At 74.5% G+C, this 57,671-nt stretch carries 43 protein-coding genes and 1 other RNA gene (2 of these 44 running past the window's edge); 20 read left to right on the forward strand and 24 right to left on the reverse strand.

Features of this window, described 5'->3' with window-relative positions; genetic code table 11:
• Positions 1–362, reverse strand: partial view of a response regulator transcription factor gene (locus ACGFI1_RS35965; RefSeq protein ID WP_138633677.1) — the 5' portion only. The gene continues 292 nt to the left of window position 1, outside the view; 362 of the gene's 654 nt are visible here — the first part of the coding sequence; the start codon lies at positions 360–362; the stop codon falls past the left edge of the window.
• 208 nt (positions 363–570) lie between these two features.
• Between ACGFI1_RS35965 and ACGFI1_RS35970 the strand changes: the two genes are divergently transcribed.
• Positions 571–747, forward strand: coding sequence for a hypothetical protein (locus tag ACGFI1_RS35970; RefSeq protein ID WP_171068827.1), 177 nt, complete (start codon positions 571–573; stop codon positions 745–747).
• Positions 748–884: 137 nt separating this feature from the next.
• On the opposite strand, the gene ACGFI1_RS35975 is transcribed toward ACGFI1_RS35970, so the two are convergent.
• Genes ACGFI1_RS35975 through ACGFI1_RS35985 form a run of 3 tightly spaced genes read right to left on the reverse strand, consistent with a single transcriptional unit; the run spans position 885 to position 3,946 of the window.
• The gene (locus ACGFI1_RS35975; RefSeq protein ID WP_138633674.1) at positions 885–1,694 is read right to left on the reverse strand and encodes an inositol monophosphatase family protein; all 810 of its coding nucleotides are present in this window, start codon (positions 1,692–1,694) and stop codon (positions 885–887) included.
• Entirely contained in the window at positions 1,691–2,599 is a 909-nt protein-coding gene (locus tag ACGFI1_RS35980; RefSeq protein WP_392791826.1) for a ferrochelatase, read from the reverse strand. Before ACGFI1_RS35980 ends, ACGFI1_RS35975 begins: the two co-directional genes overlap by 4 nt.
• 42 nt (positions 2,600–2,641) lie before the next feature.
• On the reverse strand, positions 2,642–3,946 hold the full coding sequence (locus tag ACGFI1_RS35985; protein WP_392737770.1) for a lytic transglycosylase domain-containing protein: 1,305 nt from the start codon (positions 3,944–3,946) through the stop codon (positions 2,642–2,644).
• Positions 3,947–4,083: 137 nt separating this feature from the next.
• On the opposite strand from ACGFI1_RS35985, the gene ACGFI1_RS35990 reads away from it, so the two are divergent.
• The gene (locus ACGFI1_RS35990) at positions 4,084–5,394 is read left to right on the forward strand and encodes a D-arabinono-1,4-lactone oxidase (RefSeq protein WP_392791829.1); all 1,311 of its coding nucleotides are present in this window, start codon (positions 4,084–4,086) and stop codon (positions 5,392–5,394) included.
• A gap of 19 nt (positions 5,395–5,413) precedes the next feature.
• On the opposite strand, the gene ACGFI1_RS35995 is transcribed toward ACGFI1_RS35990, so the two are convergent.
• A complete protein-coding gene (locus tag ACGFI1_RS35995) occupies positions 5,414–6,373 on the reverse strand; it encodes a hypothetical protein (protein WP_392737766.1) in 960 nt (319 codons plus the stop codon).
• A 421-nt stretch (positions 6,374–6,794) separates the two neighbouring features.
• Between ACGFI1_RS35995 and sepH the strand changes: the two genes are divergently transcribed.
• The gene (gene sepH / locus ACGFI1_RS36000; RefSeq protein ID WP_392791831.1) at positions 6,795–8,432 is read left to right on the forward strand and encodes a septation protein SepH; all 1,638 of its coding nucleotides are present in this window, start codon (positions 6,795–6,797) and stop codon (positions 8,430–8,432) included.
• On the opposite strand, the gene ACGFI1_RS36005 is transcribed toward sepH, so the two are convergent.
• Both ACGFI1_RS36005 and ACGFI1_RS36010 read right to left on the reverse strand, forming a co-directional pair.
• Positions 8,404–9,843 (reverse strand): PH domain-containing protein, encoded by a 1,440-nt coding sequence (locus ACGFI1_RS36005; RefSeq protein WP_386871278.1) that lies wholly within the window; start codon positions 9,841–9,843, stop codon positions 8,404–8,406. The two genes, sepH and ACGFI1_RS36005, sit on opposite strands and share 29 nt — an antisense overlap.
• A complete protein-coding gene (locus tag ACGFI1_RS36010; protein WP_138640222.1) occupies positions 9,840–10,400 on the reverse strand; it encodes a PH domain-containing protein in 561 nt (186 codons plus the stop codon). The genes ACGFI1_RS36005 and ACGFI1_RS36010 overlap by 4 nt, the downstream gene beginning before the upstream one ends.
• A gap of 258 nt (positions 10,401–10,658) precedes the next feature.
• On the opposite strand from ACGFI1_RS36010, the gene ACGFI1_RS36015 reads away from it, so the two are divergent.
• Positions 10,659–11,651 (forward strand): ATP-binding cassette domain-containing protein, encoded by a 993-nt coding sequence (locus ACGFI1_RS36015; protein WP_386871276.1) that lies wholly within the window; start codon positions 10,659–10,661, stop codon positions 11,649–11,651.
• Complete coding sequence (locus ACGFI1_RS36020; protein WP_392791834.1) at positions 11,648–12,457, forward strand: ABC transporter permease; 810 nt, start codon at positions 11,648–11,650, stop codon at positions 12,455–12,457. The genes ACGFI1_RS36015 and ACGFI1_RS36020 overlap by 4 nt, the downstream gene beginning before the upstream one ends.
• Here the strand turns inward: ACGFI1_RS36020 and ACGFI1_RS36025 are convergent.
• Both ACGFI1_RS36025 and ACGFI1_RS36030 read right to left on the reverse strand, forming a co-directional pair.
• Positions 12,441–15,698 (reverse strand): BTAD domain-containing putative transcriptional regulator, encoded by a 3,258-nt coding sequence (locus ACGFI1_RS36025; RefSeq protein ID WP_392791837.1) that lies wholly within the window; start codon positions 15,696–15,698, stop codon positions 12,441–12,443. The genes ACGFI1_RS36020 and ACGFI1_RS36025 overlap by 17 nt on opposite strands.
• 73 nt (positions 15,699–15,771) lie before the next feature.
• On the reverse strand, positions 15,772–17,184 hold the full coding sequence (locus ACGFI1_RS36030) for an NAD(P)/FAD-dependent oxidoreductase (protein ID WP_138640218.1): 1,413 nt from the start codon (positions 17,182–17,184) through the stop codon (positions 15,772–15,774).
• 392 nt (positions 17,185–17,576) lie between these two features.
• Here ACGFI1_RS36030 and ACGFI1_RS36035 point away from each other — a divergent pair, with 392 nt between their 5' ends.
• From ACGFI1_RS36035 to ACGFI1_RS36045, 3 genes are all read left to right on the forward strand, one after another.
• Positions 17,577–18,161, forward strand: coding sequence for a YbhB/YbcL family Raf kinase inhibitor-like protein (locus ACGFI1_RS36035; RefSeq protein ID WP_392791839.1), 585 nt, complete (start codon positions 17,577–17,579; stop codon positions 18,159–18,161).
• Positions 18,162–18,429: 268 nt separating this feature from the next.
• Complete coding sequence (locus ACGFI1_RS36040) at positions 18,430–20,241, forward strand: hypothetical protein (protein ID WP_392791842.1); 1,812 nt, start codon at positions 18,430–18,432, stop codon at positions 20,239–20,241.
• A 235-nt stretch (positions 20,242–20,476) separates the two neighbouring features.
• The gene (locus ACGFI1_RS36045) at positions 20,477–22,717 is read left to right on the forward strand and encodes a SulP family inorganic anion transporter (protein ID WP_392791844.1); all 2,241 of its coding nucleotides are present in this window, start codon (positions 20,477–20,479) and stop codon (positions 22,715–22,717) included.
• Between the two features lie 302 nt (positions 22,718–23,019).
• Here ACGFI1_RS36045 and ACGFI1_RS36050 read toward each other — a convergent pair whose 3' ends face one another.
• Positions 23,020–23,220, reverse strand: a complete 201-nt coding sequence (locus ACGFI1_RS36050; RefSeq protein ID WP_301178041.1) for a hypothetical protein — start codon at positions 23,218–23,220, stop codon at positions 23,020–23,022.
• A gap of 108 nt (positions 23,221–23,328) precedes the next feature.
• On the opposite strand from ACGFI1_RS36050, the gene ACGFI1_RS36055 reads away from it, so the two are divergent.
• Genes ACGFI1_RS36055 through ACGFI1_RS36065 form a run of 3 tightly spaced genes read left to right on the forward strand, consistent with a single transcriptional unit; the run spans position 23,329 to position 25,094 of the window.
• Entirely contained in the window at positions 23,329–23,751 is a 423-nt protein-coding gene (locus tag ACGFI1_RS36055) for a hypothetical protein (protein WP_392791847.1), read from the forward strand.
• A 30-nt stretch (positions 23,752–23,781) separates the two neighbouring features.
• Complete coding sequence (locus ACGFI1_RS36060; protein ID WP_392791849.1) at positions 23,782–24,273, forward strand: YfbM family protein; 492 nt, start codon at positions 23,782–23,784, stop codon at positions 24,271–24,273.
• Positions 24,270–25,094 carry a hypothetical protein gene (locus ACGFI1_RS36065; RefSeq protein WP_392791851.1) on the forward strand — a complete coding sequence of 275 codons (825 nt, stop codon included), beginning with the start codon at positions 24,270–24,272 and terminating at the stop codon, positions 25,092–25,094. The genes ACGFI1_RS36060 and ACGFI1_RS36065 overlap by 4 nt, the downstream gene beginning before the upstream one ends.
• A gap of 31 nt (positions 25,095–25,125) precedes the next feature.
• Here the strand turns inward: ACGFI1_RS36065 and rnpB are convergent.
• The 4 genes from rnpB to ACGFI1_RS36085 form a co-directional block, all read right to left on the reverse strand.
• Positions 25,126–25,522: RNase P RNA component class A (rnpB, locus tag ACGFI1_RS36070), an RNA gene on the reverse strand.
• 91 nt (positions 25,523–25,613) lie between these two features.
• Complete coding sequence (locus tag ACGFI1_RS36075; protein WP_392791853.1) at positions 25,614–26,762, reverse strand: bifunctional RNase H/acid phosphatase; 1,149 nt, start codon at positions 26,760–26,762, stop codon at positions 25,614–25,616.
• Positions 26,759–27,502 (reverse strand): zinc ribbon domain-containing protein, encoded by a 744-nt coding sequence (locus tag ACGFI1_RS36080; RefSeq protein WP_387071844.1) that lies wholly within the window; start codon positions 27,500–27,502, stop codon positions 26,759–26,761. Before ACGFI1_RS36080 ends, ACGFI1_RS36075 begins: the two co-directional genes overlap by 4 nt.
• Positions 27,499–28,320 carry a Nif3-like dinuclear metal center hexameric protein gene (locus ACGFI1_RS36085; RefSeq protein WP_364554318.1) on the reverse strand — a complete coding sequence of 274 codons (822 nt, stop codon included), beginning with the start codon at positions 28,318–28,320 and terminating at the stop codon, positions 27,499–27,501. Before ACGFI1_RS36085 ends, ACGFI1_RS36080 begins: the two co-directional genes overlap by 4 nt.
• A 113-nt stretch (positions 28,321–28,433) precedes the next feature.
• Between ACGFI1_RS36085 and ACGFI1_RS36090 the strand changes: the two genes are divergently transcribed.
• A complete protein-coding gene (locus tag ACGFI1_RS36090; RefSeq protein ID WP_364554317.1) occupies positions 28,434–28,955 on the forward strand; it encodes a pyridoxamine 5'-phosphate oxidase family protein in 522 nt (173 codons plus the stop codon).
• A gap of 79 nt (positions 28,956–29,034) precedes the next feature.
• On the opposite strand, the gene ACGFI1_RS36095 is transcribed toward ACGFI1_RS36090, so the two are convergent.
• A complete protein-coding gene (locus ACGFI1_RS36095; protein WP_392791856.1) occupies positions 29,035–29,874 on the reverse strand; it encodes an RNA-guided endonuclease InsQ/TnpB family protein in 840 nt (279 codons plus the stop codon).
• Positions 29,875–29,993: 119 nt separating this feature from the next.
• Here ACGFI1_RS36095 and ACGFI1_RS36100 point away from each other — a divergent pair, with 119 nt between their 5' ends.
• The 3 genes from ACGFI1_RS36100 to ACGFI1_RS36110 all read left to right on the forward strand — a co-directional run bounded on the left by ACGFI1_RS36100 (position 29,994) and on the right by ACGFI1_RS36110 (position 32,411).
• Positions 29,994–30,338 (forward strand): DUF6191 domain-containing protein, encoded by a 345-nt coding sequence (locus ACGFI1_RS36100; protein WP_138641107.1) that lies wholly within the window; start codon positions 29,994–29,996, stop codon positions 30,336–30,338.
• Positions 30,339–30,387: 49 nt separating this feature from the next.
• Positions 30,388–30,786 (forward strand): hypothetical protein, encoded by a 399-nt coding sequence (locus tag ACGFI1_RS36105; protein ID WP_301177598.1) that lies wholly within the window; start codon positions 30,388–30,390, stop codon positions 30,784–30,786.
• Positions 30,787–31,634: 848 nt separating this feature from the next.
• A complete protein-coding gene (locus tag ACGFI1_RS36110; RefSeq protein ID WP_392791859.1) occupies positions 31,635–32,411 on the forward strand; it encodes a M48 family metalloprotease in 777 nt (258 codons plus the stop codon).
• Here ACGFI1_RS36110 and ACGFI1_RS36115 read toward each other — a convergent pair whose 3' ends face one another.
• Positions 32,412–34,556: a hypothetical protein gene (locus tag ACGFI1_RS36115; RefSeq protein WP_392791862.1), complete on the reverse strand. Its 2,145-nt coding sequence runs from the start codon at positions 34,554–34,556 to the stop codon at positions 32,412–32,414.
• A 212-nt stretch (positions 34,557–34,768) separates the two neighbouring features.
• Between ACGFI1_RS36115 and ACGFI1_RS36120 the strand changes: the two genes are divergently transcribed.
• Both ACGFI1_RS36120 and ACGFI1_RS36125 read left to right on the forward strand, forming a co-directional pair.
• The gene (locus ACGFI1_RS36120; protein ID WP_392791865.1) at positions 34,769–37,561 is read left to right on the forward strand and encodes an ATP-binding protein; all 2,793 of its coding nucleotides are present in this window, start codon (positions 34,769–34,771) and stop codon (positions 37,559–37,561) included.
• 25 nt (positions 37,562–37,586) lie between these two features.
• The gene (locus ACGFI1_RS36125; RefSeq protein WP_392791868.1) at positions 37,587–38,240 is read left to right on the forward strand and encodes a DUF1361 domain-containing protein; all 654 of its coding nucleotides are present in this window, start codon (positions 37,587–37,589) and stop codon (positions 38,238–38,240) included.
• 16 nt (positions 38,241–38,256) lie between these two features.
• On the opposite strand, the gene ACGFI1_RS36130 is transcribed toward ACGFI1_RS36125, so the two are convergent.
• The 5 genes from ACGFI1_RS36130 to ACGFI1_RS36150 all read right to left on the reverse strand — a co-directional run bounded on the left by ACGFI1_RS36130 (position 38,257) and on the right by ACGFI1_RS36150 (position 51,566).
• A complete protein-coding gene (locus ACGFI1_RS36130; RefSeq protein WP_392791871.1) occupies positions 38,257–38,994 on the reverse strand; it encodes a maleylpyruvate isomerase family mycothiol-dependent enzyme in 738 nt (245 codons plus the stop codon).
• A gap of 48 nt (positions 38,995–39,042) precedes the next feature.
• A complete protein-coding gene (locus ACGFI1_RS36135; protein ID WP_392791874.1) occupies positions 39,043–40,272 on the reverse strand; it encodes a glycosyltransferase in 1,230 nt (409 codons plus the stop codon).
• Positions 40,269–44,501, reverse strand: coding sequence for a beta-ketoacyl synthase N-terminal-like domain-containing protein (locus ACGFI1_RS36140; protein WP_392791876.1), 4,233 nt, complete (start codon positions 44,499–44,501; stop codon positions 40,269–40,271). The genes ACGFI1_RS36135 and ACGFI1_RS36140 overlap by 4 nt, the downstream gene beginning before the upstream one ends.
• Positions 44,498–50,296 (reverse strand): beta-ketoacyl synthase N-terminal-like domain-containing protein, encoded by a 5,799-nt coding sequence (locus ACGFI1_RS36145; protein WP_392791879.1) that lies wholly within the window; start codon positions 50,294–50,296, stop codon positions 44,498–44,500. Before ACGFI1_RS36145 ends, ACGFI1_RS36140 begins: the two co-directional genes overlap by 4 nt.
• A 217-nt stretch (positions 50,297–50,513) precedes the next feature.
• Positions 50,514–51,566, reverse strand: a complete 1,053-nt coding sequence (locus ACGFI1_RS36150) for an alpha/beta fold hydrolase (RefSeq protein ID WP_392791881.1) — start codon at positions 51,564–51,566, stop codon at positions 50,514–50,516.
• A gap of 342 nt (positions 51,567–51,908) precedes the next feature.
• On the opposite strand from ACGFI1_RS36150, the gene ACGFI1_RS36155 reads away from it, so the two are divergent.
• The gene (locus ACGFI1_RS36155; RefSeq protein ID WP_386871238.1) at positions 51,909–52,724 is read left to right on the forward strand and encodes a hypothetical protein; all 816 of its coding nucleotides are present in this window, start codon (positions 51,909–51,911) and stop codon (positions 52,722–52,724) included.
• A 26-nt stretch (positions 52,725–52,750) separates the two neighbouring features.
• Here the strand turns inward: ACGFI1_RS36155 and ACGFI1_RS36160 are convergent, their stop codons facing one another.
• Positions 52,751–53,374, reverse strand: a complete 624-nt coding sequence (locus ACGFI1_RS36160) for a hypothetical protein (protein ID WP_301177699.1) — start codon at positions 53,372–53,374, stop codon at positions 52,751–52,753.
• Between the two features lie 217 nt (positions 53,375–53,591).
• Entirely contained in the window at positions 53,592–54,605 is a 1,014-nt protein-coding gene (gene glnII, locus ACGFI1_RS36165) for a glutamine synthetase (RefSeq protein ID WP_138636514.1), read from the reverse strand.
• Between the two features lie 337 nt (positions 54,606–54,942).
• Between glnII and ACGFI1_RS36170 the strand changes: the two genes are divergently transcribed.
• Entirely contained in the window at positions 54,943–56,007 is a 1,065-nt protein-coding gene (locus tag ACGFI1_RS36170) for a right-handed parallel beta-helix repeat-containing protein (protein ID WP_386871235.1), read from the forward strand.
• A 60-nt stretch (positions 56,008–56,067) separates the two neighbouring features.
• Here ACGFI1_RS36170 and ACGFI1_RS36175 read toward each other — a convergent pair whose 3' ends face one another.
• Positions 56,068–57,009, reverse strand: coding sequence for an ArsR/SmtB family transcription factor (locus ACGFI1_RS36175; protein ID WP_392791883.1), 942 nt, complete (start codon positions 57,007–57,009; stop codon positions 56,068–56,070).
• Positions 57,010–57,072: 63 nt separating this feature from the next.
• On the opposite strand from ACGFI1_RS36175, the gene ACGFI1_RS36180 reads away from it, so the two are divergent.
• Positions 57,073–57,671, forward strand: partial view of an alpha/beta hydrolase family protein gene (locus ACGFI1_RS36180; protein WP_392791886.1) — the beginning only. 775 nt of this gene lie beyond the right edge of the window; only the first 599 of its 1,374 coding nucleotides appear in the window; it begins with the start codon at positions 57,073–57,075; its stop codon lies beyond the right edge, outside the window.

Consider the following 57,671-nt stretch of genomic DNA (forward strand, 5'->3'; position numbering starts at 1 on the left):
GCCGCGGCGCGCCGCCCGAGCGCCCGCACCCGGGCGATCAGCTCGGCGAACGCGAACGGCTTGGCGAGGTAGTCGTCGGCGCCGATGGACAGGCCCTCGACCCGGTCGTCCAGCTCGCCCGCCGCGGTCAGCATGATGATCCGCGCCGGGTAGCGCTGCGCGACGAGCTGCTTGCAGACGTCGTCGCCGTGGACCTTGGGCAGGTCGCGGTCGAGCACGATCACGTCGTACTCGTTGACGCCGGCCCGCTCCAGCGCGCCCGCGCCGTCGTAGGCCACGTCCACGGCCAGCGTCTGCCTGCGCAGGCCGGTGGCGATCGCGTCGGCGAGCACCCGCTCGTCCTCGACGACTAGAACACGCACAGGTCCCCCTCCTGGCCGGGCGCGGGCCCGGCCTCCGGCTCCCAGGTATGCCACGGGCGCCGTAAGACGCTCGTAAACAGGCGTTCAACTCGGCGTACGCCGGGCGGTGGCCGCGCGGACGCAAGACTCCGCGAAAATTGCATCCGCGAACAGGTTTGCTTTCAGCTTAGGTCTGGGTAGGGCATGGAAACGATCCGGGAGGAGGCCCATGGGCGAGTTGTCACGCATGATCCAGCAGCGGCTCGACGACGCGTACGCGTCGCTGCGCACCGCCCACGCAGAGGGCGACACCTACCTGGCGGACATCCGTCAGGAGGAGATCAGCGAACTGCGCCGGATCGCAGCGAACAACGACATCGGCGTCGAGGCACCCCGCTGCGATTGACCCGCCGCACCACTCCGCGCGGCGCGACCCCGTAGTCGAGAAGCCCGGGATCCGGCCGTCCCGGGCTTCTCGCCGTTCGCGCGCCCTCTCCCCGGCCCCTCTCCGCGCCCCGTCTCCGCGACCCGTCTCCCCGGCGCTCAGTCGCGCGTGGGGCCGAGCGGCTTCAGGAGGGCGTGCAGGGCCTCGAACGTGCCCGGCCCGGCCGCCATGGTCAGCTCCGGGCCCGCGGGCGCCCCGTCCAGCCCCTCGACGCGCCCGCCCGCCTCCTGGACGATCAGCGCCCCGGCGGCGATGTCCCACGCCTGGACGCCGCGCTCGTAGTAGGCGTCGACCCGGCCCGCCGCGAGCGAGCACAGGTCGACGCAGCAGGAGCCGCCGCGCCGGATGTCGCGGACGTTCGGCAGCACCCCGGTGAGGACCTGCGCCTGCCGGGCGCGGCGCCCGGCGTCGTAGCCGAAGCCCGTGGCGACCAGCGCCTGCCCCAGCGGCACCTGTGCGTTGACGCGCAGCTCGCGCGCGCCGGCCGCGGTGTGCAGCAGGGCTCCGCCGCCGCGCACGGCCGTGTAGGACTCGCCGCGGCGCGGCATCTCCACCGCCCCGGCGACGGCCTCGCCGTCCACCTCGGCGGCGATGCTGACCGCCCAGTCGGGCAGGTCGTAGAGGTAGTTCACGGTGCCGTCGATCGGGTCGACCACCCACCGGACGCCGCTGCCCCCGGCGCGGGTGCCGCCCTCCTCGCCGAGGAACGCGTCGTCGGGGCGGGCCGCCCGGATCCGCTCGATGATCAGCTGCTCGGCGGCGCGGTCCATCTGGGTGACGACGTCGGTCGGGGACGACTTGGTCTGCACGACGTCCGGGCCGTCCGCGGGCCGCTTGTCGACCAGCATCCGGCCGACCTCGCGCGCGGTCTCGGCGGCCAGCTCCAGCAGGTCTTCGGCAAGGCTCACGGGGTCTCTCCCAGGAGGTCGCGGGGCAGGGCGGCGAAGCGCGGGTCGGTGCCGGGCGTGGCGGCGCGCGCGAACGCGACCCCGAGCTCGGCGGCCAGGTCGGCGGCCTCCACGTCGAGGTCGTACTTGACCTCCATGTGGTCGGAGACGAACCCGACCGGCACGACCGCGACGGCGCGGACGCCCTCGCCGTGCAGCTTCCCCAGGTGGTCGGTGATCTGCGGCTCCAGCCACGGCTGGCCCGGCGGGCCGCTGCGGCTCTGGTAGACGAGGTCCCAGGGCGCCCCGGGCGCCGCCCTGTCGGCGACCGTCCGCGAGACCCGCTCCAGCTCGGCGACGTACAGCTCGCGGTTGGGCTGGGACAGGGGCACGCTGTGCGCGGTGAAGACGAGGCGGGCGCCGGCGGGGAGGCCGCTCAGGGCGTCCTTGGCCGCGTCCACGAAGGGGTCGATGAAGCCCGGCCTGTCGCAGTAGACGGGGAGCTTGTCGATCTCAGGGGCGCCCGGGACCTCTTCACGCGCGCGCGCGATGTCGTTGAGGTACTGGTCGTTCGTCGAGTAGCCGCTGTAGGCGGAGGTGACGAACGCGGCGGCGCGCCGGATCCCGTCCGCCTTCATCTGCCGGACGGTGTCGGCGAGGTACGGGGTCCAGTTCCGGTTGCCCCAGTAGACGGGCAGGTCCACGCCGTGGGCCGCGAAGTCGGCCTCGATGGCGGCCTTGAGGTCGCGGCACAGCCGGTTGATCGGGCTGACCCCGCCGAAGAGGTAGTAGTGCTCCCCCACCTCTTCCAGGCGCTCCCTGGGGATGTTGCGGCCGCGGGTCACGTTCTCCAGGAACGGGATCACGTCCTCGGGACCCTCGGGGCCGCCGAAGGACAGCAGAAGCAGCGCGTCGTACGAGGTCATGCCTCCCATCCAACCAGCCCCGCGGGGATGCGGGACGTGGGGTCAGTCATACCTGGCCGCGTACGCCCTGGCCAGGTTCAGGACCTTCTGCACGTACCAGTCGGCGTGGTTGTAGTGCCACACCGCGCGGTAGAGCTGCTTGCCGCCGCGCCCCGCGCCGTTGGCGCACAGGTACTTGGCCGCGCCCGGGATGGCGTCGTACGGGTTCATGATGTCGGCCTTGCCGTCGCCGTCGCCGTCCACCCCGTACGCCTTCCACGTCGCCGGCATGAACTGCATCGGGCCGAGCGCGCCCGCGCTGGACCGGCCCGCGTTGCGGCCGTGGTCGCTCTCCACCTGGCCGATGGCCGCGAGGACCGTCCACGACAGTCCCGGGCAGGTGGTGGCCGCCTGCTTGTAGAGGTCCAGGTAGCTGGACGAGCGGCCGCCGCCGGTCGACGACTGGTACTTGCTCTCGTGCAGGTTGAGCACGTTGGTGCCGGGGCCGAGCACCCTGGTGACGGCCCGGACGACCTTGGCCGGGTCCACGCCGGGCGCGTTGACGAGGATCGCCACGTTCGGGACGAGCCCCATCTCGCCGCCGGACTTCTTGCCGACCAGCAGGTCGATGCCGGGCAGGCCGAGGGGCCCGGAGCCGCCCATGGTGAGGTTCGGCATCGTCCGTCCGACCACCGGGTACTGGTAGCCCCTGGTCAGCTGGAGCTGCTCGGCGGCGGCGGTGGACACCACGAACTTGCCTCCGGCGAGGGCCTCCCACAGCTCGGTCTTCTTGGCGGTGGCGGGCGGCGTCCAGGACCGGAACGAGGACGGGTCCACGGCGAACGCGTTCACCTGGCGGCCCTGGAGCTGGACGGCTCCGCCCGCGACCGCCGTCACGTCCTTGACCCGGCTCAGCCCGGCGATCCGCTTGATCTTGGCGGCGGGGATCGAGCCGGCGCCGACCGCGAGGACGTCCGGCGGCACGACCCGGCGCAGCGGGGCGACCTGGCCGCCGGTGGCCACGTTGACCGGGTCGCCGGAGGCGCTCGGCGGAACGCTCGGCGGCGGCTCCTGCGGGGTGCCGGCGGCGGCGGGCTCCGCCTTGTCCGCGGTCAGCGCCGCGTAGACGCCGCCGGAGGTGCTGGCGATGGCGAGCACGGCGATCCCGCCGATGAGGAAGGGCAGCGACCGGCGGGCCTTCCGCGACCGGGCGCCGCCGCGCGGATCGCGGCGCTTCTTCTCCGGCCGGGGACGTCCCGCGTCCGGCCGGGGGCTCGGCGGGCGGGCGGCGGGCGCCTCACCATCGCCACCGCCGTCGCCGGACGATCCCGGGACGGCGCCGGTACGTGATGCTGGTGGAGAAGCCACAACATGTCCCAACGAGTCTGGCTACGGACGGTTACCCCGGTGTGGTTACCGGATCGTACGTTATCGCCGGTTCCCCTATCCGCCCGGCTCAAAAACATGAACTTTCCTCACGATCCTTGGCCGAGTAGAGTCGCCCCATGTCCCCCGAAAACCCCCGCAAATGGCAGAACTGGGCGGGAAACCAGCAGGCCACGCCCCGGCGCGTGGTGACGCCGCGCACCACCGGTGACGTGGCCGACGCGGTGCGGTCGGCCGCGGGCGACGGCCTCACCGTCCGCATGACCGGCACAGGACACTCCTTCACCGGCGCGGCCGTCGCCGAGGACGTCCTGCTGCGTCCCACGGCGCTCACCGCGGTCCGCTCGGTCGACACCGCCACCGGCCTCGTCACCGTCGAGGCGGGGCTGCCGCTGCACACGCTCAACCGCGTCCTGGACGAGCACGGGCTCGCGCTGGCGAACATGGGCGACATCCAGGAGCAGACCGTCGCCGGCGCCCTCCAGACCGCCACGCACGGCACCGGCCGCGACGCCGCCGGGCTCGCGTCCCAGGTCGCCGCGCTCGAGATGGTCCTCGCCGACGGCTCCACGGTGACGTGCTCGCCCGACGAGCGCCCCGACCTGTTCGACGCCGCCCGCGCGGGCCTCGGCGCGCTCGGCGTCGTCACCGCCATCACCTGGCGGACCGTCCCGGCGTTCGTCCTGCGCGCGCAGGAGCAGCCGATGAAGTGGGACGAGGTCCTCGCGCGCGTGGACGAGTTCGACGACGCCAACGAGCACTTCGAGTTCTACTGGTTCCCCCACACCGAGGGCTGCCTGACCAAGCGCAACAACCGCGTCGAGGGCCCGCCGGAGCCGCTGTCCAAGTTCCGGTACTGGCTCGACGACCAGTTCCTGTCGAACACGGTCTTCGGCGCCATCAACCAGGTCACGCACCTGGCGCCCGCGACCGCGCCGTTCGTGAACCGCGTGTCCGCCAAAGCGCTCGGCGCGCGCACCTACAGCGACACGTCCTACAAGGTCTTCACGAGCCCCCGGACGGTCCGCTTCAAAGAGCAGGAGTACGCGATCCCGCGCGAGGAGCTCGTCCCCGCGCTGCGCGAGCTGCGCTCCCTCTTCAAGCGGCGGGACTGGCGGATCAGCTTCCCCATCGAGGTCCGGCTCCTCCCCGAGGAGGACGCCTGGCTGTCGATGGCCCACGGCCGGCGGAGCGCGTTCATCGCCGTGCACGTCTACCACCGCGACGCGCACGAGGACTACTTCCGCGGCGTCGAGGACCTGCTGACCACGGTCGGCGGCCGTCCGCACTGGGGCAAGCTCCACACGCGCGACGCGTCCTACCTGGAGAAGGTCTACCCGCGGTTCGCCGACTTCCGCGCCCTGCGCGACGAGCTGGACCCGGACCGCCGCTTCGCCAACCCCTACACGCGGCAGGTCTTCGGCGCCTAGCCGACCGGGGACGCGCCGCCTAACCGGCGGGCGTCTGCGGCGCCTCGGCTCCGCCGCCGCCGTCAGGCTGACCCCCTGTCGGCGCCGGGGTCTCCGGTGCGGTCGGGGCCGGGGTCGTCGGCCCGGACGTGGTCGGAGTCTCGCTGGGCCGCTCCTCGGTCGGCCGGTCCGTCGGCTCCGGCTCGGACGTGGTCGGCCCCCCGGTGGACGGCGCGCCGCCCGTCGGCTCGCCGCTCGGCGTCGGGGTGCCCGGCTCGGTCGGCCCGCCCGACGGGCTCTCCGACGGCGTGCCGTCCGGCCGGCCGCCGCCCTCGCCGCCGCGCAGCACGTTGGTGACCGTCAGCCCCTTGTCGCTGCGGCCGATGGGCTTGCCGGTGGACGCCTCGACCACCGTGATCACGCCGATCACGGCGACGAACACCACCGCCGAGGAGACCGCCAGCTTCACCCAGTGCGCCTTGGCCCACTCGACCGTGCTCTGCCACGCCGTGCGGCGCGCGACCTCGCGCACGGCGTCCTCGCCGGCCTCAGCGGCGAGCGACCCGGCGACCGCCCGGGCCGGGTCCAGGTGCGTGGCGTTCGGGTCGAGGCGCGTGGCGTTCGGGTCGCCGCCCAGATCGAGGCGGGTGGCGTTCGGGTCACCGAGGACCGGGAGGTCGAGCCGCGTGGCGTTCGGGTCCCCGGACCACACCGCCGTCCGGGTCGGGTCCGCGCTCGTCGCCTCGTCCGCCGCGCCCTCGGCCGCCGACCGGCGCCGCGCGGCCGACTGCAGGTGCGACAGCTCCTTGATCTGCTCGCGCCCCTGGTCGAGGTAGTGCTTGCCGACGGCCGACCCGGCCGTCGAGATCACGCTCATCAGCGCGGCGCCGATGATCGTCCCGTACACGCCCAGGTAGGACGCCCCGAAGGCGGCGACCGCCGTCGCCACCGCGCTCGCGATCAGCTGCGTCGTGCTGAGATCCGGCAGCTTCCGCGGCATGCCCCCACTCACCCCTGTCTTTCACCAGAAATTCCCCCAGAATGAAACTAACCAGACGATCTACGTGTTCCTCCCCAAGACGTGACGCTCGCAACGTCCGCCCCTGGAACCGGACCGGGACGTCAGGCAGAGTGTGGAAAAGGATGCACAAGATTCAGGCATGGCGACCCCCCGCCCTCCGCGTCCCCGGCAAGCTTGGTCAGGTGCCCTCTTCGACCTCGTGAAGAGGGCTTCGAGAGCGGCGATGTTCGGACATGCCGGGTACGGTGCTGGCAGCAGGCGTGTCCGGGAAGAGAGACTCGGGAACCCGGGGGAAAGGGCACGCATGCGCCCTCGGTGGGCATCGGGCGGCCGACCGTGACAGCACGGTCGACAGGTCCGGGGTCCTCCGTGCCGTCAAGACAGGGCAGGAAGGACACGCATGCAGGAGCTGCGCCTCGTCGCGGTCAGCGAGGACGGTACGTACCTCGTCCTGGCCACCGCGGGCCGAGGCACCCGGTTCACCCTGCCCGTCGACGACCGGCTCCGCGCAGCGGTCCGTGGGCACTTCTCCCGCCTCGGCCAGTTCGAGATCGAAGTGGAGAGTCCCTTGCGCCCCAAGGAGATCCAGGCCCGCATCCGGTCCGGTGAGACCGCCGAGGAGATCGCCGAGTCGGCGGGGATCCCGGTCGAGCGCGTCCGCTGGTTCGAGGGACCGGTCCTGCAGGAACGCGAGTACATGGCCCAGCAGGCGCAGCGGGTCACCGTGCGCCGGCCGGGCGAGTCCACCCCCGGCCCGCCGCTCGGCGAGACCGTCGAGGAGCGGCTCGGCCGCGGCGGCGTCGACCTGGAAGAGGTCGAGTGGGACTCCTGGAAGTGCGAGGACGGCACCTGGCGCGTCCGGCTGTCCTTCTTCGAGGGCGGCCGCCCGCACGCCGCCGAGTGGACGTTCGACCCGCGCCGCCGGCACGTCTCCCCGCTCGACGAGATCGCCGCGCGGCTCACCTCCGTGGAGTGGGACGACGACGACGCGCTCTCCGACACCGTGACGCCGCTCGTCCCGCGCCGGCCCGCGATGAAGGTCGTCGGCGGCGACCGCGACGCCCCGCGCGGCCTGCCCGCCGAGCCGGAGCAGCCCGGCCCCGGCGGGCCGCTGCGCGCCGCCGAGCCCCGCGAGTACATCATCGAGCGCGGCCGCATGATCGACCCGCGGCCCGCCTTCCGCGAGGCGGCCGAGGCGCCGCTCCGCGAGGCGTCCGCGCCGGTCGCCCGCCCCGCCGAGGCGCGCGGACGCACCGCGCCGGCCCCCGTCCCCCCGCAGGACGAGCCCGAGGCCGAGGCGGACGAGCCGCGCGGCACCGAGGCCGCCGAGGCGCCCGCCGCCCCCGTCCGGGACGAGGCCGCATCCGGCCAGCCGGGCCAGGCCGACACGCACGATGAGCCCGAGCCCGCTGAGCAGGCGGCCGAGGCGCAGCCCGCGGACGACGCCGAGGCGTCCCAGCCGCAGGAGGACGAGCCCGCCGACGCCCAGAGCGCGGACGAGACCGCCGAGCCCGTCGCGGCGGAGGCCCCGGAGGCGGAGCCGGTCGCGGCGGCGGAACCGGCCGCCGAGGAGACCCCGGAGGCCGTCGGCGAGACCGGCGAGGCGGAGGCGGCGGACGAGGTCGCGGAGGCGGGCGAGCCCGAAGCGGCCGAGGAGCCCGAGAAGGCGCCGGAGCCCGAGCCCGAGCCTCAGGTCGCCGCCGCCCCCGTGGCCGAGGCCCCTGACGAGCGCCGCCCGGCGGAGGCGCCCGTGAAGGAGGCCCCCGAGCCGGAGGCGGCGGCGCCCGCGCCCGCCGAGCCCGCGCAGCCGAAGAAGCCCCCGGCGCCGCGGCAGCCGCCGCGGGCGCCGGCCAAGAAGAAGCCGGCGACCCGGCCCACCATGCCCGCCGCCCAGGACAAGCCCGCCACCGGCTCGCCCGCCGCGGCGAGCGACGGCGCGGCGGCCCAGCGGCCGGCGCGGCGGCGCAAGGCCAAGGGCAAGCGCGCGTCCGTCCCGTCCTGGGACGAGATCATGTTCGGGGCGCGGCGCCCCGAGTAGCCGGCGCGGCGGCGGGCGGCGCGGCCAGGAACGGGGTGACCCAGTCCGGGGTGATCGCGGCGGCCAGGGCCACGGCGTCCGCCTCCCGCATGTCGGTCGAGGAGTAGCCGCCCTCGCCCGCGCCGACGGCGGCGAAGAGCGTGGCGAGGCCGAGGCGCCGCTGGAACAGCGTGCGGCGGACGCGCCACCCGATGACGGCGCCGTGCTCCACGACGACCTGGCGGCGCCGCAGCGAGCCCGACCGGACGGTGAGGCGCTCGCCGTCGGTGGCGTGGCCGAGCTGGCGGTAGCGGTCCAGGCCGAGGGGCACCGCGAGGACGGTCAGCACCGCGCACAGGTAGACGACCCACGGCTGCCCGGCCAGCACGGCGAGGACCGCGAACGCGGCCGGCGGCGCGGCGGCGCGGACGACGCGGCGGCTCCGGGCGGCCGGCGGGTGGGCGGTCAGCGGCCCCGGGACGGCGCCGACCACGCGGGCGGCGAGCGACTCGGCGACCGCGCGGGGCGCCGCGGGCAGCAGCCGCCCCCGGTGCGCGGCGTCGCCGAGGCCGGTGATCAGGGCGCCGAGCCGGGTCACCCCCGCGAGCCGCTCGAACGGGTTGTCGGTCAGCTCGACGCCGCGCAGCCGGCGGCGTTCGAGGGAGACGCTGCGGCGGGTCGCCAGGCCGCGCTCGGCCACGATGGACCCGTCCCGCTCGTGGACGGTGAAGTCCCAGTTGAAGAGGGTGAACGCGAGCACCGACATGACCGGCATGGCGACCAGCGCGAGGAGGACAAGCGCGAGCACGAGGGCGGTGGGCAGGCCGACCACGTCGTGGCCGACGCTCTCCACCCGCTCCCGGGTGATGAGGCCGAGGTCGTCCCCGAGGTTGTAGAGGGTGCCGAGGAGGCTGCCCGCCACCGCGAACGGGGTCAGCAGGTAGGCGCCGCTGAGCGGGGCGTACACGTACCAGCGGCGCCGCATCCGGGCAAGGACGCGGCGCGGCGGGGCCTCGGCGTCCCGGGCCAGCAGGACGCGGCGGAGCCGTTCCGCCTCGTGGCGGGAGACCGCGTTGAGCTCGCCCTCGCCGCCGTCCGCGCCGGCGTCGATGTTGACGATCGCCAGGCCGAGCAGCCGGTGCGGCAGGTTCGCGCTGATGTCGACGCCGCGGATGCGGTCGCGCGGGATGCTCTTGACCGACCGCCCGATGAGCGCGCGGCGCAGTTCGATCCGGTCGTCGTGCAGGACGTAGGTGAACGTCACCCAGTCGGCGACGTGGAAGACCAGGCCGAGCAGCAGCCCGACCAGCGTGAAGTAGAACGCCGTGGACAGGCCGCCGACGAGCAGGCCGGTCGCGCCGGCGGCGAGCAGCGCGAGGAGTTCGCGGACGGCTCCGACGACGAACGTGAGCGGATGCAGCCGGAGGCTCACGTCGCGTCGTCGCGGAGGTCGTGCGCGCGGTGCGCGAGGTCCTCGGCGAGGCGGGTCGCCACCGCCACCGGCAGCCCGGACACCTCGGACGAACCGGTGTGCGAGGCCGTGTTGACCTCGATGGTGGCGAGCCCCAGCAGCCGTTCGAGCCAGCCCTGCTTGCTGTCGACGGTCTGGATGCGCCCGACCGGTACCAGCAGCCATTCGCGGCTGAACCAGCCCGTGCGGGTGTAGACGACGTCGGCGCTGACCTCCCAGCGGTGCACCCGGTAGCGCCACACGGGCGCGACGGTCACCATCAGCAGCCCGGCGGCGCCGATGATGTAGGGCAGCCAGCCGACGCGGCCGGACAGCCAGCCGGGCATCCCGTCCCAGTCGGCGTCGCCGGCCCAGGCCGCCACGCCGAGGGCGAGGCCGAACGCCAGCCCCCACAGCAGCAGGGACTCGATGGCCCAGTGCGCGATGGCGCGGGGCGAGACCCGGTGCTCGGGCGGCCGCAAGCGCGGCGGGTGCGGGCCCCCGCCGTCCGTGTCGTGACCGCGCCGGACCGTCGTCACACCGCCGAGTTTAGAACGCCGGAGGCGTCCTCCAGCCGGTTCGGCGGCGGCGAACCGCCGGACGCGGCGGCACGATCGGGCCGGTTCCGGCGTTCTGTCAGTGGCGCATGCGATGTTGTGGACGCGTCTCGCGCAGCCGGCGGAGCCGTGCCGTGGGCGGCGGAAAACCGAATGCACATCCACCCGGACAACGCATAGTTTGGCTGGCTTCGCGGTCGGCGGGCATAGACGTCCGGCAGACGAGTTCCAGGAGATCACATGACCTACGCGATCCAGGCAGAGGGCCTGGAGAAGCGGTTCGGCGAGACCCGGGCGCTGGACGGCGTCTCGCTCACCGCGGAAGCGGGCACGGTCCTCGGGGTGCTGGGGCCGAACGGCGCCGGCAAGACGACGATGACCCGCATCCTCGCCACGCTCATCGAGCCGACCGGCGGCACCGCCCAAGTCGGCGGGTTCGACGTGCTGCGCGACGCGCACAAGGTGCGGCAGCTCATCGGCCTGACCGGCCAGTACGCCGGCGTCGACGAGATGCTCACCGGCACCGAGAACCTGATCCTGATCGGGCGGCTGCTCGGCATCCCGCGCAAGGCCGCCCGCGCGCGGGCCGCCGAGCTGCTGGAGCGGTTCCAGCTCACCGAGGCCGCCGAGCGCGCGGCGAAGACCTACTCGGGCGGAATGCGGCGCCGCCTCGACCTGGCGGCGAGCCTCGTCGGCGACCCGCAGATCCTGTTCCTGGACGAGCCGACCACGGGACTCGACCCGCGCAGCCGCAACGGCCTGTGGGACATCGTGCGCGGCCTCACCGACGACGGCGTCACCGTGCTGCTGACCACCCAGTACCTGGAGGAGGCCGACCAGCTGGCCGACGACATCATCGTCATCGACCGCGGCCAGGTCATCGCGCACGGCACGTCCGACATGCTGAAGGCGCAGGTCGGCGGCCAGGTCCTGGAGGTGCGCCCGGTCAAGGAGAGCGACGGCGACACCGTCGCGGCGATCGTCGGGGAGCTGGCCGAGGCCGCGCCCGAGGTGCGCGACGGCCTGATCAGCGCGCCGATCACCGACCCGCAGCTCATGCCCGCGGTGGTGCGCCGCCTCGACGACGCCGGCGTCGCCGTCGGCGAGCTGTCGCTGCGCAAGTCCAGCCTGGACGAGGTGTTCTTCGCCCTCACCGGCCACCACACCGACGACATCGACGCCGAGGCCGACCGGCTCGCGCAGTCGGCCGACAAGGAGAGTGCGTCCGCATGACCACCGCGTCACTCGCGCCGCGGGACCTGTCCAGGCGGGTCGCGCCCGGTACGGCCCTGCGCAACATCGCCACCCTGGCCTGGCGCAACCTGGTCCAGATCAAGCACAACCCGATGGAGCTGCTGGACCTGTCCATCCAGCCCATCATGTTCGTGCTGCTGTTCGCCTACGTGTTCGGCCCGGCGATGGCCGGCAGCGTCGAGGCGTACCTCCCGGTCGTGATCCCCGGCATCATCGCGCAGAACGCGCTGTTCGCCGGGATGAGCACCGGGTTCGGGCTGAACACCGACATCACCAAGGGGGTGTTCGACCGGTTCCGGAGCCTGCCGATCGCGCGCAGCGCCCCGCTGGTCGGGCGGATCATCGCCGACACCGTCAAGCAGGCGTGGTCGATGCTGATCCTGCTGCTGGTCGGCTTCGCCATCGGCTTCCGGATCGAGACGAACGTGATCGCGCTGCTCGCCGCGTTCCTGCTGCTGCTGGCCTTCGCCGTGCTGTTCTCCTGGACGTCGGTCTACATCGCGATGAAGGTGAACGAGCCGGAGAAGGTGCAGATCTTCGGGTTCGTGGTGATCTTCCCGCTGAGCTTCCTCAGCACGGCGTTCATCCCGAACACCGAGGGCATCCCCGGCCCGGTGGCCTTCGTCATGGACAACAGCCCGGTGACGCAGCTCGTGCAGGCCATGCGCGGGTTGCTGGTCGGCGGTCCCGTCCTCGACCACGCGCTGATCGCCCTGGCCTGGGGCGCCGCCATCTCCGTGGTGTTCGCGCCGCTGTCGCTCCGCGCGTTCAAGAACCGGGCATGACCGATCCGGGGCGCCCCGCCGCGGGCGCCCCGGAATCCGGCGGCCGTCCGGAAAGCCGCTCCAGGGCGAAGTCGCGGAGGACGTCCTGGAAGGTGCGGGTCCGGCCGCGGTCGTAGGCGGCGGCGAACGCCGCCTCGCCGAGGTCGGCGCGGGTGGCCGCCTCGATGTCGAGGACGTCCGCGAGGGAGAGGTCCCGCGTCCCGCGCAGCGCGTCGGCGGTGCCGAGCAGTTCGGCGGCGCGGGCGGGGTCGCCCAGGAGGCGGGCGCGTTCGGCCTGCCCGGCCAGGACGTGCGACACGATCGGGTAGTCCTGCGCCTCGACGGCGCGGCGCAGCGCTTCGTCCAGGCGCGCGGTGCCCTCCTCCATGGAGCCGAGGGCCATGTCGAGCTGGGCGCGCGCGAGGAGGACCATAGCGCGGAAGTGCGGCGCTCCAGAGAGGTTCTCGGTGAGCGCGTCGGCATGCTCCAGGCGGCGCCCGGCCTCGGCCGTGTCGCCGGAGCGGCGGGCGATCTCCCCGAGCCGGTAGTGGAGCGCGGCCGTCTCCTCCAGCCCGCGGACGGCGCCCGGGTCCCGCATCGCGGCGTGGAGCAGGGCCACGGCCCGGTCCCGCGCCCCCATCAGGTCGAGCTCGTTCGCCAGCTTGATGCGGACGTGCTGCAGCCCGGCGGTGCCGCCGCCCAGCTCCGCGTCCAGCCGCAGCGCCTCCTCGTACAGCGCGGCGGCGCCGGAGTGGTCCCCGCCGCGGCCGAGGATCTCCGCCTGTGCCGTGAGCGTGAACGACAGGCCCCAGCGGTCGCCGCAGTCGCGGAACGCGGCGAGCGCCCGCGCGAAGTCGTCCTCGATCCCGCCGACCCGGCCGAAGTTGTGCGCGATCTGGCCGCGGACGAAGTAGCCGATGCCCCGCACCCACGGGTCGGGGTCGGTCAGCAGCACGTCGTCGCCCGGGGCGGCGGCGTCGTCCCAGCCGGCCACGTACATGTGGGCCGTCTCCAGCATCAGCCGCAGCACGGGGTGCAGGGACGCGCGGTCGAGCCCGTCGCAGATGCGGCGGGCGCGGTCGAGCCATTCCGGGACGCGGTCGCCGCCCTCCTCGTCCAGCGACGCGAGGGCTCCGAGCGCGAGCGCACGCGCGGTGGTGCGGTCCTCCGGGACGCCCGGAAGGACGAGGATCTCCTCCAGGTCGGCGGCGGCGTCGCCGAGCCGGCCGTGCAGGAACCAGTACCAGCCGAGCGCCGCGCACAGCCGCATGGCGAGTGGCGCGTCCCCGGCGGAGATCGCCCAGCGCAGCGCGGCGGAGGTATTGCCGGACTCCGCGGTGAGCCGCCGCAGCCACGGCAGCTGGCCGGCGCCGTACAGGTGCGGCTCGGCCTCTTCGGCGAGGCCGGCGAAGTACTGGGCGTGCGCGCGCTTGACCGCCGCCTCCTCGCCGGACTCGGCGAGGCGTTCGAGGCCGTAGGCGCGGATCGTCTCCAGCATCCGGTACCGGGGCTCGGGCCCGGAGACGGCGAGCAGCGACTTGTCGACCAGCGCCGTGAGGACGTCGAGGACGTCGCCGCGGTCCAGGCCGGGCCCCGCGCACACCGCCTCCGCGCTGGCCACGGTCGCGCCGCCGGGGAAGACGGCGAGGCGGCGCCACAGCGTCCGCTCGGGCCCGTCCAGCAGGTCCCAGCTCCACTCGACGACGCCGCGCAGCGTGCGGTGCCGCGGCATGGCGGTGCGGCTGCCCGCGGCGAGCAGCCGGAACCGGTCGTCCAGCCGGTCGGCGACCTGCTCGGGCGTCATCGCGCGCAGCCGCGCGGCGGCCAGCTCGATCGCCAGCGGCATCCCGTCCAGGGCCCGGCAGATCCGCACGACCGGCCCGGCGGTGGCGGCGGTGACCGCGAAGCCGGGCGCGACGGCGGCGGCGCGGTCGGCGAACAGCCGGACGGCCGCGGACGCGGCGGCCTCCCCGGGGCCCGCGCCCGGCGGCGGCGGTTCCAGCGGCTCGACCGGCCAGAGCGTCTCGCCGGTGATGCCGAGCGGCTCCCGGCTCGTGGCGAGGATCCGGACGCCGGGGCAGTGCTCCAGGACGGTCCCGGCGAGCCGCGCGGCGGCGTCCAGGACGTGCTCGCAGTTGTCCAGGACCAGCAGGACCCGCCGCTCCGCCAGCGCGGCGACGAGCCGGCCGACCGGGTCCGGGGCGGGCGCGGGCGCGCCGATCGGCGCCATCTCGCGGAGCCCGAGCGCGGTGGCGGCGGCGGCCGGGACCTCGGCCGGGTCGGTCACCGGGGCCAGCGCGACGAGCCGGACGCCGTCGGGCGCGCGGTCCGCGGCCCGCTCGGCGGCCTCCAGCGCGAGCCGGGTCTTGCCGGACCCGCCGGGCCCGGTCAGCGTGACGAGCCGCGCCCGCGCGAGCAGGCCGTCCACGCGTCCGAGGTCGGCGGCGCGGCCGATGAAGCTCGTCAGCCGGGCGGGCAGCGCGCCTTCGCGCGGCGCGGGCGCGGGCGGCGGTGCGGGGGCGGCATCCGGAAGCAGGGACGGGTCCTGCCGGAGCACCGCCAGGTGGACGGCCTCCAGTTCGGGGGACGGGTCGACGCCGAGGCCCTCCCCCAGGGCGCGCCTGGCCTCCTCGTAGCGGGCCAGCGCGTCGGCCTGGCGCCCGGCGGCGTAGAGGGCGCGCATCAGCAGGGCGGTCACCGGCTCGCGGAGCGGGTCGTCCGCCGCGAGGGCCTGGAGTTCGGGGATCGCCTCGGCGTGGCGGCCGAGCGCGAGGTCGGCGTCCAGCCGCTCCTCCAGCGCGGCGCGGCGCAGGGCGTCCAGGCGGGCCGCGGGCGCGTCCGCGAACCGGAGCCCGGCGGCGCCCGCGAGCGCCGGGCCCCGCCACAGGGCCAGCGCCGCGCGGAGCCCGGCCGAGCGGTCGGCCGGGTCGGCGGCGCGGCGGGCGGCACGCACCCGCGCCTCGAACTCGTGCGCGTCGACGGCCTCGGGCGGCACGGCGAGCCGGTAGGCGCCGGGCGGCGACTCGACCGCGTCCCGCCCGATCGCGGCCCGCAGCCGCGACACCAGGGACTGCAGCGCGTTCGGCGCGCCGGCCGGCACCGCGTCCTCCCAGAGCGCGTCGATGATCCGCTCGGTGGGGACGGCCGCGCCGGGCTCCGCCGCGAGCAGAGTCAGCAGCGCGCGCAGCCGGGCGCCTCCGACCGGCACGGGCGCGCCGCCGTCCGCGAGCACCTGCAGCGGCCCAAGGATCCCGATTCGCACCCGGCGATTCTCCCGCAGGACGGCGAACGCCCCGGCCGGTCGCGGGGACCGCCGGGGCGTTCGGGCGCGCGGCTCAGGCCGCGGACTCGGCGGCCTCGTTGTCGGCCGCCTCCTCCTTGGAGTGCTGGCCGGCCTTGGCCTTCGCCCGGGCCTCGTCGAGGGCCGCGAGCTCGAAGTCGGCGCGCGGCTGCTCGATGGTGGCGAGGGAGACGGTCTCGCGCTTGAGGAACAGCGCGAGCGTCCAGTCCGCGATGACGCGGATCTTGCGGTTGAAGGTCGGCACCATCGCGCCGTGGTAGCTGCGGTGGAAGAACCACGCCGGCCAGCCCTTGAGCTTGAAGCCCATCGGGTTGGCGACGCCCTTGTGGAGGCCGAGGCCCGCGACGGCGCCGAGGTTGCCGTGCACGTAGGGCTTCAGGGTCTTGCCGCGCAGCGACCGGACGATGTTGTCGCCGAGCAGCTTGGCCTGCCGGACGGCGTGCTGCGCGTTCGGCGGGCAGTACATGCCCTCCTGCGTCAGGTCCGGGATGGCGGCGTTGTCGCCGGCGGTGAACGCCCGCACCAGGCCCTCGATGGTGAGGTACTCGGTGCCCTTGACGCGGCCCCGCTCGTCCAGCGGCAGGTCGCCGTGCCGGACGACCGGCGACGGCTTGACGCCCGCGTTCCACACCAGCGTCCCGGCGGGGAAGCTGCTGCCGTCCGACAGCTCGATCTGCCCGTCGACCGCGGACTGCAGGAAGGTGTTCATCTTCACGGCGATGCCGCGGCCGCGCAGCTGCTCGGCGGTCCACTTGCCCATGTCGGGGCCGACCTCGGGCAGGATGCGGTCGGTCGCCTCGACGAGCATGAACCGCAGGTCCTGCGGGGTGACCTTGCGCATGTACTTGGTCGCGTCGCGGGTCATGTCCTCCAGCTCGGCGACGGCCTCGACGCCGGCGAACCCGCCGCCGACGAACACGAAGGTCAGCGCCTTGCGGCGCAGTTCGACGTCGTCGGTCGACTCGGCGATCTCCAGCTGCTCCAGCACGTGGTTGCGCAGGTGGATGGCCTCGCCGACGGTCTTGAGGCTGATGCCGTGCTCGGCGAGCCCGGGGATGGGCAGCAGCCGCGGCACGGCGCCGGCGGCCATGACCAGGTAGTCGTAGGAGATCCGCTCCGGCGGTCCGGCCAGCGGCTGGACGATCGCCCAGCCCTCGTCGTGGTTCAACTCGGTGACGCGCGCCTTGCGGACGGTGCACTTGGGCAGCACCCGGCGCAGCGGGACGACGACGTGCCGCGGGGAGATGTTCCCGGCGGCGGCCTCGGGCAGGAACGGCTGGTACGTCATGTACGAGTTGGGGTCAACCACGGTGACCTTGACCTCGCCGCGTCTCAGCTCTCGCTTCAGCTTCTTCTGGAGACGCAGCGCGGTGTACATGCCCACATAGCCGCCACCCACGATGAGGATGTGGGGAGCGCCAGAGGTCTCCTCGGCGGTCCTGGCCATTGCGGCCCTCCTATGATCACGGTCGGCTTGTGAAGACATTCACAAGCTAGCCGATGGAACGTGCCTTGCACCAATCCAGAACCAGGAAAGAACCCGAGAACTTCCCGTTCCGGTAAAGCAGGGGGCTAACTCGCGTGTGAAACCCGCCACTCCTTCGCAAATAATCGGATGGAGCGGGACAGAACACGCATGATCGACGTCACCCGGCCACCGGCCGGACGACGCGGCGCACGGCGCGCCGAACCGCCCGTCCCACCCCGGCGGAAGCCCTAAGGTTGGGGCGGACGAGGAAGGGGGCGCCGGCGGCGGGAACGCGCACGGCCGAGATGCGGGACCGACACGACGGCGGCCCCGGCGGTGCGCGGCGTACGATCTCGCGCGGGAGCGTATCGATGATGAGCAGACACCGGCGTCCGACGGCGGCCGCGGCGGGCGCCCTCGCCATCGCCGCGGCCCTGAGCGGCTGCGGCCTGATCGGCCAGCCGCAGAACCAGAGCGCCGAACTGTCGGAGTGGTTCACCGTGACCAGCCCGGCCTTCCACGATGGCGGCGACTTGCCCCCGCGGTACGGCTGCAAGACGTACCCTGGCGGACAGGGCAAGACCCCGCCGCTCCGGTGGTCGGGCCCGCCCGGAACCAAGTCGTTCGCGATCGTGGCGGACGACCCGGACGCCTCCGGCGGCGCCTACGTCCACTGGGTCATCGCGGGCATCGACGGGACGGTGAACGAGATCGTCGAGGGCGCCCAGCTGGACAGGACCGTCGAAGGGCTGACCACGGACAAGAAGGCGGGCTACGCGCCACCGTGCCCGCCCAAGGGAGAAGAGCATCGGTACCGGTTCACCATCTACGCGCTGGACGATCCGGCACCGTTCCAGAACGGCGCCGCACTGAAGGACTCGCTCCCCGCCATCGCCGAGCACACCATCGGCCGCGGGCGGATCATCGGGAACTTCGGCGGCGAGCAGGCGCGTTGACCGTGGAGCCTGCGAGCACCGGGTCAACGCGGACCCCTCGGGGGGCTGGAGCCGACAGGGGTGCGCGGATCGGCGGAGTTGGCCGATCGGCGCACGCCGTGTGAGGGTAAATGTGCGCGAAGGGTGTGACAACGGTCATAGCGGTCGGACAGAATCGTGCTGAGCCGCATCGGCGGCCGCCCGTGACGATCCGGACGCTTGCGACAATCGGGACGGACCCGCGGTCCGCGCCGGCGACTCCCGCTGGGCCAAGGCATTGGGTGGTGGCATGACTTCTTACATCGTGGTCTTCGGCCTCATTGTGGTCGTCGTCCTGGTGGTCGTCCTCGTGGCCTTGGGCCTGCGGGCCAGCAGGGCCGGACGCGACGACGACGACTGGATGGACGACGAGCCGCAGCCGCGCGGCCGCCGCGGAGTCCCGCCGCACGAGCAGCAGGGCGGCCAGGACGACTACGGCCCCGGCTACAACGACGGCTACGACGAGGGCTACGACGGCGGGTACGACCGCGCGCCCGAGCCCGGTCCGGACCGCCGCGTCGCCGGCGGGCCGCTCGCCGCGCCCACCGCCGCCCCGGCCCCGCCGCCCCCCGCCCCGAGCGGCTCGGCGTCCGACGAGATGGAGGACGACGACTACTGGGCGACGATCACCTTCGACAAGCCCAAGTTCCCCTGGCAGCACGACCGCGACCAGCAGGGCGAGCACCCCGAGCACGACCCCGCCGCCGACCCGCTGCACGCGCAGGCCCCCCCGCCCGAGCAGCCCCCCGCCGAGCAGCCCCAGCTGACCCAGCCCGTCTCGATGGGCGCCGACGGCACGGTCCTCAACGGCCTCGGCCACCCCGGCGGGCCCGGCACCGGCCCCCAGCAGACGCCCGGCGGGTTCCCGGGCGGCGCGCCCTTCGGCAGCGACCCCGGCGCGACGGCGCTCGACCCGCTCCCCGCCGACTTCGCCGGCCCCGGCGGCCCCGGCGGCGGGCAGCCGCCCTACGGCGGCCCCGGCATGCCCGACCAGCAGGTGTACGGCGGGCAGGAACCGCAGCCCGCGTACGGCGCCGCCGCCGACTACGGCCCCGGCGAGCCGTCCTATGGCCCCGGTGAGCCGTCCTACGGCGGCGGCGAGCCCTCCTACGGCGGCGGCGAGCCGTCGTACGGCGGCCAGGAGCAGTACGGCGTTCCCGAGCAGCCCCAGTACGGCTCCCGCGAGCCGTCCTACGGCGACTACGGCTCCGACCCGCTCGGCGGGCGCCCGGCCGCGGGCCCGCCGCCCGTCCGGCCCGACTACGACATGCCGCTCGGCCCCGGCGCTCCGCGCGGCGGCGACCCGCGCGTGTCCGACCCGCTCGGCCTGCCCCTCGGCCGTCCCGAGGAGCCCGCCGCTCCGCCCCCGCCCCCGATGCCCCCGGTGCCCCCGGCGGCCCCGCCGGCTCCGGCTCCGGCTCCCGCTCCGGCCGCGCACGGCGGCTCCGACACCGACGGGCACAAGCTCCCCACGGTGGACGAGCTGCTCCAGCGCATCCAGTCCGACCGCCAGCGGTCGACGGGCCCGTCCGACTCGGGCGGCTCCTACGGCGGCGGCTCGCTGAACGACCCGCTGGGCGACCCGCTCGGCACCGGCTCCTACGGGACGAACCAGCCCCCCGCGAGCACGGGGAACACCGGCCCGTGGCCGTCCGGCGGCCCGGGCACCGGCGGTCAGGGCACCGGCGGCTACGACGCGGGCCTCGGCGCGGCGCCCGGCGGCTACGGCCAGGGCCAGCAGAGCGACGGCTACCCGACGGCCCCCGCCTACGGCGAGTCCAACCGCTACGACGACCCGCTCGGCTCCGGCGGCTCCTCGGGCGGCGTCTACGGCGACTTCAGCGGCAGCAGCTACAACGGCTCCGGCGACCCGCTGGCCGCACCGCACGACCAGGGTTCGCAGGGCGGCTACACCGACCCGAACGCCACCCAGGCGTACGGCTCCGGCTACTACGGCGACTCGCAGGCGCAGCAGGGCGGCTACCAGGGCGGCCAGCAGAACGACGGCCCCCCGTACGGCAACCGCCAGCCCGCCGACGACTGGGAGAACTACCGCCGCTAGGGCAGCGCGCACCGAACACGCTGAGGGCCGCCGGGCAATCCGGCGGCCCTCAGCGCGTCCGGCCCCACCCGCGCCCTCACCTTTTCGCAGGTGGGCGTAGGGACGGCCGACGCGGAACGCGCGTGTGGCGGCAGGTTGAATCCGGGGGCGCGGCGCGGGCGTTGTGTCCGCGTGTAGGCCCGCTAATCGTGCTTATATACAGCGTGTGACTTCAAAGACACGCAACGTGTCCGTTATGCGGCGGGATCTGCTCGCCTCGTTCGTCGTCTTCCTCGTCGCGGTCCCGCTGTCGCTGGGCATCGCGGTGGCGTCCGGCGCGCCGGTCGCGGCCGGGCTGGTCGCCGCGGCCGCCGGCGGGATCGTCGCCGGGCTGCTCGGCGGCTCGCCGCTCCAGGTGAGCGGGCCCGCCGCCGGGCTCACCGTGCTGGTGACCGAGCTCGTGCAGACCTACGGCTGGCGCGCCACCTGCACGATCACCGCGCTGGGCGGGCTGCTGCAGCTCGTCCTCGGCGCCTGGCGGTTCGCGCGGGCCGCGCTCGCGGTCTCCCCCGCCGTCGTGCACGGGATGCTCGCCGGGGTCGGCGTCGTCATCGTCCTCGGCCAGGTGCACGTCGTGCTCGGCGGCGGGCCGCAGCAGTCCGCGGTCGCCAACCTGCGGGAGCTGCCCGGCCAGCTGCTGCGGCCGGACCTGCCTCCGGCGCTGGTGGCCGGGCTGACCGTCCTCGTCCTGGTCCTGTGGGCGCGCATGCCGCGGCGGGGGCCGCTGCGGCTGGTCCCCGCCCCGCTGCCGGCCGTCGCCCTCGCCACCGCCGCCGCCTGGGGCCTCGGGCTGCCGCTGCCGCGCGTCGACCTGCCCGACTCGCCGTTCAGCGGGTGGACCGCCCCCGTCCTGCCGCACGGCCCGCCGATCGGGGTCGCCGGGGCCGTCGTGTCCGTCGCGCTCGTCGCGGGCGTCGCGTCGCTGCTGTGCACCGTGGCGGTCGACCGCGTCCGGCCCGAAGGGGTCCCGCCGGCCGACCTCGACCGGGAGCTGCGCGCCCAGGGCGCCGCGAACGCCGTGTCCGGGCTGCTCGGCGGGCTGCCGGTGGCCGGGGTGATCGTCCGCAGCACGGCCAACGTGGAGGCCGGCGGCCGAACCCGGCTGTCCCCCGTGCTGCACGGCGTGTGGGTGCTCGTCCTCGTGCTGTGCTGCGCGCCGCTCATCGAGCGGGTCCCGCTGGCCGCGCTCGCCGCGCTGCTGATCATGCTCGGGATCCGGCTGGTCGACCTCGACCGCGTCCGCGAGCTGCGGCACCACCGGGAGGCGCCCGCCTACTTCGGCACCCTCGCCGGCGTCGTGCTGCTGGGGCTCGGCCAGGGCGTCCTGGTCGGCGTCGGCATCATCGCGGTGCTGGCGCTGCGCCGGCTGACGCGGCTGTCGGTCCGGACGGAGGAACTCGTGCTCGTGCCCGGCGACGGGCCCGTCCCGCCCCGGCGGCACGTGGTCGTCGAGGGGACGTTCACCTTCCTCGGCGTCCCCCGGGTGACGCGGGCGCTGCGGAATATCCCGGCGGGTTCGAGCGTCGATCTGGATCTCAACGTCGACTTCATGGACCACGCCGCGTTCGACGCGATCCACCAGTGGCGGCTCGCGCACGAACGCCAAGGAGGCAGGGTCGACATCGACGAGGTTCACGAGGCTTGGTATGAAAGAGCGGTGACAGGTGATATGACTCAGCCGCGCAAAGCCGCCCCGCCGGCCCGCTGGTGGGCGCCCTGGGCCAACCGGCGGCGCCGCTCCGAGGCCGAGCTCGACGCGCCGGAGACGTCCCCCGGGGCCGTGCTGCTGAACGGCATCCGCGACTACCACGACAGCACCGCCCCGCTCGTCCGGCCGATCATGTCCGAGCTGGCGATGAAGCAGAAACCGCAGCACCTGTTCATCACCTGCGTGGACTCGCGCGTCGTGCCCAACATCATCACCGCCAGCGGGCCCGGCGACCTGTTCATCAACCGGAACGTCGGGGCCCTCGTGCCCCGGCACGGATCCCAGACGCCCGACGACTCGGTGTCGGCCACCGTCGAGTACGCCACGAGCGTCCTCGACATCCGGACGATCACGGTCTGCGGGCACTCCAACTGCGGTGCGATGGCCGCCCTGCTCGCCGGCGGCACCGAGGTCGAGCACCTGACCGGGCTGTCGCGCTGGCTGCGGCACGGCAACCACAGCCTCGCCCGCTTCCTGTCCACCGACCCGGACGGCTGGGACGAGCCACCGCTGACCCGGCTCTGCAAGATCAACGTGATGCAGCAGCTCGACAACCTGCTGACCTACCCGTGGCTCCGGGAGCGGGTCGAGGCCGGCGAGATCGAGCTGGTCGGCCTGTACCTGGACCTGTCGTCGGCGAACGTCGAGATCCTCGACCGCGCCGCCGGCACGTTCGCCCGCGTCCCGGACGCCGTCCCGGAGACGCCGGGCTCGCGGACCCTGACCTGACCCGGTCCGGGTCGCGATCCACGGTGTGCGGGCCGCCCCCGTCCGGACGACCCGCCCACCGTCCACCGGCTCCGCCACCCCGACGGGCGGGCCCGCGGCCGGACCAGCCGGGCCCTGCACGCACCGGCCCGGCGGTCCTTCTCCATGGCGGCCTCCGGCCCGCGTCGCCTCGGCGGGGCCCCCGCCCCGCGTGATGAGGTCCGGCCGGCCGGCGACCGCCGCTCGCTAGAAACTCCTGCGCCGTCGCGGGCGCCCGCGCCCGGGGAACCGGGCGCGGGCCTCCGCTCGGCCGCGGTCTTCGCTCAGCGCCCGACGAGCTCGTCGTCGGCGCGCGCGTAGTCTCGGACGTACATCCCGGTCACCCGGCGCGCGCGGCGCGCGCGGCCGTCGGAGGCCGGCAGGAACAGCGCGTCGCGCCGGCTGGCGCGGGAGAAGTCCCACAGGTACACAAGGCCCCCGAGCAGCCCGGCGAACGCGAGGGCCACGAACACGATGGCGATCATCTGCGCTCCTCTCCACGGGGCCCAGCACCGGCCCCGCCGCCGTCGCCGTCCACGGCGATCGGCTCTTACCAGGACGGTATGCGCCGTGTTTCATCCTTTCTGTGTCCGGTGACCCGATTCCCGGGAGTCTCTAGGCGCAGCGCACTCGCCCGATCCGCCAGATCCGTCCGCATCCCGGCCCTCGCCGTCTCCAACAGCGGCACGGTGATCGCCGCCATGGACCCCCGCGTGGACGACAGCTACGACCTCGACGGCGGCACCAACAACATCCAGATCGCGATGGCCCGCACGGACCTCACCGGCCGCGTCAGCCGCGACGACGGCGCAAGCTGGCCCCACCAGGCCCTCATCAAGCCCGGCGCCGCCGGCTACTCCACGATGGCCGTCCTGGCGAACGGCTCCATAGGAACCCTCTGTGAGATAGGAGACACGGGCGGCATCCTCTTCGCCCGCACAACCCTCCCCTGGCTCGAATCCAGACCCCCGCGAGGGCCGGGCCGCCCCCGGCCCTCGCCAAGCCCACTACTCTGAGCCCACAAAACCGGCCGCAGGGAGCAGATCGTGGGCATCAGGTGCCGATGTATAAGAGTCGCCTCCACCGACATGGACGCTCTCCGAGCAGACGCCGCGAAGTTCGTGTTCAGTTTCGACGTGGACCACTTCGACGGCGACCCGGCAATGGACAAGGCCATTGGTATCGAGAAGACGTGGCACGCCCTGAGCCATCTCCTGGAGAAATCCTCGGGCCCCTCAGCGGACATCTTCTTCGCCGGAGTCCCGCTCACCGAAGACTTCGACTACGGCCCCCCTTTCTTCCTGGACCCGGACCTGGTGCGATCAACGGCCGCCCTGCTGAACCGAATCCCGTCCAGCACCCTTCTGGCGCACTACGACGCCCAGGAATTACAAGAGGCCGACATCTACCCCGGCGTCTGGCGCCCCGCCGACGAAGAGTTCACCCTGCGATGGCTCAGCGGCCACTACGAAAAGCTAGTGACCTTCTGCAACACCGCCGCGGCCTCCGGCGACGCCCTCCTCCTGGCCCTCACATGACCGAACCGCCCGCGAGCGCCCGATTCGAGCTCGCCACCGAACTAGCCGCCGCAACGCGCGACAGGCACAGCGCATGGGAGTTCATCCGCCGGTTCGCCGACACATGGGCAGAACCGTTGCGTGATTGCGACGGCTACGGCATCGCGGACGTGCACGCCGCCGAAGAGCGGCTGGGCTTCACACTTCCCGCCGCGCTGCGCGAGGCGTACACGCTGTTCGGCAAACGCGCCGACCTCTGCGGCACGATGAACTTTTTGAAGGCCCCGGATCAGCTCGCCGTTTTCGAGGACCTGCTGCTGTACCACCACGAGAACCAGGGAGCCTGGGAGCGTTACATCCGCCCGGCGGATCTGCACATGGACGATCCACCCACCGTGCAGTCGTGCGACTGGGGCCACGGGCAGCACGCATGCGCAGAACGCCTTTCGATCGCTCTGGTCGAGATGGTGCTCACCGAGTCGCTCTACGCAGACGACACGCTCACCGTGTACGGCGAGTTGCTTGAGACGGAGATTGCGGAGGTGTACCACCGATACACCCCGCTGCCCCTCCCTCCACTCCCCCTCGAGCCCCTGGAGTGCATCCCCACGGGAGGCCGCTGGTACGCGGGCGAGAATGTGATCCTCAATCTCACGACGTTCCATATGCCCGATGAATACGAGCATAGGAGAGGGCCTTGGGGCCGACCGTGGAGCCGGGGCCATCTCAACATCCGCGCCCGGACCCCCGATGCCGCCCAAGCACTGCAGCGTGACCTGCCGCGAGAATGGTTCAACTGGAGATGGCACAAGCCAGAGGACCCATACCCCCCGAAGCCGTGAAGTCCCGGCGCTGCTCAAGGAGGCTTGGGGGCGGACGAGTCGGCCTGTAAGCCGGGTTCTGTGCCCGCCGTCCCTCGCGGGGCGGCGGGTGACGGCCATCCATCTCGGGCCGCCGTTGCCGGCGGCCTCCAGCGGTCTACCCGCAGGCTCGGGCGGGCCGCCCTCGGGCACCTGCGCGGGGCCTCTTGCGGGGCCCCTTCTTGACCTTGCTCCGGGTGGGGTTTACCGAGCCGCCCACGTCACCGTGGGCGCTGGTGAGCTCTTACCTCACCGTTTCACCCTTACCACCGGCGGACCGGTGGCGGTTTGCTTTCTGTGGCACTGTCCCGCGGGTCACCCCGGGTCGGCGTTACCGACCACCCTGCCCTGTGGAGCCCGGACTTTCCTCGACGGGGATCGCTCCCCGACGCGGCCGTCCGGCCGGCTCGTCCGCCGTACGTAAGAGGTTAGCGGGTCGGGCGGGCCCCTTGTTCCCCGGCTCAGGGCAGGTTGGTGAGGGCCTCGTCCAGGCGGGATTTGTCAAGAGGGAAGGTGGTGCACGTCGTTGAACGTGCGCAGTGTCGCGGGCCCGTCGGGGTACCAGTCGATGGACGACAGCGCGGCCACGTCCAGGTGCATCCGGTAGAGGGACGACATGGGCGCGCCCAGGGCGTCCTTCACGAGGAGCTTGATGGGCGTGACGTGCGAGACCACCAGGACGGTCTGCTCGCGGTAGCGGACCTTGAGCTTGTCCAGGGCGGTCCGGACGCGGCGGGACACCTGGGCGAAGCTCTCCCCGCCCGGCGGCGCCGCCTCGGGGTCGGCCAGCCACGCCTTCATCTCGGCGGGCCACCCCTTGCCCGCCTCGGCGAACGTGAGGCCCTCCCACTCGCCGAAGTCGGTCTCCCGGAAGCCGTCCTCGACGCGGACGTCCAGCCCGGTGACGGCGGCGGCCTCGGCGGCCGTGTCGCGGCAGCGGGCCAGGGGGGAGGTGACGATCGCGTCGAGGCCGCGGTCCTTGAGCGCGAGCGCGGCGGCGCGGGCCTGCGCGAGGCCGTTCGGGGTGAGCGGGACGTCGCCGATCCCGGCGAAGCGCTTCTCGATCGACAGCGGCGTCTCGCCGTGCCGGAGCAGGACCGTGGTCATCGGGGCGGACGAGGGCGGACGCGGCGGCGGCTCCGGCTCCCTCGGCGCCTCCTCGACCTTGCGGGTCCAGTGCTCGCCGCGGGCGGCGGCGTCCATGGCCTCGTTCGCCAGCCGGTCGGCGTGCGCGTTCCGGTTGCGCGGGATCCAGCCGTAGGAGACCGACCCGAGGCCCCCGGCCAGCTCCTTCGCGCGCAGCGCCAGCGGGATCATGTCCGGGTGCTTGATCTTCCAGCGGCCGGACATCTGCTCCACGACGAGCTTGGAGTCCATCCGGACCTCGACGCGGGCGGACGGGTCGAGGTCCGCCGCCGCCGTCAGCCCGGCGATCAGGCCCCGGTACTCGGCGACGTTGTTGGTGGCGTGCCCGATCGACTCGGCCACCTCGGCGAGGACCTCGCCGGTCAGCGCGTCCCGGACGAGGGCCCCGTACCCGGCGGGCCCCGGGTTGCCGCGCGAGCCCCCGTCCGCCTCGACGATCAGCTTGCGTGCGCTCGCGCCCCTGTGGGGGGACGACCCCCCACGCCCCCCGGCAACTGCGCTCACAGGCCCGACTCTGGCGTGCGGATCAGGATGCGGCGGCACTCCTCGCAGCGGACGACCTCGTCCTCCGCCGCGGCCCTGATGTTGTTCAGGTCGACGGTGTTCAGCGCCAGGTGGCAGCCCTGGCACGCGCCGCGGAACAGCTTGGCCGCGCCCACGCCGCCGAACTGGCCGCGCAGCTTCTCGTAGAGGGCGAGCAGGTCGTCCGGGACGTCCTTGGCGACGGCGGTGCGCGCGGTGCTGGTCGTCCCCGACTCCTCGTCGATCTCCCGCTGCGCGGTGTCGCGGCGCTCGGTGAGCCCGGTCAGCTCCTCCTGCGCGGCGGACCGGTCGGCGCGGAGCGCGGCGACGCGCCCCTCGGCCTCCTCCGTCCGCTCCATGATCTCCAGCACGACCTCCTCCAGGTCGGACTGGCGGCGCTGCAGCGACTCGATCTCCGCCTGCAGGCTGCTGAGGTCCTTCGCGGACGTCACCTGGCCGGAGTCGAGCCGCTTCTGGTCGCGGTCGGCGCGGGTGCGGACCTGGTCGACGTCCTGCTCGGCCTTCTTCTGCTCCCGCTGCAGGTCGCCGACCTCGGTCTCGGCCGCGACGATCTCGTCGCGCAGCTCGGTCAGTCGCCCCTCCAGCCGCTCGATCTCCGCCAGCTCGGGCAGCGTCCGGCGGCGGTGCGCCAGCCGGTCCAGCGAGCTGTCGAGCTCCTGCAGGTCGAGCAGTCGAAGCTGGGCTTGCGGTGCGGCTTTCACAGTGCTCCTTCTTCGTGAAGGCGCCACGCGTCGGTGACGAGCGTGGACACCCTGGTCTCCAACTTGCCCGCTTCGGGGGAGGACGCGGCGAGCCGGCGTTCGGCGTCGGCCAGCCACGGCCATTCGGTCGCCCAGTGCGCGGCGTCCACCAGGGCGGGCCCGCCGTGCTCGGCGAACTCCGACGCGGGGTGGTGCCGCAGGTCGGCGGTGAGGTAGGCGTCGACACCGGCGGCGCGCGCGGTGCCGAGGAGGGAGTCGCCGGAGCCGCCGCAGACGGCGACGGTGCGCACGACCGCGTCCGGGTCGCCGGCCGCGCGGACGCCCCAGGCGGTGGACGGCAGGCCGACGGCGGCGCGCCGGGTGAACTCCCGCAGCGTGACGGGCTCGGCCAGCTCTCCGATCCGGCCGAGGCCGCGGCGCGGGTCGTCGTCGGCGGGGACCATCGGGCGCAGCCCGCCGGTCAGGCCCACGGCCCGCGCCAGCGCGTCCGAGACGCCGGGATCGGCCCGGTCGGCGTTGGTGTGCGCGGTGTACAGCGCGAGCCCACTGGTGATCATCCGGTGGATCAGCCGGCCCTTGGGGGTGGTGGCGGCGACGGAGTGCACGCCGCGCAGCAGCAGCGGGTGGTGCGTGACCACCAGGTCGGCGTCCCACTCCAGCGCCTCGTCGATCACGGCGGCGACGGGGTCGACGGCGAACAGGACCCGGCCGACCTCCTGATCGGGGTCTCCGCAGACCAGTCCGACGGCGTCCCAGGACTCCGCCCACGCGGGCGGGTAAAGCTCCTCCAGAACCGTGATGACATGGGATAGGCGCACGTCCCGCAGGCTACCGCGCCCAGCCGCTCCCAACGAGCCACCGAGCGTCACCGCGGGGCGGCGCGGTCTGTAACGATATGGACGGGACAGTGCACGAGGGAAGGGAGAACGCCATGTCGGACGCCGGCGCCGCGGGACCGGAGCCCACTGCGGAACGCCCGTACATGCCCGGCTACGGCATCCAGGGGCCGGACGAGGGAAGCGGCCTGCTGCCGTGGTCGTGGGCCGTGGAGCGGCTGCGCGCCGCGCGCAACTTCTGGGTGTGCACGGTCCGGCCGGACGGACGCCCCCACGCGATGCCCGTCTGGGGCGCCTGGTCGGGCGAGGCCCTGCTGTTCAGCAGCGCCGTCCCGTCCCGCAAGATGGTCAACCTGCGGGCGAACCCGCAGGTCGTGGTGACCACCGAGGAGGCCGAGAACCCCGTCGTCATCGAGGGCCGCGCCGAGATCCTCACCGAGCAGAAGGACCTCCAGCGGTTCATCGACCTGGTCAACTCCAAGTACGCGACCCGCTATCGTGTCGATTTCCTGGACCCCGAGGTGAACGCCACCGTCGCGGTGCGCCCACAATCGGTGTTCGGGCTCCGCCAGGGAGACTTCACCGGTTCTCCCACCCGGTGGTCGTTCGGAACCTGACCGTCCGCCGTGATCAACCTGGAGACTCATCGCGTTGGAGTCTGTTTGACTGCCTCCCCTCCCTGGCGGGAGGGGATTCCTACGGCTCGCGCCGTGGGTGTTTCTGCTTCGCGGCCGACTGCGGAAGGGAGTGCCCTTGCCGTCTGACGTCAGCTCCACAGACATCACCGGAGGTGCCGCCTCCGGCTACGGCTCGACCAGCCGCAAGGATGTTCTTGGCCTTGCGGCGGTTGACGCTGCCGGGCTGCTTGCGGGCCATGCGCCGCTGGGACCGGGCCAGGTTCGCCGCCTTGCGCTTCACATGGCGCGGGTTGGCGATGCGCTCCCCGTCCGACGTCACCGCGAAATACTTGACGCCCAGATCGATGCCGATCTGGTGCCCGGTCTGCGGCGCGTGCTTTGGGGCGTGGGTGTCGACGGCGAAGGTGACGTACCAGCGCCCGTCCGGCTCCCGCGAGATCACCACCATCGTGGGGTCCAGCGTGGCCGGGTCCACGTCCTGGAACGACCACACGAGCACGAGCGGCGCGGCCGTCTTCGCCATCCACAACTGCCCGTCCTTCATGCGGAATGCCGAGCGGGTGTAGTGCGCCGCCTGTCGGCCGGTGCGGGTCTTGAACCGCGGGTAGCGGGCGCGTCCGGCGAAGAAGCCGGCGAACGCTGCGTGCTGATGCCGCAGCGCCTGCCGCAGCGGGACCGAGGACACCTCGCTCAGGAACGCCAGTTCCTCGGTCTTCTTCCATGCGGTCAGCGCGGCGTCAGTCTGCTTGTAGGAGGTAGGTTCGCCGTCGGCGTGCCAGGCGCGGTGGCGTTCGGCGAGCGTCTTGTTCCACACCAGGCGCACGCACCCGAACGTACGGCTGAAGACGGCCGCCTGCTCGGCATCGGGATAGGCCCGGCACTTGTACGCCGTCCGCATGACCGGCACCTTACACACTCGCCAGGTGCGCGTAAGGGAATTCGGATGTCCGTGGACTCGTTTCTCACAGCACGAACTCCTCACCCACCTGAGGGCCGGGGAATCCTTCGGAGGACTAGGTGAAATCACCCTTTCGGCGCCGCAAGCGCGTCAAGGGCCGTCCCATGGGCAACCGCCCCGAGGCGGCCGAGCCGGAGACAGTCGAATGGCCCCGCGAGGGGACGGGCAAGTCGTCCCTGATGGGGGCCATCCGCGGCGACGGCGAGACCGGCGCCGGCTTCGGCGGCGGCATGTTCGAGGACCTCGCCGCGGCGTTCGAGGGCTCCAAGAAGGTCAAGATGGAGGAGCAGGAGCGCCAGAAGGTCATGCGGCAGGACGACCACGAGCAGACCGGTTCCGGCCGCACCCGCGACGACCTCGACTCCGGCAAGATCCGTATTCGGCGCACCCCGCCGGACGAATAGGGCACGTCCACACTCGAACACGAGTTCGAACACGGGTTATCCTGCCCTCGTGAGCACCTACGTCCCGCCCGGCTGGCCCTCGCAGGTGCATCCACCGGGCACCGACCGATTCGAGGACACCGCCCTCGGCTGGCTGCTCGAGCTCGTCCCGCCCGAGTACCGCCGCTACGGCGTGCTGCGCCGCTACCCGATCACCCTCGCCCGGATGGCCCGCCAGCACGTCGCCGCGTCCGTCGAGGCGGCCCGCGAGGGCTTCCGCACCGCCCGCGTCGACCTCGGCGACCTCGTCCCGCCGCACGGCGTCGAGTCCGTGCTGGACGCCTACCGCCGCGAGGGCGCCCGCCTCGTCGCCGTCCTGCGCGCCGTGGAACTCGTCGAGACGGCCCTGCGCGGCCTCGCCGAGCCCGACGACCCGGCCCACCGCCGCCCCTTCACCCCCAAGCTGTGACGATCCCGTTGACTCCCTGTCGCGGGGTGCGCAAGCCTTTGCTCTGTTCCTGACGGGGAGGCGGGTTTCCGGTGAGCACACCACCTGGGTGGTACCCAGATCCAGAGTGGATGGGCCGCGAACGCTACTGGGACGGACAAACCTGGACCACCCAGTCACGCCGCTACGAACGCACCCGCCGCCACCAGCGCCCACCCACCCCCGCACCGAGGCCATCAGAACCCCCCGCGCCGCAACAGGCCACACCCCCTGCGCCCCCACTTGCACCTCCACAGCCACCGGCGCCGCGTCCCGCCGACCAAACGGCACCCCACAGCGGCCAGGACGTCCAACAGGCGCCCCGGCCCGCACCGCCCACCCCAAGCACACCGCCGCAGCCGCCCAGATCGTGGCCGCCCCCCGCACAGCCTCCCGGCGCTCCCACGCGCCGAGACGGTGGACCGATCCCAGCAGGCTCCACCCCACCACCGGTCAACACGACGGCAGAGCCACAGCGCTCCCCCACCGCGAAGCCGCCGGCCGCACCCCACCACAGCGGGCCACCACCGGGCGCCGGGCCCGTCGCCGCACGACCGCCCTACCAGGGTGAGCAGGCCGCGGCAGGAGCGCATCCAGTTGCTCCCGCACACCACCACAGCGGGCCGTCGCACGTCGCTGTGCCGCCGCCTGGTGCGGTTTATCGGGGTGGGGAGGCGTCCGCGGGGGCGGTTGTGCCGGGTCCTGGTGGGGCGGCGCTGGAGGACGGGCCGGGCTTGGTGGACGCGGCGGGCGGCGGGCAGCAGGGGTGGCACGTTCCCGAGGCTCGGCGTTATCTGCCGCCTGGGCGGGAGCCCGCCGGGCGAGGTGGGGTGCCGGTTGCGGCGGTCGTGGGGGTTGAGGGGGTTCTCGTCGCGGGGGTCGCGTTCGGGGTGCAGTTGGTGTGGCCGGTGTGGGGGGCGGTCGTGGTCGTCGCCGTGTGGGGGCTGGTGCTGCTGGCGCCGCTCGGGGCGGGGCGCGTGCACGGGTACCGGGAGCCGCGCCGGGACGAGCGGGTGGAGCAGGCGTGGCGGGACGTCCAGCGGCGGGCCGGGGTGGGCGGGTACCGGGTGGTGGTCGTCGAGTCGGACGGGTTGAACGCCTGCGTGCCGTTCGGGCGGACGGTGGCGGTGACGTCGGCGTCGGCGCGTTCGCTGCCGCCGGGGCGGCTGGAGGCCGTGCTGGCTCATGAGCTGGGGCATCTGCTGGGGTGGCGGGCGGTTCCGGCGTTCGTGCACGCGCAGGTCACGATGCCGAGCCGGGCGCTGCTGTGGACGCTGCGCAAGGTGTGGGCGCCGGTCGCGCCGATGTGGAAGCGGGCCGTGGCGTGGCATCGGCCGATCGGTTTCGTGCTGGTGCTCCTGCTGGGGGCGCTGGCCACGGCGGTCACGGTGGTGGTGGCGCTGCCGGCGGGTGTCGCGTATGCCGCGGCGCTGGGGGCGCGGGTCTTGGGCGCGCGCGGGGAGGCCCGGGCGGACGCGGTGGCGGTGCGGCTCGGGTTCGGCGCCGAGCTGGTCGCGGTGGTGGAGGAGCGCATCGAGAGCGCCCCGGACGGGCTGCCGCTCCCCCTCGTCCGGCGGGCGCAGGGGTTGCGGCGGCGGCTCGGCTGATCAGGCCCGGCCGCCGAAGAGGGGCGGCGGCCCCTGGTCGCGGCCCGGCGGCGGGCCGCCGGGCGCGCGTGGGCCCGTGCCGGGCGGGGGGCCGGGGTCGGAGGCGAGGGGTGCGCGCGGGGGCGGGGGTGCCGGGGGTGTCGCCCACTGCGGGGGCGGGGCGGCCCACTGCGGGGGCTGCCGGGTCAGGGCGGCGGGGCCGGGGATGGCGCGCGGGACGGGCGGGTCCGGGAGAGGGCCGGTGGTGACGCGGTCCAGCGTGATGATCGCCGGGTCGCACTCGACCGGGGTGACCGTGCGTCCCCCGCCGGGCGCCGACTGGACGAGCAGCAGCGCGTGGTCCGGGAGGTGCTGGAGGGTGACGGGCTCGACGACGTACTCGTAGACGCGCTGGCTGGTGTCGGCGTCGCTCCAGTTGGTGCCCTCGGCGTAGGAGGAGGCGGCCGACCAGTTCCGCGTGGTGGCGACGGCGGTCCCCTCGGTGTCGCTGCGGCTGTCGGCGCCGCCCCGGTTCCGGCCGCGCTGGCTGGAGGTGGAGCGGTCGGGGAACAGCCCGAACATCTCGCCGCCCGAATGGGCGACGCCGGCGGAACTGCTCGTCCCCCAGGTGCGGGACGAGCCGGTCGTGCGGCTGGTGCTGCGGGTCTCCGAGTCGCCCTCGCCGCGGGTGTCGGTGGACGTGTGCGACTCGTTCCCGCCGACGTTCTTGGTGATCTGCGACAGGACGAACCGGTGGTCGCGGCCGATGAAGTCGGCGGCGCGGGCGGCGTCCTCGTGGTTGCCGAGGCGCATGAACGCGACGGCGCCGCCGCCGATCAGCTCGGCGGACGTCTCGCGCAGCCGCCGGAACAGCAGGGTCAGCGGGACGCCGCGCCGTTCGCAGGCGTCCGAGAGCCGCTCCAGGTGGCGGCGGGCGAGTTCGTCGGCGCCGACGACCACGAGGGCGGGCGTCGCCTCCCAGGACGCGGTGATCCGGTGCGTGACCCACTGGACGATGAGGTCGGTGAGCAGCTCGGACCGGACGTTGCGGGCCTGGCTGTCCAGCGCGATGCAGGTCAGGTAGCCCGGACCCGTGCCGGTCGGCTCCGTGCCGAGGTCTTCCAGGGGGTGGATGTACGACTCGATCCGCGACAGGTTCGCGTGGGCTTGGCGGCGGTACTCCACGGTGAACAGCTCGGTGCCGATGCGCCGCCGCTCGTCGCGGGTCAGGGCGTCGCCGTCGTCGGGCTCGCCCATCAGGACGCGGAGCGCCGCGGCGATCCGGGCGAGGGTGATGTCGCCGCCGAGGGCGCCGCACACCTTGGTGAGGATGCGGTCGTCCATGCTGCGTTCGGCGCGGGCGGCGTCGGGGCCGCCGCCGTGCATGGACTCCACGATCGCATCGACGAGTTCCTGCGGCGACATGTCGGTGAGCAGGGTGGAGGAGGCTTGGTGGCTGGGCAGCAGCTGCTCGTCCACCCTCATCCAGGCAGATCGGGACAGTTCGACCAGTTCGCGGCTGACGACCTCCCGGGACAGGTCGAGCACCAGCAGCGGCTGGACGGCGAGGGTGGACGTCCCATAGGTGGTGAGCAGCGCCTCCCATGCCCACAGCGTCCCGCCGAACACGTCCAGGCGGCGGCCGGGGCGTGGTGCGGCGCCCCACTCGGGCAGTTCGTCGAGCCGCGCGCGCTCTGCGGCTTCGTGGGCCTGCTTGCGCGCCTGCCAGTTCCGCGCCTGCTCGTGGTAGCCGCCGGTGATCTGCTTCTGCGCCAGTTCGTAGGCCCTGCGCGCGCCCTCCCGTTGCTGGATCGCCCACCGGGTCAGCACCACGCCGGGCGTCACCGCGATGACGGCGAGCAGCAGCAAGGCGACGGTGAAGCTGGTGGACAGACCGGCGGCGATGGCAGCGAAAAGGACCAGAACGGCCGCGACGGCTGCGCTGGCCGGGAGCGTCCGGCTCACTCTGCGCTGGGCGGCGGCCTCGGTCTCGGCGACGCGCCGCGCCAGGTAGTCCGGCAGCGCCTGCTGTTGCGGCGGCGGATCGGGGAACGGGGTGAGGAACCACCAGCGGTCCCGGAACACCCATCCGATGCGGGGGTCGGGGCTGAACAGCCGCTCGCGGCGCGACAGCGGCCCCCCGTGATCGACCGGTTCGCCCCTCACGACGCTGTACCCCCGCTCTGCTCTCGGGTGCCGACTCGGCCGTCGCGCCTCCGGGCCGGACGCGGGGAGCGCGGTGCGCCCGGTGGGCCCGTTGAGCGTGGTGAGCACGGCGATGCCGCGAACAACCCAAGCAGATTGACACGGAACTTGTCAGGCCCTCCGTCGCAAACCGGCCTTCACAACGACACTCTTGCTCAATACCCTGACTGCCCATGGCGGGGGCGGCGGAGATCTGGGACGTGGTGCGTGGCCTGCCGGTGTGCAGGCTGCTCGAGGTCCCGCGTCCGGACCGGGCGGACGGCCGGGACGAGTGGCGCGACCAGCGGCTCGCGGCGCTGGTGTCGGCGTATCACGCGGGCGGCGAGCCGGTGCTCGTCGGCTGGCGGCGGGCGGCGGCGTTCGGGCCCACGGAGGTGCTGGTCGGCGGGTCCGGGCTCGTCGCCGACCGGGACGGGAGCGCGGCGACGCTGAGCCTGCCGGCGGGCGGGCGCGGCGTGCTGCTCCCCGACGGGGTCGCCGCCGCCGCGATGCCGCACTGGGTCGGCATCGGCGGCATCGCGGACGGCCTGCTCGCCGACGACCCGGCCCGCGAGGAGCCCGCCAGGCCGTCCCTGGAGGACGGTCTGCTCTCGGTGTGGACGCAGCCGTTCGCCTGGCTGCTGGTGGCCGAGCCGGTGGACGCGTCCGAGGCCGCGCGCCTCGCCGACGACCTCGCCGACCGGCAGCAGCGCGCCCGGTCGATGGCGGAGCTGTCGCCGGAGGAGTCGGTGGCCGCCGTCCGGATGGAGCGGCGGCACCGGGAGCTGCGGCGGGCGGCGGCGTCGGGGCTGTGGCGCGTGCGGCTGGCGGCCGGGGCGGCGACGCCCGCGGCGGCCGCGCGGGTGGCGGCGCTGGTGTGCGCGTCGGCGGACCTGACCGGGCTGCCGTACGCGCTGGTCCCGGGCGCGGACGGGCCGTTCGAGGCGAGCACGCAGCTGGTGGCGGCGCTGGCGCGGCCGCCCGTCCGGGAGGTCGCCGGGGTCCGGTTCGTGATGCGGCCGGAGTTCGACGTGACGCCCGAGCCGGCGCCCGGGTCGGTGGGCGGGGGCGTCCCGCTGGGGCGGGTCCTGGACCGCGACCGGCGCGAGGTCGGGTCGCTGTCCCTGCCGCTGCCCAGCCTGAACCGGCACACGTTCGTGTGCGGCGCGACCGGGTCCGGCAAGTCGCAGACGATCCGGTCGCTGCTGACCGCCGCGTCGGCCGCGGGGCTGCCGTGGCTGGTGGTCGAGCCGGCGAAGGCGGAGTACCGGGCGATGGCGTCCCGGCTCGCGGCGGCGGGGGCGCCGGGCGCGGAGGTCGTCGCGATCCGGCCGGGCGACGCGGAGGCGATCGCGGCCGGGATCAACCCGCTCGAACCGGCCCTCGGCCCGGACGGGCGGCCGTTCCCGCTGCAGACGCACGCCGATCTCGTCCGGGCGCTGTTCCTCGCCGCGTTCGAGGCGGACGAGCCGTTCCCGCAGGTGCTGTCGGCGGCGCTGACCCGCTGCTACGAGCGGCTCGGCTGGGACCTCGCGCTCGGCGAGCCCGCCGTGCCGGGGACGTCGCCGCGCTACCCGACGCTCGCCGACCTGCAGTCCGTCGCCGAGCAGGTCGTCAGCGACATCGGCTACGGCCAGGAGATCACCGACAACGTGCGCGGGTTCATCCGGGTGCGGCTGTCCAGCCTGCGGCTCGGCACGACCGGGCGGTTCTTCGAGGGCGGCCATCCGATCGACTTCGACGCGCTGCTCGCCCGCAACGTCGTCTTCGAGATCGAGGACGTCGGCGACGACCGCGACAAGGCGTTCCTGATGGGCACCGTCCTGGTCCGGCTGGTGGAGCACCTGCGGCTGCGGCAGGGCGGCGGCGGTCCGGCGGGGCTGCGGCACCTGACGGTGTTCGAGGAGGCGCACCGGCTGCTGCGGCGCAGCGAGCAGGCGGGCCCGGCGGCGCACGCCGTGGAGACGTTCGCGAGCCTCCTCGCGGAGATCCGCGCGTACGGGGAGGGGCTGGTGGTGGCGGAGCAGATCCCGTCCAAGCTCGTCCCGGACGTCATCAAGAACACCGCCGTGAAGATCGTGCACCGGCTGCCCGCGCGGGACGACCGGGACGCGGTCGGCGCGACGATGAACATCACCGAGGCGCAGTCGCAGTTCCTGGTCACGCTCACGCCGGGCGAGGGCGCGGTGTTCACCGACGGCATGGACTTCCCGCACCTGGTGCGCGTCCCGGACGGCTCCCGGCTGGAGCGTCCGGACGGCCCGGCGCCGCTGGCGTCGCCGGGCGTACTGGTGACGCCCCGGAGCGGGACGTGCGGGGCCGACTGCCGCGACTCCCCCTGCACGCTGCGCGACATGCGCACGGCCCAGCGCGCCGTGGCCGAGCGTCCGGAACTGGTGCTGTGGGCGGAGCTGTCCGCAGCCGCGCATCTGACGGGCTGGGGCGCGCCGGGCCTCGACCCGGCAGTCCTGGACGGCCTCCCCCGGCGGCTCACCGACTGCGCCGTCTCCCATGCGGTGGACGCGGCCGTGGCGTCCCGTACCGCGCCCGGCGCGCTGGCCGACCACATGGTGGCGTCCCTGAACGGCGTCGCGTGCACCGAAGACGAAGCCGTGTACTTCGCTGCCCCATACCGGTGGTGCCTCGTCCTAGAAGAACTGCAGCAAGCGCACAAAATGGACCCTGGCGGTGCCCGTCACCCACTTAGCCGCGAATGGGAAGCCCGCTACAAGCGGTCCATTCCCGGTGGCACTCTCGCCGACCAACTCAGTGCCGTGTCCGCGTGGTGGGAACACGACCAGCGCGACATGGACGCGCGCGCACTCGCGCTCTGGGGCACCGGTTCGGCCATCGAGAACGCCGTAGGGGCGCTGCGGACGGACGCCGACTGGGCCGACCGCCTCCGTGAGTCGGCCTCGCGCCTGCGCAACGCGGACGGCATCGTCGGGTCGTTCGTTTCCGGCGGGTCGTTCGTTTCAGGCGAATAGAGGGCCGCTCATGCACCATGGAGCCATGGGGATTCTTGAGCAGGTCGCGCCGAACCTTATCGACGTCCTCCGCCGCGACGCCTGGTGGATGGGCTGGAACACGTTCCTCGCCTGGATCCCGGTCGGTCTGGCCTTCCTGCTCTTCCGCGGCCACCGCGTCTCCCGGTCGCCGTTCTGGTGGGCGGGGCTCGTGCTGTTCGTGCTGTTCCTGCCGAACGCGCCGTACGTCGTCACCGACCTGGTGCACCTCCGCAACGACATGCTGCTCGCCGACCGCGGCGGGCCGGTCGTCACGGCCGTCCTGCCCGTCTACGCGGTGCTCATCGGCTCGGGCTTCCTCGCGTACTACCTCTCGCTGTCCGCCGCGACGCGCCACCTCACCCGGATCGGCCTCGGCGCGTGGAACGGCCGCGTCACCATCGGCGCGCACGCGCTCTGCGCGATCGGCGTCTTCCTCGGCCGCTGGGCCCGGCTGAACAGCTGGGAACCGGTCGTGGACCCGCACGCCACCATCGAGCGGATCGTCGTCCAGCTGACCTGGACGTGGGCGCCGATCCTGATCCTGGCGGTCTTCCTGGTCACCTGGATGTGCCATTTCATGACGAAGGCCATCGCCGAAGCCTCGTTCGACGCGACGCTGAAGAGCGCCCGGCGGCTCCGGGCGACGCGCACGTCCTGACCCTCGGCCCGGGGGCTCAGGCCGCGTAGTTGCGCAGGACGCGGAGGGCGTCGGCGGCGTGCGGGCCCTCGGCCCTCAGCGCGGTCTGCTCCGGGGTGAGGCGGCGGGCTCCGACGCGGCAGAACTCGGCGGCCGGGCCCGTGATGCGGGACGGGGCGGACGCGTCGCCGAACGTCCAGTGCGTCCCGTCGGGCGCGGTGAGGTCGCAGTAGACGGGCGCGTCCGGGAGCCCTTCGACCGAGAAGGCGTAGGGCAGCGTGCGGTGGGCGAGCCACGCGATGTGCCGGATCCTGGCGGTGTCGGGGTAGGACACGCCCAGCGGGACGGCGATGTCCTGGGCGTGGGCCCAGTGCTCGGCGATCCTCGTCGTGGCGAGCGTGCGCGGGGACAGCGGCGTCCGCACCCAGGACAGGCGCGTGCCCGGCGGCTGCGCGCGCAGGAAGTCGGCGACGGCGTAGGCCGTCTTGCGCCAGCGCTCCAGCAGGTCCGCCGGCGGCATGCCGCGCTCGGCGGCGACCATGTCGGCGGCGACGCCGTCCACGGTCTTGGCGGCGTCGGGCGACAGGAAGGCGGTGGCCTCCCCGCCCGACGGGTCGCTGATCACTTCGTTGGTCTGCGCCAGATGCAGGACGACGTCGGAGACGGTCCAGCCCTCGGCATCGGACGGGCGGGCCCACTGCTCGGGGGCCAGCGCCGCCAGCATCGCGTCCAGTTGCCGGAACTCCGCGGTCAGGTCATCGAACACGTCCGCCATCCCGCCACAATAACCGAACGAAATTCGGCCCGCCCCGTCCACAGTCGGTCAGGTGAGCTTCTCCAGCCGGTCGGCCGCGGCGGCGGCGCCTCCGGCGGCGGCGAAGGTCTCGCGGGCGGCCTCGGCGGCGGCGCGGTGCGGACCGCCGTCCGCCAGCACGGCCGCGAGCGCCGCGCGCAGCTCCTCGGGACGGGCGTCCTCGAAACCGACGGTGACGCCCGCGCCGGCGGCCTCCACCCGGCTCGCGATGACGGGCTGGTCTCCCCGCACCGGCGCCACCACCAGCGGGAGGCCGTGCGCGAGCGACGCGCACACCGTCGCGTGCCCGCCGTGGCAGACGACGGCGGAGAGCCGTTCGAGGAGCTTGCCGCGCGGCACCCGCTCGCGGACGAGCACGTTCGGCGGCGGTTCGGGCACGCTGCCCGGCGCCGCCTCGACGACCGCCTGGACGTCCATGCCGCGGACGGCCTCGGCGGCGGCCCGCAGGAACCCGGTCGCGGACGGCCCGGCGATCCGTCCCAGCGAGACGAGGACGGCGGGCCGGCCGTCCAGCCACTCCCACGGGAACGCGCACGGCGCGGAGCGTCCCGGCGCGGGGCCGACGAACGCGAAGTGGTCCGGGAAGAACGAGGTGTCGCCGACGAGCGCGGAGGTGGCGAACACCAGCGTGAGGTGGTCGGAGAAGCGCAGGTCGATGAGGTCGTCGATGCCGTGGTCGAGCTGGAAGTCGCCGATGCGGTCGCGGACCTCCTCCTCGGCCTCCGGCAGCGCGGCGAGCGGGCGGGTGAACTCGGCGGGCGAGGCCGCGAGGGTCGCCCACGGGAGCTCGCGGTGCCGGGCCGCGACCGGCGCGGCCAGGACGAACTGGTCGGCGACCACCGCGTCCGGGCGGAAGCGGTCGGCGGCCTGCTCGACGCCCGGCATCATCGCATCGCCGAGCGGGACGAGGAAGTCGTCCCACAGCAGGCGGAGGGCGTCGAGGCCGCGCCGCTCCAGCCACCGGTCCCGCATCGCCGCGCAGTCGTCGCCGGCGGCGGAGAAGATCCGGGAGCCGGGCCGCAGCAGGGCCTCCAGGGTCGGGCGGTGGCCCGCCCAGGCGACCTTGTGGCCGCGGCGGCCGAGTTCGGCGGCGACCGCCGCCGCCGGGGCGATGTGGCCCGCCAGCGGCGGCATCGCGAACAGGAAGCGGCGCTCGGGTGTGCGCGCCCGCTGGATGCCCGGGTCTCCGAGGATGGACGGGACCTGGACGCGGCGGGCGCTCGCGCGGCGCTGGGTCATGCTCGGCTCTCCTCCATGTCGGGTCCGCCGGACGCGGTCGTCCAGGCGACGACGTGCCCGTCGAGTTCGCGTGTCTGCACTGTGCTGACCGTTCCGCCGGCGGCGATGAGGAGCCGTTCGGCGTCCGCGACGGTCACGACGAGTTCGGAGCCGTCCGCCGCCGCGTTCATCGACTGGAGCACCGCCTGCTTGGCGGCGCGTACCCGCGCGTTGTTCTCGTTGACGGCGAGCCCGATGCCGGCCTGGTCGCGGCCGGGCCGTACCAGGGCGACGCCCAGTTCGGCGGACGAGGCGATCGAGACGGTCAGGGGTTCCTCGAAGGGGCCGGTCACGGTCGGCCCTTCGTGCACGGTCAGTTCGGCGGGGAACAGGGGCCCGTGGCCGTTGCGCCACAGGTGGTCCCTGACGGCGTCCTTGGCGGCGATGCGTCCGAGCAGCCACGGACCCTGCGCGACCGGCGGGAGGGCGTCGTACTCGGCGCGCTCCACCGCGCCGAGGTACTGGCGCATGAGGAGGTCGCGGGACGCGGTGCCGTCCCAGCGTTTGCGTGCCACGGTCCAGCCGCCCGGTTGGGGCTCCCCCGTCCCCGACACCTCCGGGGTGAACTTCATCCGCCAGAGGGCTTCGTCGGTGTAGAAGCGGTGGGTGGTCCATCCGTCGATGCGTGCCCACACCGTGCCGTTCTCGTGGAGCATCTCCGCCGAGCAGCGCATCGTCGTGTCGGTGAGGGACTGGTTCCAGATGGTCGTCTCCAGGCGTTCCCCAGGGGACGGCAGGGGCCCGTACAGCAGGACCCGTTCGATCCCCACCGGGAACACCGTCTGGTTGGTGTCGCCGTACACCTGGATCCAGTGGGCGCAGAGCTGCCCGGCGCTGTCCAGGAGCGCACCCGGCGTGGGCAGTGCGGTCAGGACGGCGTGCACACCGTCCTCTGCCAGAGCCGTGATCTCGCTGATGCCGCGGTAGTGCGGGCCCTGGAACATCCAGCGTTCCTCGTACAGCCGCTCGGCGGTGACGATGGGCGGCCCCTCGATGGTGAGCGGCGTGCGGTCCGGGACGGGCGGCAGCGGGTAGTGCTCGGCGAGCAGGACCGTCCCGTCCGCGTAGCCGGGGATGTCGACCTTCACCCTGCGCACGCGGTCGCCGTCGTCGACGAGGTAGGCGCGGATGTCGGCCGTCGTCGGCGGCGCGGCGACGACCCACCGGATGGAGCGGACGTTCTCGAACCCGACGACGACCATGTCGGGCAGCAGCTCGCGCGCGGCACCCGCCATCGCCTCCGCCAGCGTCGCCAGCGGGACGACGGGCAGCCGGTCCGACATCTCCGGCCAGCCGGGCGCCTGCGCGACCAGGCAGTGGTCGGCCAGGAACGGCATCGCCTCGACGGAGAAGACCCGGGAGACGCTCAGCTCGGCGCCCGCCGGGGACGCCTCGCCCGACGCGACCGGCGACGACGGTCCGGCGCCGAGCGCCTCCAGGACCGACTGCGCCCCGGTCGCCGCGTCGTTGAGCAGCGCCTCCAGCTCCGCCAGCACGGGGTCGTCGGCCGGGAGCGCGGGCACGCCCGGCGCCGGGCGGATCGGCTCCACCGCCCCGTCCAGCCTGACCAGCGGCGTACCGAGGTCGAGCCGCATGCCGGTGGCGGGCGCGGGCGGCGGGGACGCGCCGTAGCCCTCCGCCCACAGCGCGGCGACGACGCGGCGCAGCTGCGCCATCCCGTCCCGCTTCGGCACGTTGACGGCCATCGCCAGGTGCTCGCGGTCGCCGAGCCGGTCGGCGACGAACCCCGGCAGCCCGCCGGGCCCGACCTGGACGAACGCCCGCACGTGCGCTGTCGCGTACAGCTCCTCGATCAGCGCGCTGAACCGGACGGGTTCGCGCAGGTGCCGGACGGCGAGGTCGCGGACCTCCTCCGGCGCGCCCGGGAACGGCGCCGCCGTGCACCCCGACCACAGCGGGACGCGCGGCGCGCGGATCTCCAGGCCCTCCAGCGAATGCCGCACCTGCTTCTCCGACGCCTCCGCCAGCGGCGTGTGGAACCCCGCCCGGAACGGCAGCTCCTGCCCGAGCACGCCCTCGGACGCGAGCCGCCCGAGGACCTCGCGGACCGCCGCCTCCGGGCCGCAGACCACCGACTGGTGCGGGCAGTTGTCGTGGCTGACGAAGACCCCGGACACGGCGGCCGCGGCCTCCTCCGCCTGCGCCGCCCCGCACCCGAGCACCGCGTACACGGCGTCGGCCTCGCCGGTGCCGTCGAGGTCGCGGACGAGCGCGCCCGCGTCGCACATCCCGGCGGCGGCCATCGCCGCCCACTCGCCGAGACCGTGCCCCGCGACGACGTCCGGTTCGACGCCGAGCTCGGCGAGCGCGGCGGCCAGCAGCCGCCCGACGGCCATGGCGTCGGCGGCGCGGCCGAGCAGGTCGGCGCGGCCGGTCAGCTCGGGGGACGGGATGCCGAAGTGCTCGGCGACGTCGTCCACGCGCGGGTCGAAGGCGGGCTCGAAGCCGGGGAACAGGAACGCCAGCCGCCCGCCCTCGGCGAGCAGCGGCCGCGGGGAGAACCACACGTCGCTGCGGCCCCGCCAGGCCGTCCCGCGCTGGACGACGGCGCGCGCCAGGTCGAGCCTGCGCGGTGTCGGGCCGACGATCGCGAGCCGGCACGGCAGGTCGGGGACGTCGTCGGAGGTCCGCGCGAGGAGGTCCTCGTCGGCGACGTCCAGCGCCTCGGCCAGTTCCTCGGGGGTCCGCGCGGCGAGGCGCAGCACCGCCTCGCCGTCGCCGGGCGCGGCGACCGTCCGCCGCCGGGCCCGCCGCGGGGCGGTCGGCGGCGGCTCCTGCAGCACCAGGTGCGCGTTGACGCCGCCGAACCCGAACGCGTTCACCACGGCCCGGCGCGGCCCGCCGCGCCGCTCCCACTCGGCGGCCTCCCGGACGAGCCGGAGCCGGCCGTCCGCCAGCGCCGGATGCGGGTCGTCCGCGTGCAGCGTCGGCGGCAGCACCCCGTCGCGCAGCGCGAACGCCGCCTTGATCAGCCCGGCGATCCCGGCGGCGGGCATCGCGTGCCCGATCATCGACTTGACGGTGCCGAGGCCGATCGGCGGGCCGTCCGCGCCGAGCACGCGGCGCAGCGTCGCGAGCTCCGCCTCGTCGCCCGCCGGGGACCCGGTGCCGTGCGCCTCGACGAGCCCGACCGCGCCGGGCTCCGCCGGGTCCAGGCCCGCGTCCCGCCAGGCGCGCTCGACCGCGAGGACCTGCCCGTCCACCAGCGGGCTCATGCCCCCGGCGGCGCGGCCGTCGCTGGAGGACCCGGCGCCGAGGATGACGGCGTGGATCCGGTCGCCGTCCCGCTCGGCGTCGGGGAGCCGCTTGAGCAGCACCATCCCGGTGCCCTCGGCGAGCAGCGTCCCGTCGGCGGACCGGTCGAACGGGCGGATCGTCTCGCTCGGGCTCAGCGCGCGCAGCCGGTTGAAGACGCTCCACACGGCGGCGTGATGCGCGTGGTGGACGGCCCCGGCCAGCATCGCGTCGGCCTGCCCGCTGCGCAGCGCCCGCACGGCGTGCTCGATCGCCAGCAGCGCCGACGCGCACGCCGCGTCCAAGGTGTACGCCGGGCCGCGCAGGTCGAAGGAGGCGGCGATGCGGGACGCGGCGAGGCTCGGCACCAGCCCGGCGGACGCGTCCGGCCCGTCCGGGCCGAGCCGGTCGCAGAACGCGCGGCGGATCTCCTCCAGCCGCGGCCGCCCGAGCTCGGGCACCAGCTCGGCGAGGATCCCGGCGACCTGGTGGGACGTCCTGACCCGCTGGTCGTGCCGGACCGCGCCCGGCGCGAGGTAGCCGCCGCGCCCGACGACCACGCCGATCCGGGACCGGTCGGGCAGCCGGTCGCCGCCGCCCGCGTCCGCGATCGCGTCCCCGGCGGTGCGCAGCGCGAGCAGCTGGTCGGGCTCCATGCCCGGCACCGCCGCCGGCGCGATCCCGAACCGGGCCGGGTCGAAGGTGGCCACGTCGTCGACGAACCCGCCGCGCCGGCAGTAGAACCGGTCGCTCTCCGGGGCGCGGGCGTAGGCGTCCGGGTCGTAGTAGAGCGCGGGGTCCCAGCGGCCGGGCGGCACCTCGGTGATCGCGTCGAACCCGGCCAGCACGTTGCGCCACAGCTCCGCGGCCGACCCGGCGCCGGGGAACACCGCCCCCGCGCCGACGATCGCGATCGGCACCCGGTCCTCGCTCACCAGTCGTCCCCGGTCAGCACCACGTGCGTCTCGTCCCCGTGCGCGATCTCGCGCAGCAGCGCCGCCGCGCCGGCGTCCGGATCCAGCGGGACGCCGCACGGCTCCGCGCCGTCCACCGCCCACGGCCCGAGGGAGGCGGCGAGCACCCGCCCCCGCAGCCGCGCGCGCCACACGTGCGCGAGCGTGCCCCACGCGTCGTCCGCCGCCGCGTCCCCGGCCCGGCCGCGCTCGCCGGTCAGCCCGGCGAGGCCGCACAGGACGGCGAGGAACCCGAGGTCCGGCCGCACCGCCTGGACGAGCGCCACCGCACCGTCCACCTTCACCTGGTAGGCCCGCTCCGGCGAATCGGCCGCCCCGGTCAGCGCGGCGCCGTGGACCACACCGTCCAGGCGCCGATGGGTGAGGTAGACGTCCTCGACGACCCTCCCGAGGGCCTGCGGGTCGTCCACCGCGTGGTACCGGACGGACGCCGCAAGCTCGCGCAGGTCGCCCAGCCGCAGGTTCTCCTCCGCCGCGCCGCCGGCCAGCTCGATGTGGCAGCCGCTCGTCCGGGCCAGCTCCCGGGCCACGCACACGGTGACCTCATGCTCGGCCCCCGTCAGCAGGACGACCCCGTCCCGCCCGAGGCTCAACGCCGGGCCCTCTCCGAGCGGCTCCGCCGGCAGCAGTTCCAGCCCGTGCCGCAGACCGTTCTCGTGCCCCACCACGACCGGCGCCTCCGCGGCCAGCAGCTCCGCCATGATGCGCTGGGCGATCGCCCGCGGCGTCTCCTTGGTGTCCATGTCGACGGCCCGCACGAGCGCCTCGGGATGCTCCTCGGCGACCGTCCGGGCAAGACCGCGCAGCCCCGCACCGGGCGCCGGGTCACCGACGCCGCCGCCCCGGAACCGGTGCCCGAACGTCCCCCCGGCCCCGCTCGCGAGGACGAGCCACCGCAGCCCGCCGTCCAGGGCCCGCTGAATCCCCGCGAACCCTCCGGGCAGCACGCTCGCCGCCCCCGGCCGGAGCGCCGCCAGATGGACCAGCCCGTCGCAGGGCCCGTCGACGTCCGTCGGCGTCCGCACTTCCGCTCCGTGGCGTTCGAGCAGGTCGCCCAGTTCGAGGGCGATGCCGCAGCCGTCGTCCACCAGGAGGAACCGCCGCCCGGCGAAGACCGTCCCCGAGTCGGGCGGCGCCGGCAGCGGATCGAGATCCACGACCCGCGGCACGCTCCGCACCACCTGCCGAGCGACCCGCCCACCGGGCCGCGGCCACACCTGCGTGTCCACCCGCCGCATCCGCGGCACCCCCACATCGGCCGCCCCAGCCGCAGGCGAGGACGCAGCCGCATCCAACGGCGAAGCATCAGGCCAAGCCGACACCCCAGGCCCAGGCGGCGCCACGTCCGGCTGAGCTGAAGGCGCGGACGGCGACACAGACGCAGGCGAGGACACAACCTCATCTGGCGGCGCTGCCTCAGGCCAAGTCGACACCCCAGGCCCAGGCGGCGACGCGTCCGCCCGAGGTGTCGGCGCGGACCACGTCCCAGACGCAGGAGAGGACGCGGCGGCATCCGGCAGCGCTGCCTCAGGCCGATCCAACACTCCAGGCACAGGCGGCGACGCGTCCAGCTGAACTGAAGGCGCGGACGACGTCACAGGTGCGGGTGAGGGCGCGGGCGCATCCGGAAGCGCTGTGTTGGGGCGGGGTGGTGGTGGGGTGGTGGGGCTGCCGGATAGGGCGGCTGTGCGGACGTGTGCGCTGGTCCTGGGGCGGGCCGGTGTGTCGTCGGCCGGGGCCGGGCGGGATGCTGGGACGGGGGCCGTCAGGTGGCGCAGGACGACGTCCCTTTGGGCGGCGAGGATCTCCCGGCTCGTGCGCAGGTACTCCAGCACCGCGGAGTCGTCCCGGGCGAGGCCCGAGACGCGCCGGGGCGGGCGGAGGGCGCCCTCCGGGTGGTCGCCGTCGGCGGTGCGGACGGAGTGACCGCCGACGATCCAGCCGGGCGCGGCGGGCACGCAGGTGAGGAGGCAGGCGCCGCGGCCGGCGAACAGCGGCAGCGGGTCGACCGGGACGCCGGCGGCGGCCAGTTCGGCGAGCGCGCGCAGCAGCGTCACCAGGCCGTTCTCGCCGGGGACGGCGCAGCTCAACGCGGTGTGCGGACGGTCGCCGAGGGTGGTGCCGACGAGGTCGGCGAGGGCGCGTCCGGTCGCCACGAAGGTCCGGGCGCCCGCGTCGTACATCGCCTCGATCCGCGCGGCGGCGGGGACGGGCGGGGACGGCACCGCCGCCAGTTCGGACGGCTCCGTCTCGTAGGGGCGGCCGGTCGCGGCGGCCCAGACGGGGAACGCCGGGGAGCGCAGGTCGCGGCCGAGGAGGCCGCCGCGGGACGGGTCCGCGCCGATCTCGACCATGTCGGTGTCGTCGATGGCGCCGGCGGCGCAGAGCGCGGCGAGTTCGCCGCGGCCCTGCCCGGCGGCGAGGTCGGGGTGGACGCCGACGGCGGTCAGCAGCCGGTGGACGGCGAGTCCGGCGACGGCCGCCCCCGTGTCCCCGCCGGCGAGGCGCAGCAGGCGCTGGAGCCGGGGGAAGGCGACGGAGAGGTCGGCGGCCGCCGCCGGCGCGTCCGTGTCGTCCGCGTCGGGGAACAGGAACGCGACCTGGCCCGGCTCCCCGGCCGCGACGCGGATGCCCGGCGCCGGGCGCAGTTCCGCGGCGAGCGCGAGCTTGGCGCGCAGGTCGTCCGGTCCGGTGGCGACGAAGGCCGCCCGGACCGGGCCGTCGAGGGAGGCGGCGGTGCGGGCGAGGTCGCGCATCCGGGGCGCTCCCTCGGCCAGGCGCGCCAGCCGGTCGGCGGCGGCGCGCGCGGCGGCGTCGTCGTCACCCCGGATCAGGAACAGCTCGGCGGGCCATTCGGCGAGGCCCGACACCGGTTCGGGGGCGCCCTCGTAGCCCGCGAGGACGGCGTGGAAGTGCGCGCCGCCGAACCCGGAGCCGCTCACCCCGGCGAACCGCTCGCCGGGGCGGACCGCCCACGGCCGGGCCCCGCCGTCTCCGGGCAGCACGCCGGTGTGCAGCGCGTACGCGGTCTTGATGAGCCCGGCGAGGCCGGCGGCGCACCTGGTGTGCCCGATCTGTGCGGAGACCGACCCGAGCGCGACCTGCCCGACGGACGACCGGGCGACGCCCGCGCGCTCGTAGGCGCGGTCCATGGCCCGGCGCCGGCCGCCGGCCCCGGCGACGGACTTGACCACCGCGTAGATCCGGTCGCCGTCGCGTTCGGCGTCGGCGAGGCGCTTGAGGACGACGCACGCGACGCCCTCGCCGAGCACGACGCCGTCCCCGTCGTCCCCGGACGCGGGCAGCAGCCGGTCGAGGACGCCGTCGCGCAGGTCGGCGCCGCCGCACAGCACCATGGCGCTGGAGCCGGCGGCGAGGTCCTTGCAGGCGGCGTCGAGGGCCGCGAGGGACGTCGCCCCGATGGCGCAGGCCGTCCCGCCGAGGCCGAGGCGGCCGGCGATCCACCCGGCGACGGCGCCGGTGCGGACGCCGTCGAGGGTCTCCCCCGCCGGGCGCGGGAGCTGCTCGTCCAGTCCGGGCGGGAGTTCGCCGAGGTAGGACGGGAGGGTCGCGCGGAGCGCGTAGCCCGCGGCGAGGTCGCCGCCGCCCTCGGCTGCGAAGAACACCGAGGTCCGGGGGCGGTCGAACGGGCGGTCGGCGTAGCCGGCGTCCCGCAGCGCGCGGGCGGCGACCTCCACCGACAGCAGGTGCATCGGGTCGATGCCGCCGATCTCGCCGGGGGCGATGCCGTGGGCGTCCGCGTCGAACGGGATGTCGGGGACGAGCCCGCCCCACTTCGACGGCGTCCCGTCCCCGGCCTGCGCGGCGCCGGCGACGACGTTCGCCCAGTACCGGTCGGCGTCGGGGGCGCCGGGGAAGACGCAGCCGATGCCGATGACCGCGATGTCGGCCGGGCGCGGCGCGGCCCGGGCGGTGTCGCGCGGCCCGATGCCGAGGTCGGCGGCCCGCGCCGCCAGGAGGTCCGTCGCACCGGTCGTGACCTGTTCGTGCAGGGCGGCGATCCCGACCGGGGCGAACCGCATCGCGGCCGCCTGCCCCATCGCGTACAGGCCCTCCTCCCGCTGCCGGTCGGCGCCGACGGGGGTGTCGAGCCGCAGGCCCCGGCTGGCGAGGTGCAGCCGGCCGAGGTTCAGCTTCTCCAGGCGGCGCCGCACCTCCTGCGGCGGCGTCCCGGCCTGCTCCAGCTCGCGGCGGGTCTGCTCGAACGTCTCGATGTAGGGGGTGCGGGCGCAGCGGGCCGTCTGCCCGGGGGCGGTCTCCAGCAGGACGGTCTCCGTGCAGGCCAGCGCCACGTCGTGGTAGCCGGGCAGGATCGCGCCCGCCGCGACCGCCTCCGGCGTGAACAGGTACGCGGTGCCCATCAGGACGCGGACGTCGGCGCCGCGCTCGGCCAGCGGACCGGCGAGCGCGGCGGCCATCGCGGCGGACCGCGCGTCGTGCACGCCGCCCGCGAACATCACCGACAGCTCCGCGGCGTCGCCGCCGTCGCGGGCGAACGCCAGCAGCCGCGCCACCTGCGCGTCCCACAGCTCCAGGCTCGTGAGCGGGCCGGTCTGGCCGCCGCACTCGCTCCCAGCGAAGACGAACCGGCGCACGCCCTCGCCGAGGAGCCGGCCGAGCGGCTCGGGCGACGGGACGGGCAGGTACGCGGCGGTCCCCGCGGCCTCCAGCGCGGCGGCCTCCGCCGGGCTCCCGCCGCCGATGATCGCGTACGGGGGGCGGGCGTCGCCGATCGCGGCGAGCTGCTCGGCGCGCAGTTCCGGCGGCGCGCCCTCCAGCACGCCGGCGCCCCAGGGCCGGCCGCCGAGCCGGTCGGCGGTCTCGCGGAGCAGCGCCCGCGCCCGCGCGCCGTCCAGCGGGCCGAGCGCGAGGAACGGCAGGCCGCCGTCCTGCGCGACCGCGCCCGCGAACGCCGACACGTCGCTGACCTGCGCCATCGGCCCCTGCACGGCGACCGGTTCGGGGCGCGGCGCCAGCGGCTCGGCGCGGACGGCGGCCCGGATGTGCCGGACGATCTCCGCCCGGACGGCCTGGACCACTCCCCCGGCCGTCTTGTGCCGGCCCGCGAGCTCCACGGCCGGACGGGCGACACCGGCGGGGGCGGGGCCGGTCAGGTCCATCTCGCGGACGAGCGCGAACTGCTCGTCGAGGACGACGCCTGCCGCGCCTCCGGCGACCGCCGCGGCTGCCGCGTGCGGTCCGAGGCCGCCCCCGGCGAAGACGGGGACTCCGGCGTCGGAGTCGGCCAGCAGCCGCTGCAACAGGATGAACAGGGACGGCCCGGCGGCGTGCCCGGCGTCCCGCGCGATGACCCCGACCTGGTCGGTCAGGCCGCGGCCGACGCGGACGGCCTCGGCGGCCTCCGCCGGGTCCGCGACCTCGATCAGCAGGCGGCGGCCGCGGGCGAACCCGGCGATGTCGAGCCAGTCGTCCGACCGCAGCGCGGCGGCGCCGGTGACGACCGTGCCCGCCTCGGCCGGGACGTCGGCCGGGCGCACCCCGCACCCCGCCGGGACGCGGACGCCGAACGGGCCCGTCCACCAGCGGCGGACGTCGGCCAGCGCGGCGAGCGCGGGCGCCCGGTCGTGGCCGAGGGCCAGGACGCCCGTCCCGCCCGCGCGCGCCACGGCCACGGCGAGATGGGGTGCGGGACGGCTCGACGGGGCGACCCCGATGATCTCCACGGGTGCCCGTTCTCCCCGCGCCGCGCCGTATTCGCCCGTGTCTGACGTCATGCAGTGCCCCCCGACATGCAGTGCCCCCCGACGTCCTTCTGCCGCCACAACGGTGCGCCACATTACGGTCGGCGACAGTTCGATCACCAAGACGACACACCCGAGGGCGTGTTGATGGCGCCGCCGCAAAGGAGATTGGAACGTCCCTTGGCGTGCGGAAGACCCGCGATGCGCACGATCGGGCGATGGTTCCGCCCGGACGGCCCGCGGGGAGGGGTCAGACGGTGAGCGCGGTGCGGGCGGCGCGCGGCGCGCGGATCCCGTGCCGGACGATGCCCTCGTCGAGCCACCGGTCGAGGTGCCGCCAGGTCGTCGTCCTGGCCTCCCGGCCGGTCAGCACGCCGAGGTGGCCGCCGGGCGCGACCTCGACCCGCACCTGCGGCGCCCCGCCCAGCAGGCCCGCGAGGGACCGGACGCCCCGGACCGGCGCGGCGTGGTCGCCGCGCCCCGCGACGGCCAGCACCGGCACGCCGACCCGGCCGAGATCCACCCGCCGGCCGCCGATCGGCACGCCGCCGCGCGGCAGCGCGCCCTCTCCGAGAAGGGACCGGTAAATGCGCCGTGCGGCGCCGCCCGGATGGGCGATCGCCACATGCCGGAAATGATCCATCGCCTCGATCTGCGCGAGGAAATCGGCATTGTCGAGGTGGGTCAGCACGCTGAATTGGCGGAGCAGGTAGTGGTCCAGGCCGGCCGCCCGGAAGCCCCGGTTCCCCGGCGGCGCGGCGCACTCCTCGGCGCACCGCTCGGCGAGCCGCGCCGCGCCCGCGTCCACCGGCGCGGCGACGGCCGCGACCGACGCGATCGGCAGCGCGGGGTCGTCGGCGGCGGCCAGCAGGGCGAGGGTCCCGCCCAGGCACCAGCCGACGATCTGCACCGGCTGGCCGCCCGCGTCCCGGCTCACCGCCCGGACCGCGCCCGGCAGCACGTCCCGGACCCACCCTTGAACGCCCAGGTCAGCGTCACCGGACAGGGCCGTCCCGTGATCGAGCAGGTAGCTGAGGCGGCCCGCGCGGACGACGTGCTCGGCGAGGCTGCACCCGCGGCGCAGGTCGAAGCAGCGCGCCGGCGCGGCCGGCGGCGGGACGAGCAGCACCGGCGGCCCGGCCGGCACCACCCCTTCCGGCGGCCGGTACCGGGACACCGTCCGGCCCGGCCCGTCGTCGACGGTCTCCGCCGGCATCGGGCGCAGATCGGCGACCCGCCCGGCCACCGCCAGCCGCAGGGCATTGGACGTCGCGTCGCGCAGACCTCGCGGGGAAAAGATCATTTCGTCATTGTCCATCCGCATTCGACGATGCCGGCCGGAACGCTTTGACCCAAGGCGGCCCCCTCCCGTCCCTGCCATTTCTACACTGGTCACCCCGTACCGAGAACATCGGGCTGTTAATCCTGCGTGAATTCGGCTTGACACCGGGGGCCGGAGGTGGCCGCGTGAGAATCTCGCCCGGCGCGGCGACATCGCGGACAATGACGGTCACCGTCCGTGGTGGCGGGTGGCGGCCCGGACCCCGTGCGGGCCGCCCCCGCGCCCGTCCCGCCGGTTCGGCCGCGCCATCCGGGGGACGGGTAGGGGGAACGGCGCCGAGGACGGACGAGGCGGGGAGTGGCGATGCCGGAACCGCACCTGACGGAGGTCGGCTGGGCGGGGTCGGTGCTGCACCTCGCGGGCCTGCTCGGGCCCGGCGGCCCCGTCCCCGAGATCGAGCTGGTGCTGCGCGACCGCGAGGAGGGCGGGGTGGTGCGGGTGCCGGCCGCCGCCGCGGCCCGCGACGGCGCCGTCGCCTTCGAGGCCCGGGTGGACGTCGCGTCGATCACGAACGGCGACCCGCTGCCCGGCGGGCTCTGGGAGGTGCGCCTGGCGGTCGGCGGCCCGGCGGAGCACGCCGTGCTCCCGCTGCGCCACGCCCCGGGGCTGGACGCCTCGCCGCGGCGGCTTTTCCTGCCCGGATCCGCCGCCGTCATCGCCTACTTCGACCGCGCGGGCGCCCTCGCGGTCGACGTCGGCGGCCGCCCGCACGCCGCCGGGTCGGCCCGCGCCGACCTGACGCGCTGGAACGCCGTGCGCCGGGAGATCGTCGTCGCCGGGCACCTCGGCCTCCGCGAGATCAGCATGCCGGTCTCGGCGACGCTGGTCCTGTCCGAGCGGCGCTCGGACCGCACGTTCGAGGTCATCGCCCTGCTGGAGGAGCGTCCCGGCAGGCTCTCCTACACCGCCGCGGTGCCGGTGTCGCGCGCTTTCGTCGACGACCCGCTGCCGCGCGGGGCCTGGGACGTCTCGCTGTGCCTCGGCTTCTCCGGGATGCACCGCGAGCTGCGGCTGCTCGCCGCAGGGGATCCGGTGGAGGTGCGCGTGTGGCGGCGGCTGCGCCATGTGCGGGTGGCGTCCTCGGCCGCGCCCGGCCCGCTGACGATCACCGTCGACTGACGATCACCGCCGGCCGCGCCGGAACGTCACCGCCGGCCGCGCTTGAACGGGCTGTCCCAGGGGAACTGCCGGGCGGCCCCCACCACCGCCGACAGCAGCACGACCACGGACGCCCCGCCGACCAGGTTGAGTCCGGCGGTGGCGAGCGCCGCGTCCAGCGGGCCCCGCATCGTCAGCGGCAGGATCGTCAGCACGACGACGGCGATCGCCCCGATGCACGCGAACGCCCGCACGGGACGCGCCGCCGTCGCGAGGAGCAGGTGCATCAGCGCGGTCGCCTGGACCGTCGCCGCCGCCGCGCACAGCGCGTAGCTGGTCGCGGCCGGCGCCGCCGGGGTGTGCTCGCCCGCGAACACGGGGACCTCCACGCCGAACATCGCGCGCAGCGCCATCACCGCCGCGAACGCGAGGCCGCCGCCGACCAGGGACGCGGAGATCCCCGTCCACCACAGCGGGCGCAGCGGCGGCCCGGAGTCGATCTCCTCGTGCAGGGCGACGAAGTCCTCGTACCGCCGCGGCGGCGCCTCCGGCGGGCGGCGGCGCGCCGTCGAGGGGCACCGGAACGACCGTTCCCAGGGCCGTGGCGCGGGGCGTCCGGTGCTCCTGCCGGGCAGGCCGCCGGAGTACCGCCCCGATGGCGAGTCGGGCATGTTCCCTCCCCCGGGTGCGAACGTAGTCGTGCTACCCGGCACCGAGGGGGGAACGCCCCCAAGAGCCACAATTTGCAGATGTTTGGTCACGAGGCCGCCACCGCGAAACGGCGGCCCGCCCGCGGAAACGGCAATCCTCGGCCAAGAAAACGGCGATCCCCCGGGCGCACCGCCCGGGGGATCGCCGTTTCTTCGGATCGGGCCGCCGCCCGTCCGATCAGACCTGGCCGGCCTTCTCCAGCGCCGCGCAGCAGGTGCCGGTGATCAGCCGGGCCACCACGTACGGGTCGACGTTGGCGTTCGGACGGCGGTCCTCGATGTAGCCCTTCTTGTCCACCTCGACCTGCCACGGGATGCGCACCGAGGCGCCGCGGTCCGACACGCCGTAGCTGAACGTGCTCCACGCGGCCGTCTCGTGCATCCCGGTGAGCCGGCGCTCGATGTCGGCGCCGTAGTTCGCGACGTGCTCGTCCGCCTTCTCGGCGAGCGCCTCGCACGCCGTGATGATCGCGTCGTAGCCCTCGCGCATGGCCTTGGTCGAGAAGTTCGTGTGCGCGCCGGCGCCGTTCCAGTCGCCCTCCACCGGCTTCGGGTCGAGGGTCGCGGACACGTCGAAGTCCTCGGCGATGCGGTACAGCAGCCACCGGGCGATCCACATGTGGTCGCCGACCTCGAGGGGCCCGGCCGGGCCGATCTGGAACTCCCACTGGCCCGGCATGACCTCCGCGTTGATCCCGGAGATCTTCAGGCCGGCGGCCAGGCACGCGTCCATGTGCCGCTCGACGATGTCGCGGCCGAACACCTCGTCGGAGCCCACGCCGCAGTAGTAGAAGCCCTGCGGGGCCGGGTAGCCGCGCTCGGGGAAGCCCAGCGGGCGGCCGTCCTTGAAGAAGGTGTACTCCTGCTCGATCCCGTACCAGGAGTCCTGCGCCGCGTACTGCTCGGCGATCGGGCGCAGCTTGGCCCGCGTGTTGGTCTCGTGGGGCGTCCCGTCCACGAGGTAGACCTCGCAGAGGACGAGGATGCTGTCGCCGCCGCGGATGGGGTCCGGGCAGGAGAAGACCGGCTTCAGCACGCAGTCCGAGTGGTCGCCGGGGGCCTGGTTGGTGCTGGACCCGTCGAACCCCCAGTCCGGCAGTTCGGCTCCGTCGGCGAGGATCCTCGTCTTCGACCGCAGCCGCGCGGTCGGCTCGGTGCCGTCGATCCAGATGTACTCGGCCTTGTAGCTCAACGTCGGTCCCTTCGTCTCCGCCTGGCCTCACGGGTTCGGCCCTAGAAACGTGCCAACCGGGCATTTCACACCTGTTGCCCGTTTGTGAACGGCATGTAACACGCCATCGTGACCTGCCGAGACCTTCGTCACACCCGCCCGCGGCCCCGCCCCCGTCGGCGCGCGCGCCGATTCTCCCGTTTCGTACCGGCCGACGGTTTGCCGCAAAGCCCGCCGACTGTTTACCCGTCTCCCATCCGCGGATTACGCCGTCCGTTCGAAGATGATCGAGGAATGCCGTCCCGGAACACGCCGTGACGCATTCCTTAACAAGGAAAACAGAACGGGAGAAAAAGGGATGAGGCAAATATTCGCGGCCTCGCTCGGTACGGCCGTGGTGCTGGCGGGGCTCGCCTCGCCGGCGGCGGCCGGCCAGGCGGACGGCCGTACCACCGGGCGCACGCACATCGTGCCGCCCGGTCACTCGATCCAGAAGGCCGTCGACCGCGCCCGGCCCGGCGACACCATCCAGCTCAAGGCGGGCTACTACGAGGGCGGCGTCCTCGTCACCAAGCGCCTCACCATCCGAGGGGAGGGCAACAAGACGATCCTGCGCCCGGGCCGCCACGACAACTGCGCCAAGGCCAAGGCCCCCGGCATGGGGATCTGCGTGATCGGCCGGGCGAAGTACCCCGTCAAGGACGTGACGATCCGCAACCTGACGGTGCGCGACTTCAAGGGCAACGGCGTGCACGGCATGTACACCGACCACCTGACGGTGCTCGCCGTCCTCGCCAGGAACAACGGCGAGTACGGCATCGCGGAGTTCCGCTCCACCCGCGGCGAGTTCGTCTGGAACTGGGCCATCGACAACGACGAGGACGCCGGCCTGTACGTCGGCGACATCGCCGACGCGCGCGGGACCGAGGTCGCCCACAACCACACGTCCGGCAACACCCTGGGCGTGCTGGTCCGGCACGCCCACCACGTCACGGTCCGCGACAACGACGCCACCCGCAACTGCGTCGGCGTCGCGCTGGTCGACGACGGCCAGCCGGGCGGCCAGGGCCACAACAACGTCTCGGACAACAAGGTCGTCGAGAACAACCGGTCCTGCGCCGGGCACGGCCCCGTCCCGCCGCTGGGCGGCACCGGCATCCTGCTCTTCGGCGGCGAGCGCAACACCATCGCGAAGAACTTCGTGAAGGACAACCGGGGCAGGCTGCCCTACTCCGGCGGCATCGTCCTCTTCCCGGGCATCGCCCCAGAGCACGGCTTCGCCCGTCCCGCCCGGTTCAACCTGATCGAGGCGAACCGCGCCTTCGGCAACCGGCCGTTCGACCTGGTCGACAGGAGCGGCAGCAAGACCAACCGCTTCCGCGACAACAAGTGCCGCACCTCGAACCCGCGGGGCCTCTGCTGACCTGACCGCCGGCCCGAAGAAGACCCCGTCCCTGCCCGGGGTCTTCTTCGGATCCCGGGGTCATCGGGACGGCCCCCGCGCGGCCGGCCACGGGGAGCCGCCCCGCAGGACGCGCTCCCCGAGCGGCGTCAGCGCGTGGTGCACCGTCTTGCCCCGGCGCTCGCTGGTGATGAGCCCGGCGCCGCGCAGAGCCGTCGCGTGCTGGGACGCCGACGCCGCGCTGACTCCGAGCCGGGCGGCCAGCGCACCCGTCGTGACCTCCCCGTCCGCGACCGACCGGAGCACGGCCGCGCGCGTCCGCCCGAACACCTGCGGCAGCGGGTCGAGGCCCGTCCCGCCGGCCGGCGGCGCCGCCGGGACCACCACGGCCGCCGGACCGTCCCCGCCGACCATGACGCGCGGCCCCGTGACGAACGGCGACGGGATGAGCAGCAGCCCCCGCCCCTGCAAGCGGACGTCCCCCTCGAGCAGCGTCTCGACCTCCAGCACCGGCGACGACCAGCGGACACCGGGATGCAGACTCCCCAACAGGCCGCCGATCCCGTCGCGGGCCATCGTCCGGGCATGCCCCGCCGCTTCGGCGCGCAGGTGGGCGCTCAGCTCGGCCCATTGCTCCGCGAGCGCGACCCGATGCAGGTCACGCAGCCCGCAGACCAGCGTCCGCATCGCCTCCCGCTCCCCCGCGGCAAGACGGCGCACCCACGACGCCGGACGCGGACCGCACGACCGCTCCAGCTCGGCACGGATCCGCCGGACGGGCGTCGAGGCGACGGCGTCGAGCTCCGATTCGAGCCCCGGCACGTCCGTGTACGGCGTGAGGAAGTCGGGGACCCAGCGTCCGGGCGGCACCATGTCGAGCAGCAGGCGCGACGAGCCGGTGAGCCCCGGGCGCCGCCGCGAGCGCAGGGCCTGGGCGCCGAGAACGGTCTGGGCGACCGGCGAAAGGCCGGGAGTGACGCGGACCCGAACAAGGTCCTCATAGTCGAGCCAGAGCCGCAGCATGCGACATTTTAGCCATTTCCGAAATCATTGCGCCCGGGTCGGCGCCTCGTGGAAGGTGCGCCCATGAACGGACTCCGCGTGTTCTGCCGCACCGCCCCTTTCATGCTCCTGGCCGCCCTGGTCACCGCCACCCCGTCGGCGCACGCCGACGTCCGGCAGGGCGACATCGACGGCGTCCCCTACCGCGTCGAGGTCCCGAGCCACTGGAACGGGACACTGCTGCTGTGGAGCCACGGCGCGTACAGCCTGGAGTTCCCGCCCCCATCGGAGATCGCGCTCACGAACCACCCGGCCACGGAGCAGTGGCTGCTCGACCAGGGCTACGCCCTGGCGGCCTCCCAGTACCGGACGGCACAAGGCTGGGGCGTAGTCGAGTCCGGCCTGAAGGACCAGATGGCCCTCCTCAACTGGTTCACCAGAAACGTGGGCAAACCCAAACGCACCATCTCCGCAGGCGCGTCCGCCGGTGGCCTGACCTCGATCCTCCTGGCGGAACGCAACCCCGGCCGCTTCACCGGCGTCGCGTCCCTCTGCGGCGTAGTCGGCGGCACCACGGGCCACTTCAACAGCGCCCTGGACGCGAACTACGCCATCAAGACGCTCCTGGCGCCGAACCTGGACCTGGTCCACATCAAGGACCCGCAGGCGAACACGTCCAATGC

It is taken from the genome of Actinomadura geliboluensis (assembly GCF_043197915.1).
Lineage (GTDB): Bacteria > Actinomycetota > Actinomycetes > Streptosporangiales > Streptosporangiaceae > Spirillospora > Spirillospora geliboluensis.

Excerpts from the sequence above, each read along its gene's own strand:
- ACGFI1_RS36170 (WP_386871235.1), top strand. The coding sequence starts at position 54,943 with ATGAGGCAAATATTCGCGGCCTCGCTCGGTACGGCCGTGGTGCTGGCG.
- ACGFI1_RS36045 (WP_392791844.1), top strand. The coding sequence starts at position 20,477 with ATGCGGCGGGATCTGCTCGCCTCGTTCGTCGTCTTCCTCGTCGCGGTC.
- ACGFI1_RS36035 (WP_392791839.1), top strand. The coding sequence starts at position 17,577 with ATGATGAGCAGACACCGGCGTCCGACGGCGGCCGCGGCGGGCGCCCTC.
- ACGFI1_RS35995 (WP_392737766.1), bottom strand. The coding sequence starts at position 6,373 with ATGCCGCGGAAGCTGCCGGATCTCAGCACGACGCAGCTGATCGCGAGC.
- ACGFI1_RS36015 (WP_386871276.1), top strand. The coding sequence starts at position 10,659 with ATGACCTACGCGATCCAGGCAGAGGGCCTGGAGAAGCGGTTCGGCGAG.
- ACGFI1_RS36040 (WP_392791842.1), top strand. The coding sequence starts at position 18,430 with ATGACTTCTTACATCGTGGTCTTCGGCCTCATTGTGGTCGTCGTCCTG.
- ACGFI1_RS36050 (WP_301178041.1), bottom strand. The coding sequence starts at position 23,220 with ATGATCGCCATCGTGTTCGTGGCCCTCGCGTTCGCCGGGCTGCTCGGG.
- ACGFI1_RS36160 (WP_301177699.1), bottom strand. The coding sequence starts at position 53,374 with ATGCCCGACTCGCCATCGGGGCGGTACTCCGGCGGCCTGCCCGGCAGG.
- ACGFI1_RS36135 (WP_392791874.1), bottom strand. The coding sequence starts at position 40,272 with ATGACCCAGCGCCGCGCGAGCGCCCGCCGCGTCCAGGTCCCGTCCATC.
- ACGFI1_RS36020 (WP_392791834.1), top strand. The coding sequence starts at position 11,648 with ATGACCACCGCGTCACTCGCGCCGCGGGACCTGTCCAGGCGGGTCGCG.
- ACGFI1_RS35990 (WP_392791829.1), top strand. The coding sequence starts at position 4,084 with ATGTCCCCCGAAAACCCCCGCAAATGGCAGAACTGGGCGGGAAACCAG.
- ACGFI1_RS35980 (WP_392791826.1), bottom strand. The coding sequence starts at position 2,599 with ATGACCTCGTACGACGCGCTGCTTCTGCTGTCCTTCGGCGGCCCCGAG.
- ACGFI1_RS36065 (WP_392791851.1), top strand. The coding sequence starts at position 24,270 with ATGACCGAACCGCCCGCGAGCGCCCGATTCGAGCTCGCCACCGAACTA.
- ACGFI1_RS36130 (WP_392791871.1), bottom strand. The coding sequence starts at position 38,994 with ATGGCGGACGTGTTCGATGACCTGACCGCGGAGTTCCGGCAACTGGAC.
- ACGFI1_RS36090 (WP_364554317.1), top strand. The coding sequence starts at position 28,434 with ATGTCGGACGCCGGCGCCGCGGGACCGGAGCCCACTGCGGAACGCCCG.
- ACGFI1_RS36145 (WP_392791879.1), bottom strand. The coding sequence starts at position 50,296 with ATGACGTCAGACACGGGCGAATACGGCGCGGCGCGGGGAGAACGGGCA.
- sepH (WP_392791831.1), top strand. The coding sequence starts at position 6,795 with ATGCAGGAGCTGCGCCTCGTCGCGGTCAGCGAGGACGGTACGTACCTC.
- ACGFI1_RS36030 (WP_138640218.1), bottom strand. The coding sequence starts at position 17,184 with ATGGCCAGGACCGCCGAGGAGACCTCTGGCGCTCCCCACATCCTCATC.
- ACGFI1_RS36120 (WP_392791865.1), top strand. The coding sequence starts at position 34,769 with ATGGCGGGGGCGGCGGAGATCTGGGACGTGGTGCGTGGCCTGCCGGTG.
- ACGFI1_RS36125 (WP_392791868.1), top strand. The coding sequence starts at position 37,587 with ATGGGGATTCTTGAGCAGGTCGCGCCGAACCTTATCGACGTCCTCCGC.
- ACGFI1_RS36095 (WP_392791856.1), bottom strand. The coding sequence starts at position 29,874 with ATGCGGACGGCGTACAAGTGCCGGGCCTATCCCGATGCCGAGCAGGCG.
- ACGFI1_RS36175 (WP_392791883.1), bottom strand. The coding sequence starts at position 57,009 with ATGCTGCGGCTCTGGCTCGACTATGAGGACCTTGTTCGGGTCCGCGTC.
- ACGFI1_RS36155 (WP_386871238.1), top strand. The coding sequence starts at position 51,909 with ATGCCGGAACCGCACCTGACGGAGGTCGGCTGGGCGGGGTCGGTGCTG.
- ACGFI1_RS36150 (WP_392791881.1), bottom strand. The coding sequence starts at position 51,566 with ATGATCTTTTCCCCGCGAGGTCTGCGCGACGCGACGTCCAATGCCCTG.
- ACGFI1_RS35970 (WP_171068827.1), top strand. The coding sequence starts at position 571 with ATGGGCGAGTTGTCACGCATGATCCAGCAGCGGCTCGACGACGCGTAC.